At 38.9% G+C, this 57,671-nt stretch carries 53 protein-coding genes, 3 tRNA genes and 1 other RNA gene (1 of these 57 running past the window's edge); 22 read left to right on the forward strand and 35 right to left on the reverse strand.

Features of this window, described 5'->3' with window-relative positions:
- The coding region (locus GD597_RS21910) for a hypothetical protein (RefSeq protein ID WP_216368630.1) at positions 1-224 on the reverse strand (224 nt) is incomplete at its 3' end.
- 50 nt (positions 225-274) lie between these two features.
- On the opposite strand from GD597_RS21910, the gene purT reads away from it, so the two are divergent.
- Positions 275-1,444: a formate-dependent phosphoribosylglycinamide formyltransferase gene (gene purT, locus GD597_RS18845; RefSeq protein WP_171609467.1), complete on the forward strand. Its 1,170-nt coding sequence runs from the start codon at positions 275-277 to the stop codon at positions 1,442-1,444.
- A gap of 132 nt (positions 1,445-1,576) precedes the next feature.
- On the opposite strand, the gene pgi is transcribed toward purT, so the two are convergent.
- Together pgi and GD597_RS18855 are read right to left on the reverse strand one after the other, a co-directional pair.
- Positions 1,577-3,235 (reverse strand): glucose-6-phosphate isomerase, encoded by a 1,659-nt coding sequence (gene pgi, locus GD597_RS18850; RefSeq protein ID WP_171609468.1) that lies wholly within the window; start codon positions 3,233-3,235, stop codon positions 1,577-1,579.
- Between the two features lie 31 nt (positions 3,236-3,266).
- Entirely contained in the window at positions 3,267-4,283 is a 1,017-nt protein-coding gene (locus GD597_RS18855) for a threonine aldolase family protein (RefSeq protein ID WP_171609469.1), read from the reverse strand.
- A gap of 403 nt (positions 4,284-4,686) precedes the next feature.
- On the opposite strand from GD597_RS18855, the gene GD597_RS18860 reads away from it, so the two are divergent.
- From GD597_RS18860 to GD597_RS18880, 5 genes are all read left to right on the forward strand, one after another.
- Positions 4,687-5,115: a cytochrome c maturation protein CcmE domain-containing protein gene (locus tag GD597_RS18860; protein ID WP_171609470.1), complete on the forward strand. Its 429-nt coding sequence runs from the start codon at positions 4,687-4,689 to the stop codon at positions 5,113-5,115.
- Between the two features lie 29 nt (positions 5,116-5,144).
- Positions 5,145-7,589 (forward strand): cytochrome c biogenesis protein CcsA, encoded by a 2,445-nt coding sequence (gene ccsA, locus GD597_RS18865; protein ID WP_171609471.1) that lies wholly within the window; start codon positions 5,145-5,147, stop codon positions 7,587-7,589.
- 476 nt (positions 7,590-8,065) lie between these two features.
- Positions 8,066-8,692, forward strand: a complete 627-nt coding sequence (locus GD597_RS18870) for a DUF4294 domain-containing protein (protein ID WP_171609472.1) — start codon at positions 8,066-8,068, stop codon at positions 8,690-8,692.
- 115 nt (positions 8,693-8,807) lie between these two features.
- Entirely contained in the window at positions 8,808-9,536 is a 729-nt protein-coding gene (gene bshB1 / locus GD597_RS18875; RefSeq protein ID WP_171609473.1) for a bacillithiol biosynthesis deacetylase BshB1, read from the forward strand.
- A 107-nt stretch (positions 9,537-9,643) separates the two neighbouring features.
- The gene (locus GD597_RS18880) at positions 9,644-10,711 is read left to right on the forward strand and encodes a fatty acid desaturase family protein (RefSeq protein ID WP_171609474.1); all 1,068 of its coding nucleotides are present in this window, start codon (positions 9,644-9,646) and stop codon (positions 10,709-10,711) included.
- Between the two features lie 156 nt (positions 10,712-10,867).
- Here the strand turns inward: GD597_RS18880 and GD597_RS18885 are convergent, their stop codons facing one another.
- The 6 genes from GD597_RS18885 to GD597_RS18910 all read right to left on the reverse strand — a co-directional run bounded on the left by GD597_RS18885 (position 10,868) and on the right by GD597_RS18910 (position 20,110).
- Positions 10,868-12,382 carry a saccharopine dehydrogenase C-terminal domain-containing protein gene (locus GD597_RS18885; RefSeq protein WP_171609475.1) on the reverse strand — a complete coding sequence of 505 codons (1,515 nt, stop codon included), beginning with the start codon at positions 12,380-12,382 and terminating at the stop codon, positions 10,868-10,870.
- A 244-nt stretch (positions 12,383-12,626) separates the two neighbouring features.
- Positions 12,627-14,015 carry an FxLYD domain-containing protein gene (locus GD597_RS18890; protein WP_171609476.1) on the reverse strand — a complete coding sequence of 463 codons (1,389 nt, stop codon included), beginning with the start codon at positions 14,013-14,015 and terminating at the stop codon, positions 12,627-12,629.
- Positions 14,016-14,366: 351 nt separating this feature from the next.
- Entirely contained in the window at positions 14,367-14,693 is a 327-nt protein-coding gene (locus GD597_RS18895; RefSeq protein WP_171609477.1) for a hypothetical protein, read from the reverse strand.
- A 485-nt stretch (positions 14,694-15,178) separates the two neighbouring features.
- A complete protein-coding gene (gcvP, locus tag GD597_RS18900) occupies positions 15,179-18,067 on the reverse strand; it encodes an aminomethyl-transferring glycine dehydrogenase (RefSeq protein WP_171609478.1) in 2,889 nt (962 codons plus the stop codon).
- A gap of 389 nt (positions 18,068-18,456) precedes the next feature.
- Positions 18,457-19,275, reverse strand: coding sequence for an SAM hydrolase/SAM-dependent halogenase family protein (locus tag GD597_RS18905; RefSeq protein ID WP_171609479.1), 819 nt, complete (start codon positions 19,273-19,275; stop codon positions 18,457-18,459).
- 28 nt (positions 19,276-19,303) lie between these two features.
- Complete coding sequence (locus GD597_RS18910; protein WP_171609480.1) at positions 19,304-20,110, reverse strand: SDR family oxidoreductase; 807 nt, start codon at positions 20,108-20,110, stop codon at positions 19,304-19,306.
- A 168-nt stretch (positions 20,111-20,278) separates the two neighbouring features.
- On the opposite strand from GD597_RS18910, the gene GD597_RS18915 reads away from it, so the two are divergent.
- Positions 20,279-20,351, forward strand: a tRNA-Lys gene (locus tag GD597_RS18915).
- A gap of 147 nt (positions 20,352-20,498) precedes the next feature.
- Here GD597_RS18915 and GD597_RS18920 read toward each other — a convergent pair.
- From GD597_RS18920 to GD597_RS18940, 5 genes are all read right to left on the reverse strand, one after another.
- On the reverse strand, positions 20,499-21,227 hold the full coding sequence (locus GD597_RS18920; RefSeq protein ID WP_171609481.1) for a copper homeostasis protein CutC: 729 nt from the start codon (positions 21,225-21,227) through the stop codon (positions 20,499-20,501).
- 146 nt (positions 21,228-21,373) lie between these two features.
- Positions 21,374-22,390, reverse strand: coding sequence for an isoaspartyl peptidase/L-asparaginase family protein (locus GD597_RS18925; protein WP_171609482.1), 1,017 nt, complete (start codon positions 22,388-22,390; stop codon positions 21,374-21,376).
- A 2-nt stretch (positions 22,391-22,392) separates the two neighbouring features.
- The gene (locus tag GD597_RS18930; RefSeq protein WP_171609483.1) at positions 22,393-23,562 is read right to left on the reverse strand and encodes an MFS transporter; all 1,170 of its coding nucleotides are present in this window, start codon (positions 23,560-23,562) and stop codon (positions 22,393-22,395) included.
- Positions 23,555-23,863, reverse strand: coding sequence for a phosphoribosylpyrophosphate synthetase (locus GD597_RS18935; protein ID WP_171609484.1), 309 nt, complete (start codon positions 23,861-23,863; stop codon positions 23,555-23,557). The genes GD597_RS18930 and GD597_RS18935 overlap by 8 nt, the downstream gene beginning before the upstream one ends.
- 190 nt (positions 23,864-24,053) lie before the next feature.
- On the reverse strand, positions 24,054-25,175 hold the full coding sequence (locus GD597_RS18940; RefSeq protein WP_171609485.1) for a glycoside hydrolase family 53 protein: 1,122 nt from the start codon (positions 25,173-25,175) through the stop codon (positions 24,054-24,056).
- A gap of 253 nt (positions 25,176-25,428) precedes the next feature.
- On the opposite strand from GD597_RS18940, the gene GD597_RS18945 reads away from it, so the two are divergent.
- Entirely contained in the window at positions 25,429-26,337 is a 909-nt protein-coding gene (locus tag GD597_RS18945; RefSeq protein WP_171609486.1) for a TIM barrel protein, read from the forward strand.
- Positions 26,338-26,487: 150 nt separating this feature from the next.
- Here the strand turns inward: GD597_RS18945 and GD597_RS18950 are convergent, their stop codons facing one another.
- Together GD597_RS18950 and GD597_RS18955 are read right to left on the reverse strand one after the other, a co-directional pair.
- Complete coding sequence (locus tag GD597_RS18950) at positions 26,488-27,378, reverse strand: DMT family transporter (protein ID WP_235954359.1); 891 nt, start codon at positions 27,376-27,378, stop codon at positions 26,488-26,490.
- Positions 27,362-27,613 (reverse strand): hypothetical protein, encoded by a 252-nt coding sequence (locus GD597_RS18955; protein ID WP_171609487.1) that lies wholly within the window; start codon positions 27,611-27,613, stop codon positions 27,362-27,364. Before GD597_RS18955 ends, GD597_RS18950 begins: the two co-directional genes overlap by 17 nt.
- 223 nt (positions 27,614-27,836) lie before the next feature.
- On the opposite strand from GD597_RS18955, the gene GD597_RS18960 reads away from it, so the two are divergent.
- Positions 27,837-28,328, forward strand: coding sequence for a YajQ family cyclic di-GMP-binding protein (locus GD597_RS18960; protein WP_171609488.1), 492 nt, complete (start codon positions 27,837-27,839; stop codon positions 28,326-28,328).
- Positions 28,329-28,341: 13 nt separating this feature from the next.
- On the opposite strand, the gene GD597_RS18965 is transcribed toward GD597_RS18960, so the two are convergent.
- A complete protein-coding gene (locus GD597_RS18965; protein ID WP_171609489.1) occupies positions 28,342-29,583 on the reverse strand; it encodes an ABC transporter permease in 1,242 nt (413 codons plus the stop codon).
- A 224-nt stretch (positions 29,584-29,807) separates the two neighbouring features.
- On the opposite strand from GD597_RS18965, the gene GD597_RS18970 reads away from it, so the two are divergent.
- Complete coding sequence (locus GD597_RS18970; RefSeq protein ID WP_216368631.1) at positions 29,808-31,091, forward strand: type IX secretion system plug protein; 1,284 nt, start codon at positions 29,808-29,810, stop codon at positions 31,089-31,091.
- Positions 31,092-31,132: 41 nt separating this feature from the next.
- Positions 31,133-31,232, forward strand: an RNA gene (gene ffs / locus GD597_RS18975) — signal recognition particle sRNA small type.
- A 205-nt stretch (positions 31,233-31,437) separates the two neighbouring features.
- On the opposite strand, the gene GD597_RS18980 is transcribed toward ffs, so the two are convergent.
- Both GD597_RS18980 and GD597_RS18985 read right to left on the reverse strand, forming a co-directional pair.
- Positions 31,438-32,016 carry a hypothetical protein gene (locus GD597_RS18980; RefSeq protein ID WP_171609490.1) on the reverse strand — a complete coding sequence of 193 codons (579 nt, stop codon included), beginning with the start codon at positions 32,014-32,016 and terminating at the stop codon, positions 31,438-31,440.
- 250 nt (positions 32,017-32,266) lie between these two features.
- Complete coding sequence (locus GD597_RS18985) at positions 32,267-33,412, reverse strand: serine hydrolase domain-containing protein (protein ID WP_171609491.1); 1,146 nt, start codon at positions 33,410-33,412, stop codon at positions 32,267-32,269.
- Between the two features lie 102 nt (positions 33,413-33,514).
- Here GD597_RS18985 and GD597_RS18990 point away from each other — a divergent pair, with 102 nt between their 5' ends.
- The 5 genes from GD597_RS18990 (at position 33,515) to GD597_RS19010 (ending at position 38,849) form a co-directional block, all read left to right on the forward strand.
- Entirely contained in the window at positions 33,515-34,678 is a 1,164-nt protein-coding gene (locus GD597_RS18990) for a putative sugar nucleotidyl transferase (protein WP_171609492.1), read from the forward strand.
- Between the two features lie 21 nt (positions 34,679-34,699).
- Positions 34,700-35,461 (forward strand): triose-phosphate isomerase, encoded by a 762-nt coding sequence (gene tpiA, locus GD597_RS18995; protein WP_171609493.1) that lies wholly within the window; start codon positions 34,700-34,702, stop codon positions 35,459-35,461.
- A 41-nt stretch (positions 35,462-35,502) separates the two neighbouring features.
- Positions 35,503-35,973: a hemerythrin domain-containing protein gene (locus GD597_RS19000; protein ID WP_171609494.1), complete on the forward strand. Its 471-nt coding sequence runs from the start codon at positions 35,503-35,505 to the stop codon at positions 35,971-35,973.
- Positions 35,974-36,040: 67 nt separating this feature from the next.
- Complete coding sequence (locus GD597_RS19005) at positions 36,041-37,360, forward strand: lipopolysaccharide biosynthesis protein (protein ID WP_171609495.1); 1,320 nt, start codon at positions 36,041-36,043, stop codon at positions 37,358-37,360.
- Positions 37,361-37,652: 292 nt separating this feature from the next.
- Positions 37,653-38,849, forward strand: a complete 1,197-nt coding sequence (locus GD597_RS19010) for a glycosyltransferase (protein WP_171609496.1) — start codon at positions 37,653-37,655, stop codon at positions 38,847-38,849.
- Here the strand turns inward: GD597_RS19010 and GD597_RS19015 are convergent.
- A complete protein-coding gene (locus GD597_RS19015) occupies positions 38,818-39,102 on the reverse strand; it encodes a hypothetical protein (protein WP_171609497.1) in 285 nt (94 codons plus the stop codon). The two genes, GD597_RS19010 and GD597_RS19015, sit on opposite strands and share 32 nt — an antisense overlap.
- Before the next feature lie 146 nt (positions 39,103-39,248).
- Here GD597_RS19015 and lepA point away from each other — a divergent pair, with 146 nt between their 5' ends.
- Positions 39,249-41,033: a translation elongation factor 4 gene (gene lepA / locus GD597_RS19020; protein ID WP_171609498.1), complete on the forward strand. Its 1,785-nt coding sequence runs from the start codon at positions 39,249-39,251 to the stop codon at positions 41,031-41,033.
- A 256-nt stretch (positions 41,034-41,289) separates the two neighbouring features.
- Here the strand turns inward: lepA and GD597_RS19025 are convergent, their stop codons facing one another.
- The 4 genes from GD597_RS19025 to folP all read right to left on the reverse strand — a co-directional run bounded on the left by GD597_RS19025 (position 41,290) and on the right by folP (position 45,233).
- On the reverse strand, positions 41,290-42,174 hold the full coding sequence (locus GD597_RS19025; protein WP_171609499.1) for a DUF4382 domain-containing protein: 885 nt from the start codon (positions 42,172-42,174) through the stop codon (positions 41,290-41,292).
- Positions 42,175-42,292: 118 nt separating this feature from the next.
- A complete protein-coding gene (locus GD597_RS19030; protein ID WP_171609500.1) occupies positions 42,293-42,646 on the reverse strand; it encodes a cupin domain-containing protein in 354 nt (117 codons plus the stop codon).
- A gap of 214 nt (positions 42,647-42,860) precedes the next feature.
- A complete protein-coding gene (rocD, locus tag GD597_RS19035) occupies positions 42,861-44,096 on the reverse strand; it encodes an ornithine--oxo-acid transaminase (protein WP_171609501.1) in 1,236 nt (411 codons plus the stop codon).
- A gap of 300 nt (positions 44,097-44,396) precedes the next feature.
- A complete protein-coding gene (gene folP / locus GD597_RS19040) occupies positions 44,397-45,233 on the reverse strand; it encodes a dihydropteroate synthase (RefSeq protein WP_171609502.1) in 837 nt (278 codons plus the stop codon).
- A gap of 193 nt (positions 45,234-45,426) precedes the next feature.
- Here folP and GD597_RS19045 point away from each other — a divergent pair, with 193 nt between their 5' ends.
- From GD597_RS19045 to GD597_RS19055, 3 genes are all read left to right on the forward strand, one after another.
- The gene (locus GD597_RS19045; RefSeq protein WP_171609503.1) at positions 45,427-45,972 is read left to right on the forward strand and encodes a DUF1599 domain-containing protein; all 546 of its coding nucleotides are present in this window, start codon (positions 45,427-45,429) and stop codon (positions 45,970-45,972) included.
- 21 nt (positions 45,973-45,993) lie between these two features.
- Positions 45,994-47,100, forward strand: coding sequence for a BT_3928 family protein (locus tag GD597_RS19050; protein WP_171609504.1), 1,107 nt, complete (start codon positions 45,994-45,996; stop codon positions 47,098-47,100).
- Between the two features lie 328 nt (positions 47,101-47,428).
- Entirely contained in the window at positions 47,429-47,875 is a 447-nt protein-coding gene (locus GD597_RS19055) for a CBS domain-containing protein (RefSeq protein WP_171609505.1), read from the forward strand.
- Between the two features lie 121 nt (positions 47,876-47,996).
- Here the strand turns inward: GD597_RS19055 and GD597_RS19060 are convergent, their stop codons facing one another.
- The 9 genes from GD597_RS19060 to GD597_RS19100 all read right to left on the reverse strand — a co-directional run bounded on the left by GD597_RS19060 (position 47,997) and on the right by GD597_RS19100 (position 54,045).
- Positions 47,997-48,281, reverse strand: coding sequence for a DUF721 domain-containing protein (locus tag GD597_RS19060; protein ID WP_171609506.1), 285 nt, complete (start codon positions 48,279-48,281; stop codon positions 47,997-47,999).
- Between the two features lie 163 nt (positions 48,282-48,444).
- Positions 48,445-48,518 (reverse strand) — tRNA-Met (locus GD597_RS19065).
- Between the two features lie 249 nt (positions 48,519-48,767).
- Positions 48,768-48,841, reverse strand: a tRNA-Ala gene (locus tag GD597_RS19070).
- A 79-nt stretch (positions 48,842-48,920) separates the two neighbouring features.
- Complete coding sequence (locus GD597_RS19075; RefSeq protein WP_171609507.1) at positions 48,921-49,661, reverse strand: LytR/AlgR family response regulator transcription factor; 741 nt, start codon at positions 49,659-49,661, stop codon at positions 48,921-48,923.
- Positions 49,658-50,701, reverse strand: coding sequence for a sensor histidine kinase (locus GD597_RS19080; RefSeq protein ID WP_235954360.1), 1,044 nt, complete (start codon positions 50,699-50,701; stop codon positions 49,658-49,660). Before GD597_RS19080 ends, GD597_RS19075 begins: the two co-directional genes overlap by 4 nt.
- A 7-nt stretch (positions 50,702-50,708) precedes the next feature.
- A complete protein-coding gene (locus GD597_RS19085) occupies positions 50,709-51,071 on the reverse strand; it encodes a DUF4288 domain-containing protein (protein ID WP_171609508.1) in 363 nt (120 codons plus the stop codon).
- A 184-nt stretch (positions 51,072-51,255) separates the two neighbouring features.
- Positions 51,256-52,029 carry a LiaF transmembrane domain-containing protein gene (locus GD597_RS19090; RefSeq protein ID WP_171609509.1) on the reverse strand — a complete coding sequence of 258 codons (774 nt, stop codon included), beginning with the start codon at positions 52,027-52,029 and terminating at the stop codon, positions 51,256-51,258.
- Positions 52,030-52,161: 132 nt separating this feature from the next.
- Positions 52,162-53,094, reverse strand: coding sequence for a DMT family transporter (locus tag GD597_RS19095; protein ID WP_171609510.1), 933 nt, complete (start codon positions 53,092-53,094; stop codon positions 52,162-52,164).
- Positions 53,095-53,232: 138 nt separating this feature from the next.
- Positions 53,233-54,045: a 2,3,4,5-tetrahydropyridine-2,6-dicarboxylate N-succinyltransferase gene (locus GD597_RS19100; RefSeq protein WP_171609511.1), complete on the reverse strand. Its 813-nt coding sequence runs from the start codon at positions 54,043-54,045 to the stop codon at positions 53,233-53,235.
- A gap of 140 nt (positions 54,046-54,185) precedes the next feature.
- Between GD597_RS19100 and GD597_RS19105 the strand changes: the two genes are divergently transcribed.
- Entirely contained in the window at positions 54,186-55,337 is a 1,152-nt protein-coding gene (locus GD597_RS19105) for a glycosyltransferase family 4 protein (RefSeq protein WP_171609512.1), read from the forward strand.
- Between the two features lie 2 nt (positions 55,338-55,339).
- On the forward strand, positions 55,340-55,909 hold the full coding sequence (locus GD597_RS19110) for an L-threonylcarbamoyladenylate synthase (RefSeq protein WP_171609513.1): 570 nt from the start codon (positions 55,340-55,342) through the stop codon (positions 55,907-55,909).
- 74 nt (positions 55,910-55,983) lie between these two features.
- On the opposite strand, the gene GD597_RS19115 is transcribed toward GD597_RS19110, so the two are convergent.
- Both GD597_RS19115 and GD597_RS19120 read right to left on the reverse strand, forming a co-directional pair.
- Positions 55,984-57,663 carry an OstA-like protein gene (locus GD597_RS19115; protein ID WP_171609514.1) on the reverse strand — a complete coding sequence of 560 codons (1,680 nt, stop codon included), beginning with the start codon at positions 57,661-57,663 and terminating at the stop codon, positions 55,984-55,986.
- Between the two features lie 2 nt (positions 57,664-57,665).
- On the reverse strand, positions 57,666-57,671 hold the 3' end of the coding sequence (locus GD597_RS19120; RefSeq protein ID WP_171609515.1) for an MlaD family protein. It continues 1,008 nt past the right edge of the window; 6 of the gene's 1,014 nt are visible here — the last part of the coding sequence; its start codon lies off the right edge, out of view; its stop codon occupies positions 57,666-57,668.

Consider the following 57,671-nt stretch of genomic DNA (forward strand, 5'->3'; position numbering starts at 1 on the left):
CCGTAGTTTACTACGGGGCGCTTTTGTTTGTTTAATACTCCAGGATTTTTCGCATAGCCCTTATTTTGTTGCCCTTTTCTATTTTTGTTGCATAGCATTTGGTACCCCTTGCATTTATTTATATAATTATTCAATATATTTTTACCGCTAAACTGCCGATCTATATGTTGCAGTACAAGAGTGCGACGCAAGTAAAGCTGCTTTATGCTGTTAGTTTGGCTCATAAATATTTGTACAGGTACAATTTGATATCTTTATTTACATAATCTACATCATGCATAAGAACGTATTATTATTAGGTAGTGGAGAACTTGGTAAAGAGCTGGTGATAGCCTTAAAACGTTTAGGACAAACAGTAATTGCAGTGGACAATTATTTGGGCGCACCAGCTATGCAGGTTGCGGATGGTTTTGAAGTAATTAATATGTTGGATGGAATAGCACTTAGTGAGGTAGTTGCAAAACACAAACCTGATATTATTGTACCAGAGGTAGAAGCTATTAGAACTGAGTTGTTTTACAATTTTGAGGCCAGTGGTATTCAGATTACCCCTAGTGCCAGGGCTGCCAACTTTACCATGAATAGAAAGTTGATTCGTGACTTGGCTAGTAAAGAACTTGGTGTTAAAACTGCACGTTATGTGTATGCAGATAGTTTACCCTTATTTTTAGAAGGTATTCAAAGTATTGGTTTACCATGTGTAGTTAAACCTTTAATGTCATCCAGTGGCAAAGGCCAAAATGTACTCCGGGATATGCAGAATGCAAATTATGTTTTTGAATATGCCATGCAAAACTCAAGGGGAGATATTAAAGAAGTAATTATTGAAGAATTTATCGAATTTGATGCCGAAATTACGTTGTTAACTATTACTCAAAAAAATGGGGAAACTATTTTCTGTGAACCGATAGGGCATGTGCAGGAGCGGGGAGATTATCAGGAAAGCTGGCAACCCCATATTATGCAGGATGAATTTTTACTAGAGGCAAAAGAAATTTCAAGAAAGATCACTCATGCTTTGGGGGGATATGGCATTTGGGGTATAGAATTTTTTCTTAGTACAAAAAATGGCGTATATTTTTCTGAGCTTAGTCCGCGGCCACATGATACTGGTATGGTCACGCTTGCAGGCACACAATCTCTAAATGAATTTGAATTACATGTACGTGCATTTTTGGGATTACCCATACCTGAAATTGAATTATTGCGTTATGGCGCAAGTGCGGTAGTGTTGGCAAATGATACCAATACAAGTTATCCTGTTTTTAGCGGTATAGAACTGGTGTTAAATGAACCCAAAACCGATGTGAAAATATTTGGTAAACCTGCAACCAGACCTAATAGAAGAATGGGGGTGGTTTTGACAAATGATATTATTGGTACGGATGTGGAGGCGTTAAGAGATAAAGCAAAAAAGGCAGCCGCATTAATACAAGTTAACTAAATTGTATTAGCCTGGCAATAGTGCATGAATACAGCTTTTCTTCCGTCGCACTCTTGTACTGTAGCAAATAAATCAACTTGAGATAATCAATAAAAAGAGGGCGTAAAATAAATTTACTCCCTCTTTTTATTACTAGCCTTTTCTAAAAGCTTTAAATGCATTTATTAAACCGTTGGTAGAAGAATCGTGCGACTCGATGTTAACATCATTTTCTAATTCAGGTAAAATTTTATTGGCTAATTGTTTACCCAACTCAACACCCCATTGGTCGAAACTAAAAATATTCCATATCACGCCCTGAACAAAAATTTTATGTTCGTACATGGCAATCAGGCTGCCCAAAACATCTGGCGTAATAGATTTTATCATGAATGAATTGGTAGGTCTATTCCCCTGAAAAACTTTAAACGGAAGCAGCTTCTTTATTTCCTCAGTTGTTTTGCCCGCCTTTTCTAATTCAGCTTTTACTTCAGTCTCACCCTTCCCTGTCATCAGCGCTTCTGTTTGTGCAAAGAAATTGCTCAATAATTTTACATGATGATCACCAATTGGATTATGGCTTATAGCAGGAGCAATAAAATCGCATGGAATTAAAACGGTTCCCTGATGAATTAATTGATAAAATGCATGTTGCCCATTGGTGCCTGGTTCACCCCAAATAACCGGACCGGTTGCATAATGTACTTCATCACCATTACGATCCACATATTTTCCATTGCTTTCCATATTTCCTTGCTGAAAATACGCTGCAAAACGATGCATATATTGATCATAAGGTAGAATAGCTTCTGTTTGAGAACCATAGAAGTTGGTATACCAAACACCCAGCAATGCCATCAATACAGGTATGTTTTTATCAAAACTTTCAGTTCTAAAATAAGTATCAACAGCATAGGCACCCTGTAAAATTTCTTCAAAATTGTTATAGCCAATTGTTAATGCTATGGATAAACCAATGGCACTCCATAATGAATATCTACCTCCAACCCAATCCCAAAATTCAAACATGTTTTTGGTATCTATTCCAAATTCTTTTACCGCTTTTTCGTTTGTACTTAACGCTGCAAAATGTTTGGCCACATGTGCTTCATCTTTTGCAGTTGCTAAAAACCACGAACGGGCAGTAAGTGCATTGGTCATCGTTTCCTGGGTGGTAAAAGTTTTTGATGCAATCAGAAACAGTGTTTCATCAGCCGTAACCTTCTTTAAGGTTTCTGCTATATGGGTGCCGTCTACATTACTAACAAAATAAGTTTGTATTCCTTTAACCCAGTATGGTTTTAATGCTTCAGTTACCATTAGTGGCCCTAAATCACTACCGCCAATACCAATGTTTACAATATATTTTATTGGTTTTCCGCTATATCCTTTCCAGTTTCCATTATGTATTTCTGCACAGAATGATTTCATTTGGGCCAACACTTTTTGCACATCTGGCATTACATCTTTGCCAGCAACCATTACGGGATTACCCGAAAAATTGCGTAAGGCCGTGTGCAATACCTGCCTGTTTTCAGTTTCATTTATTATTTCACCTGTAAACATGGCTTCTATAGCCTCTTTTACATTACATTCTTTTGCAAGTTGCTGTAAAAGCTGAACCGTTTTTGGGGTGATTATATTTTTTGAATAGTCAAACAATATATCCTTAAAACGTAAAGAGAACGAGTTAAACCTTTCCTTGTCTTGCTGGAAAAGCGTATTCATTTGTGTTCTCTGCATTTCTTCCTGATGATGTTTTTTCAGAAGAAGCCATGCTTGTGTGGTTGTGGGGTTAATTCTTGGAAACATTGTAGATATTGTATTTAGTTAAATGAATAGTTTATAATTTCTGTAAAATTGAAATTGTTTCTTCAATTTGTCTGTCATTTACATCTAAGTGAGTAACAAATCTTACTTGTGTAGCAGACATAGCAATCGCCAGAATCCCCATTTCTTTTAGTTTGGCTGAAAGGGAGGCAGCCGAAAATCTACCATTTACTTCAAAAATAACAATATTGGTTTCTACTGGTAAGATTTTGCCAACAAAGTCTTTGGCAACTAGTGCTGTAGCCAATGCCTTTGCATGCAAATGATCTGTGGCCAACCGCTCAATATGATTATCCAATGCATAAATGCCTGCAGCAGCCAACACACCGGCCTGCCGCATTCCGCCTCCAAATAATTTTCTTACCCTTCTTGCCTTTTGAATAAATGAACTGGTACCCAGTAAAACACTACCTACCGGTGCACCTAAACCCTTACTTAAGCAAACAGAAATGCTATCAAAAACCTCACCATAAGCAGCTGTATTTTCCTGTTTGGCAATTATTGCATTAAATATGCGGGCACCATCTAAATGTAATTTTAGTTGGTGGGTATCACACACATCCTTTATTTCTAAAAAGCTATTAAAATCATAACAGGCACCGCCACCACGGTTGGCTGTATTTTCCAAAGAAACCAATTTGCTAAGGGGCTTATGCACATCCGAAGGGTTATTAATTGCATTTGTTACCATTGTCGCATTAATTCGTCCGTTGGTGCCCTGCAATAATTTCACGCTCGATCCTGCATTTGCTGCAATGCCTCCACCTTCGTATAAATACACATGAGAAAGCGCATCGCAAATTACTTCATCGCCGGGCTGTGTATGGCATTTTATGCCTATTTGGTTGGTCATTGTACCACTTGGGCAAAACAGGGCAGCCTCCATTGCAAACATTGAAGCAACTTTGTTTTCCAGTTCATTGATAGTGGGGTCTTCTCCAAAAACATCGTCGCCCAGTTTGGCTTTCATCATAGCATCCAGCATACCCGCTGTAGGTTGGGTAACTGTATCGGATCGTAGGTCAATCATATTGGCGAAGATAAGTCATGTGCTTTATTTTTGTTTAACGATGCAAAAACTGATGGATATTTTAATACAACAGTCATTAGTTTTTGTAGCCAGACTAATTACAAATATTTGGCTTTACTTGCGTCGCACTCTTGTACATCCGGTTCTTTGGGCAGCAGAAAACAGGTATTTATACCAATAACCAAATTGTATAAATGTGGTTAAGAATCAGGCTTTTTCAGCTGCCATGAAAGAGGAACCCTGAACCGAGCGTGGCAAGTAAAGCTTAATAGCAGCAAATAGATGGTCACAAAAAAAATACAGCTACTATTTGTACTAGTTTTGAAATCTTTAACGATTGAAGCATTAAACTGTATTAGATAAAAAACGATTTTAAACTACCTTTACAACGAAAATTACTAGAATGAAAAAAATGCACATTGTTTCTTTGGTGCTTATTGCGGTTGCAATTGCTGTATTAATAAGCTTTATGGGCGATGTTACCAGTTATGATACCATAGCTGTAGCAAAAGAAAAGCCAGGTAAAGCCGTTACATTGGTAGCGAAAATGGATAAAACCCAACCCCTTGAATATGATCCTGTTAAAAACCCAAATTATCTTGAATTTACAGCTTTGGATACCTTAGGCAATTCTATAAAAGTGGTGTATCATAACACCAAACCAACTGATATGGAGAAAAGTGAACGCCTGGTACTTAAAGGCAGTGTGGTTGGTGATCATTTTGAATGTAAAGATATTTTATTAAGATGCCCATCTAAATATAAAGATGCCAATGCAACCAAGCAAAATTTGAATGCGACCTACGAATATGCCGACTCGGCCAAATCTTAATGTGTTTTCTGAAAAAGTAAAATCCTGAAATGAATTATATTGGTGAACATTTATTGCCCGGCCAGTTAGGCCATTTTTTTGCCTTGCTTTCTCTTGTAGCTTCTTTACTTGCCACCATTGCTTATTTTAAATCCAATAAGGCCAATTTGCCAGATGATAAAAAAAGCTGGTTACGCATGGCCAGGTATGCATTTTTGGTAGAAACTATTTCGGTACTTACCGTTTTTTTGTTGCTTTATATAATTATTTCAAACCATTACCACGAATATTATTATGCATGGGATCATTCATCCCGGTCATTACAACCAGAATATTTATTAGCCAGTTTTTGGGAAGGCCAGGAAGGTAGTTTTATGCTATGGAGTTTTTGGCATTGTGTGCTGGGTTGGTTTTTTATTTGGCGTGAAAAAAAATGGGAAGCTCCTGTAATGACAGTGGTAAGCTTTGCGCAATTTTGCCTGGCAACCATGTTATTGGGTATTTACGTTTTTGGAACCAAAATAGGTAGTAACCCCTTTATATTGTTTAGAGACCAGATGCCTGATATGCCCCTTTTCTCTAACCCCGATTACCTTTCTTTCCCCAGAATAAAAGAAGGGAATGATTTAAATAGTTTATTACAGAATTACTGGATGGTAATACATCCGCCGGTGTTGTTTTTGGGTTTTGCCTCTACTATTATCCCTTTTGGTTTTGCTTATGCGGGTTTAATGAATAAAGACCATACCTGGACAACCGCCTCCATTTCTTGGACCAGTTTTTCTGCAGCGATACTTGGTACTGGAATTATGATGGGAGCAGCCTGGGCTTATGAAAGTTTAAGTTTTGGTGGCTATTGGGCCTGGGATCCTGTAGAAAATGCCTCATTGGTGCCCTGGTTAATTTTAGTGGCCGGCTTGCACATGAATCTTATTTATAAAAGCACCGGATATTCTTTAAAAAGCACCTATGTGTTTTATATTTTATCCTTCTGTTTTGTGCTCTATTCTACTTTCTTAACAAGAAGCGGCATTTTGGGCGATACCTCTGTACATGCATTTACAGGTGCAGATATGAATGTGCAATTATTATCATTTTTATTTGTATTTCTGATACCTGCATTTGTGTTATTCTTTATACGTCGTAAAGATATACCCACCATTTACAAAGAAGAGTCTACCTATAGCCGGGAGTTTTGGATGTTTATTGGTTCATTGGTTTTGTTTTTATCAGCCATCGTAATTTCTGCAAAAACCTCTACACCAGTATTTAATAAAATTTTTGGTACCAATATCGCTCCCCCCGAGGATGCAAAATTTGCGCATAACCAGGTGCAAATTTTTATTGCAATCATCATTGGTGTGCTAACTGCAGTAACACAATATTTTAAATATAAAGACACCCCTAAAAGCTATTTCTTTAAAAAATTAATGTGGCCTACCATAATTAGTCTGGTAATAAGTTTAAGTATTTCCATTTTTGGTAATATTGATTACACTTCAAAAGGTGTTGGATTTCTCGCTGCCATACATGTGGGCATTTTTGCAGCTACTTATGCAGTAATAGCCAATGCTATTTACATTTGGGTAGGCGTAAAAGGAAAACTGAGATTTGCAGGTGCTTCTGTTGCCCATGTGGGTTTTGCATTATTTCTGTTTGGGGTGTTAATTTCCTCCAGCAAGCAGGAAGTGTTAAGCCAAAATACTACTGGTATTAATGTATTTGAGAAAACAAAAAATGAAGACCCCGCCGAAAATATTACCTTATTCAAGGGCATAAAAACTGATATGGGTAAATATGATATTACCTATACCCGTGATACTTCTAACGGTTTTGACAGGAAAAAATACTTTGAATTAAAACTCGAGCCCAAAGATGGCTCGGAAGAGTTTTACCTGTACCCGGATGTGCTAAAAAACAATAAAGGACAAATGGGTTTTGCACCCAATCCCGATAAAAAACACTATTTAACCAACGATATTTTTGCTTATATCACCACCTGGAGTGGCTTAAGTGAAAAGCCCGATACGGCTCAATTTGTACCGCGCCAGGTAAAAGCAGGCGATACTACTTTCTATTCCAACGGGATGATTGTACTGAATAAAATTGTAGTAAACCCTCCCGATTTTAAAAGGACTACAGAGCCAGGTGAAACACCTGTTATGCTGGATATCACAGTGATTTCAAAAGAGGGTAGAAAGTATACCGTACAGCCTGGATTTGCTATTAATGCGGCTTCAACCAGTTTTAGAAACCTACCTGATAGCGTAATTGCGCAAAGCCTTATTATTAAATTCGATAAAATTACCGATGATAAAAACGGCATTTTTCAGATTGGTATAAAGGAAACACAGAACCTGAACGATTTAATGACGCTTAAAGTGTATAAATTTCCTTTTATTGTACTTGTTTGGATTGGCATTGTTGTAATGGTAGTAGGCTTCCTAATGAGCATGGCGCAAAGAATGAATAAGAACAAACTATCCGCTATTTAATACCATTATTAGCCCGGCTTTTGTGCAAAAATGGGCTTTACTTGCGTCGCACACTTGTGCTGTATAATTTATATCAGCAAGCTTTATGTGATTTGCATTTTAATGGTAATTGCTACCAGTTTTTACGATTTATGCCGATAATACTTGCTTTTTAAATATGCTGCCATAAAAGTGGAACCTTGAACCGAGCGTGGCAAGCAAGGTCTCATTTATATACTTCAGCCGGGCTACAAAAATGTATTTTTATCTCCATCTGTAGCATGGTAATGATGTAATGCCGATTAAACACTTGTACAATTAATATTATTTTATACCGTTTAATGCACATTAAGCCACGGAAAAGTGTTTCTTTATTTGATTAATTTTTATTTGGCATTATTTTAAGATTTTCCTGCTGGCTTATGGCAATTGGCAAAGGTTACTTTTAACGTATATGCAGCATTAAATAGCAACAGATTGTTTTATTTTTATTATTCATGCATCGTTTAAACCATATCATTTGTTTTATAGGCATTGCGGCAATAGCTGTGTTTTTACCACAGAAAGCAGCTGCACAAAATGGCCATGGCATTTATGATACCATTAGGGTAGATGCCTGTATAGAAGCCAATGGCGATACTATTCCCTGCGCCTGGTTAGACCCCTTTTCAATAAAATCTAAATTATACGGCAAGTGGAAAAAGCAATATGCTGAATGGACAAGATTGCGTAATGCAGTATATGTTACTTACCCTTATGCCATATCTGCCTCTAAAGTGATGAATGAAATTAATGCCAAACTGGTAAATGTTACAGATAAGGGTAAGCGAAAAGCCATAATTCTTGCCCGGGAAAAGGATTTAAAAAAAGAATTTGCAGATAAACTTACACAGCTATCGGTTTACCAGGGCAAAGTATTAATGAAGCTGATTAACAGGCAAACCGGTAATAATTGTTACGAAATAATTGATAGTTATAAAGGCCATTTTAACGCGGCTTTCTGGCAAACGGTAGCTTTGCTGTTTGGCAGCAACCTAAGGCAGGATTACAACCCTAATGGCGATGATAAAGCCATGGAAATGATAGTACGCGATGTGGAAGCCATGTATGGTGTTAGAAGATAAGCAAAACAAATTTCTCCAACCTGCTTTGCCCAATTGATAGCTTTTCCTTTTCTCAATTTTACTCCAATCAATCTGCATATTAGCAGTAACTTGCGGCACTTAATAATTATTGCGCATGAAAGTTGATATTCTGGCATTTGGTGTACATCCTGATGATGTTGAGCTGGGTTGTGCCGGTACCCTGATTGCCTCAGTAGCTGCAGGTAAAAAAGTAGCTGTGGTTGATTTAACAAGGGGAGAACTTGGCACCAGGGGTACAGCCGAGACCCGCAAAATAGAAGCAGCCAATGCTGCCAAAGTAATGGGCCTGTATGCCAGGGAAAACCTGGGTATGGCGGATGGGTTTTTTGAATACAATGAAGACAATATTCATAAGGTTATTGAAGTAATAAGAAAATACCAACCCGAAATTGTACTATGTAATGCCCCGGAAGACCGTCATCCTGATCATGGCCGTAGCTCGAAATTAGTATCTGATGCAGCATTTTTATCCGGTTTAAGAAAAATAATTACAACAGCAGCTGGGGTAGCTCAGGAAGCCTGGCGGCCCAAATTTGTATTTCATTATATACAGGACAGGTACTTAAAACCTGATTTTGTGTTTGATATTTCGGCTTATCACGATCAAAAGATAGCTGCTGTTCTTTGTTATACTACCCAATTTAATACAACTGATACAAGCGAGCCTGAAACCTATATCTCTAACCCCGATTTTTTGGATACTATTAAATCAAGGGCTTTATTGCTGGGTAAGCGCATAGGCGTGAAGTACGCCGAAGGTTATATTAGCACCAAAATGCTGGGAATTACTGATTTTGATGCTTTTATACAGGAAACTACCTAAGGCTTCTAATGCTAATTTTAGGCTAATGATTAAACTCATGAACTTAAAATCAATATTAATAGCGACATTTGCCCTTCATTAAAAGGTTTGATAAAACATTTTTTCTCATGCATACTCCGAAATTCGCCCGTCCTGATCAATCTTTTCACGTAGAATTGAAAAACAGGATTAATGATTATTTTGAGCGTACCGGTAAATCTACCACCGGGGGTATACGCTTGTTTAGCAAAGCTGCTTTTTTAATAGTATCACTATCTATTATTTATATTGTATTGGTATTTTTTACACCATCTACACCATGGGCTATTTTGCTAAGTGCTTTATTAGGTGCACTAACTGCAGCTATTGGCTTTAATGTAATGCACGATGGCGGTCATGGTAGTTTTAGTAAATACGGCTTTGTGAACAAAGGCGCAGCTATTACTGCTGAAGTGTTAGGTGCCAGCCATTTTATGTGGAATATTAAACACAATGTTATTCACCATGCCTATACCAATATTGATGGAATAGATGATGATATTGATGCAAAGCCTTTCTTAAGAATGGCACCTACCCAAAAGCGGTATAAAATGCATAAATTCCAGCATTATTATTTTTGGATTTTTTATTGCATCCTGCATTTATACTGGAGCTTGCTGAGTGATTACCAGAAATATTTTTCAGGCAAAGTTGGCGAAACACCTCTAAAGAAAATGAATACGAAAGATCATATTTCTTTCTGGGGTTTTAAATTGTTACACTATTCCTTGTTTATTATCATACCTATTATTAGTGTTGGTTTTACTTCATGGATCATTGGTTTTCTGATATTCTCAGTTGTGGCTGGTTTTACATTAAGTATTGTTTTTCAATTGGCGCATACTGTTGAAGATACCGAGTTTCCTATGCCAGATTCACTTACCGGCAAGCTGGATGATGAGTGGGCTATTCACCAATTAAAAACAACGGCAAATTTTTCTACAAGAAATAGGTTTATTTCCTGGTTTGTGGGTGGGTTGAATTTTCAGATAGAACATCATTTGTTCCCTAAAATTTCTCATATTCATTACCCACAAATAAGTAAGATTATTAAACAGGCTTGTGAAGAATATGGTGTTAAATACGTGGAATACCGCAGAATGCACCAGGCAGTATGGTCGCACATTTCGTTTCTTAAACAAATGGGAAGGGCCTAATTAATTTTAATTACCTGATTGTATATATTTTGAAAGAGGACCTACTTACACAGTAGGCCCTCTTTTTTATTTTGCAGCCACAAAGGGGGAACCCTGAACCGAGCGTGGCAAGTAAAGCTACATTAATGAGCAATTGCCGGTACCATACATGGCATTTTACTGGGTTTCAAGTTCTTCAAAAATAATTCCCTGTTGTTGTAATGCTGCTAATACGGGTTCGTAAATGGCAGCAGTTACGGGAATATGTAAACCTGTTTCCTGCAAACTGCCCTTTAAAATAAGTGTGGCGGCAATACCCAAAGGCAGTCCCACGGTTTTAGCCATGGCTGTGTGTAAGCTATCGTCGCCTTTTACCACCAGACTGCTTTTTATGGTGTGTATCTTTTCATTTAATACATATTCAATTTCGTGAAGCATCACAATCATGTCCTTGTCTTCAGGCTTAAGGGCCAGCTTTTTTTCCAGTATAAATTGTAACACATCAGCAGCGCTGCATAAGCCTTTATTTATAAGGGTTTCATCATCCAGCCCCAGAAAAAACAACTGTTTCATGCTGAGATTGGCTTCGTGCATTTTATCTGCAACGGAGGCGGCTGCATTATTTCTTACATCATCAATATCTACTGTTGTTAAAGCGCCTTTATCGTTTATAAACATCATTTCATCTTCGCTTATTAACCCTTCTTCAGCGGCCGATTTATCTTCATTCATTAAAACCATTAGCTTTTCCATCATTTCCCTGGCATAATCAAGTCTGCTTTTCAACATTTCGTTTAACCAATCGCCAAAACCATATTTTTTAAAATGTGCTTTAAAAAATGCAGCTACAGTTAGTCCATCTGTTTCATAGCTGGGCGTTTCATCAGTTAGGTGCAGGTCAATAATATTTTTCCATCCAAATGAAAAATCCGGATGTCTCAAAGTGGTTCTTATAAATGTAGCAACATCGGGTAATTTATATAAATCAATATACCCCAGCGAGTCTCTGTTAGGGTAGTAGGCATATGCATCACCATTGGGTAATGCCACTTTTTTAGTAGGGTTAAACAAAGCTTCATATTTTAAATCTACTATTTGCCCGTTTTCTTTATACACTGCGCCGGCTTTACCTGCCAGTATAATATTGCGTGGGTTCCAGCTAATTTTATAGTGCCATGGATTATCATCGCTTTCCGGTGCAACCAGCCCGCCGCAGTGAGATTTAAATGAGGTAATTTTTCCACCGGCTTTTTTTATGGTATCAAAAATTTGCATGGCACTCATATGGTCAATGCCGGGGTCAAGTCCCATTTCGCAAAGAAAAAGCAGGTTTTTTTCTTTAATGCTGGAGGCCAATGCTTGTATGTCTTCACTTACATATGATGCGGTAAGTAAATGTTTGTTCAATTCCAAACAATCCAATGCAATTAAATAATGCAAAGCATGCGGCATCATAGATATTACCACATCCGCCTGCGCCACCAGGGCTTTACGGGCTGCGGCATCTTCAATATTAATGGCAACGGCAGTAGCCAGCGCATGTTCACCTACTTTTGCTTTTGCTGCTTCCAAATTACTATCTGCCACCGTAAGTTGCCAATTATTTTCAGTAGCCTGGTTTTTTAAATATTCAATTAACACCGTGGCCGATTTGCCGGCGCCAAACAATACAATATGTTTTGTCTTATTCATATGGTAAACATGTAAAAGTTAAATGCTGTATGGGTACCCGACATTTGATTAGCCATTTAGCTTTTCTTGCGTCGCACACTGCAACGGCAACAATGCTAATCGGCACAAAAAGGCGTACAATAAAGTATACACCCAATTTTTATTGCCAGTTAAAACCCTGGTGCAAAAGTACAATAGCTTTTATGTAAAGCGGAATGTGTTTATGGATAAATATGTATGCCTTTGTAAAAGGCCAATAAAAAACTTAGTCAGCAATAAGATAGAGGTTCTTTTTCTCTGAGCTAATCATTGATACTTTGTAGCGTACAGTGGCCGCTTTGGCATTATCCGGCGCTTTGGCATTTACCTTTTCACCTGCATCTACATTGCGCAGGTATAAGGTTTCGCCTTTAATATAGTGGCCGGCAATATCATAGTATTGCAAATCTATCATCACCAGTTCCAGTGGAATATCACTGGTGTTTTCTATAGTATAATTAATACCTGTAGCTTCATTAGCATATGGAATATTGGCATCCACATGAATATAGTGGCCAATGCTTTTAATACCGCCATCATTTACAGGTGCCGTTTCTTTTTTAGGTAAAGCTGCATTTACTTCCTGCGCAGGTGTTTTTACCTGTTTGATTACGGGTTGCTGAATGGTATTGGCTACAACTGTTTTGCTGTTAACAGCAGGTAAGGCAGCCGGTTTTATTTGCGGTTTAACAGCTGCTGGCTTTGAAACTGGGTTTTCAGTATTTTTTACCGCAGTAACTACAAAACTATTGGGTTTTTCCGCAGTTGATTGTTCAGCTGCCGGTTTGTTTTCCGGCACATCCGGCAATATGGTTTGTACCTGTTCGTTGTTTGTGGCGGTTGCTGCAGGGTCAGAAATAATTTGAATGGTATCAGTATTGGCTGCAATATTTGGGGCAACATTATCCACTGTTGTATTATGAGTGCTATTGGCACTTGAATCGCTCCAACTGTTGTGCATCCAAAAGCCAATACCGGCAATAATCACTAATAGCATAATGGTAAGTCCGGTATTACTGGTTAAAAAATGAGCTTTTTTTAAAGTTGGTGTACTGGTTGATAATGTGTTTAGAAATACAGTTTCAGTTTCAGACTCAATCATTGGAGTTTTTAATTTTTGGGGCTGAGGTTTAGCACCGCCGACTGATTGTTTTTCCTGTTCCCAATTAAGCCAAACATCATTCCATGCAGGTAATGTATCCGGTGTTGCTGTTGATGCTGCTTTTGGTGCAGCTACCTTTTTGGACTCTTCTACTTCTGTAGCTACAGGCATTATGGGTACTTCAATCCTGGCACTATCAGCTTTTATTCTTATGCGCGGTTTCTCTTTTTTTATAGTAGCAGGTATTTCCGCAATAACGGGTGTAACTATAGCCGCCATTTCAATAGGTGCGGTGGTGCTAATAACCGGCTTTTTATAAAACCTGTCAAAAGGTTGTTCTTCAATGATGGGGGCATGTTGGGCAAACTCAGGTAGTTCGCCGGGATAACGCCAGGCCGCACTTTTACCATCCAGCCAAATAAGATCGTATTTTTTAAAACCGGTTTTTATCAGCTCTTCGGCAGAGTAGGGGCCGGTTTCTTTATTATTCCTGAGGAGGCGATACATTTTCATATACACTAATTAACAAATGCATAATGCATTAACCATTCCCTTTATTGTAAAAGAATCGTTATAAATACTGTAATGCCTCAAAGATGAAGATTTATTTTTAACCCAATACCAAAAGCCCATTTAAATCTTGTTAATAAACTGGCGAAACCAGTACTCTACAATATCTGTATAAATAGTATGAGCCCGGCAATAGAATAAGCATGAAGCATCCGTTGCGTCGCACACTTTTACTGTTATATCATGATGCAGCTATTTATATTCTGTAGAGGAAGGATGACGTTGTGATATGAGTCAGATTGAAAATTATGGATAAAAATTTACTAGACTAGCAGCAGATTTATTTTATACATTTTATTCGTTTTCTAAATACCTAAATCTGACTGCATCATCAACTCTAAACCTTGAACCATAATATGATTGAATACAGTTTTTAAATTCCTCTGTCAATTTGTTTCTCATTGCAAAATCTAAATCTTGTTTCTTTAAAAATGTCACTGTAAATGTACCCCAGCCATAGCTTGAACCGAATTCAAGAGTCGGTAAAGAACTTTTCCAATCCCCAAATATTCTATTAAAATCTTCTCTTTGCCTAGCTTTTATATATTTCTGTTTGAAATGCATGTAAGTGAATAATGCAACTATTGATAAAACAATTCCTGAGATGATATTTAACAACATAATTGTTCAGTTGATTTGTTTACAGCAGATTTTGATGAATTGTTTTTTGCCTTCTGTTAGTGATTGTCTAACTAAGCATGTTGTGACCTGCTTTTTAGATTTTTGCTAAAATCTATAGGTTCACCTGGTTTAAATGAAGTTAGAAAACTTACTAATATTAATAATATAAAGAATGTTCGCATAAGCGTAATTAAAGTTTCAGACAATTCAAAAATAGAGGAACAATACAGCCTCGCCAAAAAAATTGGCTATGCTTCATCATTACTTTTATTGCAACAACTTAGAAACTCAAATTATTTGTCTTTGGCATATATTTTACCCTTTTTCACTCACCACTCACCACTCACCATTCACCACCCACCATTCACGGCCTGCCCCCAATAGCCCCGAACGTACAAGTGAGTGACACAAGCGGCGATGCCATATAAAACAACAGCCGGTAACATAAAATTACCGGCTGTTGTTGCAATGTATTTAGTTTGGCTTTATACCGTAGCATCTTCGTATGCACTTACGGGCTCGCAGGTGCAGATGAGGTTTCTATCGCCATGGGTATTATTTACCCTGGCTACAGAAGGCCAGAATTTATTTAGCGTTACATAGTACAATGGAAACGCTGCCTGCTGGCGGGTATAACTATGGTTCCATGCATCGTTACACACCAGTGCCTGTGTATGAGGGGCATTTTTTAATGCATTATCCTTTTTATCGGCAAGACCATCTTCAATGGCTTTTATTTCTTCCCTTATGCTAAGAAGGGCATCGCAAAAACGGTCTAGTTCTTCTTTGTCCTCACTTTCAGTAGGCTCTATCATAATAGTGCCCGGTACCGGGAAACTCATGGTTGGTGCATGAAAACCATAATCAATTAAGCGCTTGGCCACATCTTCTGCCTCAATTTCGGCCGTTTTTTTAAATGGACGTAGGTCTACAATAAATTCATGCGCACACTGGCCATTGTGGTTGGTGTAAAGAATATCGTAAGCACCATCTAAACGGGCACGCATATAATTGGCATTTAGAATGGCATATTCTGTAGCTGCTTTAACACCTGCTGCTCCCAGCATTCTGATATAACCATAAGAAATTAACAGGATAGAAGCAGAGCCATATTGCGCCGCCGATACCGCCTGAAATCCTTTGTGTGAGGCGTTTTCCGTTGTTTCAATAACATGTTTTGGTAAAAATGGTGCCAAATGCGCTGCCACACAAATTGGGCCCATGCCAGGGCCACCACCACCATGTGGGATAGCAAATGTTTTATGCAGATTAAGGTGACAAACATCGGCTCCAATAAGGCCGGGTGCTGTTAAACCTACCTGTGCATTCATATTGGCGCCATCCATATATACCTGCCCGCCATATGCGTGTATAATATCGGTAATATCTTTTACGGTTTCCTCGTACACCCCATAAGTACTTGGGTATGTAATCATAATACCGGCAAGATTATCGGCATGCAAGGCGGCTTTTTCTTTAAGATCCTGTACATCAATATATCCGTTTTCCAGGGCTTTTACCACTACCACTTTCATGCCTGCCATTACCGCACTGGCAGGGTTGGTGCCATGGGCCGAAATTGGTATCAGCATTATTTTGCGGTGGGTATCGCCACGGCTTTCGTGGTAGGCTTTAATGGTTAATAAGCCGGCATATTCGCCCTGTGCGCCGCTATTGGGTTGCAGACTGCAGGCATCGAATGCGGTTATCTCGCACAGGTAGGCGCTTAACTCCTGAATCATTTGCTGATAGCCGGCAGTTTGATCAAGCGGTGCAAATGGGTGCATTTTGCTCCAATTGCTCCAGCTTAAAGGAATCATTTCGGTAGCTGCATTTAATTTCATGGTGCAGCTGCCCAAAGAAATCATGGAAGTGTTTAAGGAAAGGTCTTTATTTTCCAGTTGTTTAATATAGCGCATCATCTGGCTTTCGCTACGGTGCATATTAAACACCGGATGCGTTAAATAAGCGGATGTTCTTAATAATCCTGCTGGTATATGTAACAAAGTACCATCCTGCTGTATATCAAATGCAACGGGGTCTGTATCGTTTTCAAAACAGTTAATCAGGTCGTACAAATCTTTAATACCTGTTGTTTCGTCAATAGAAATACCAATATGGCTGGCATCAATATAGCGCAGGTTAATTTGCTGGCGTTCAGCTTTTGCCTTAATTGGGGCTATATCGGTAGCTTTTACTACAAAGGTGTCGAAGAATTTATTAGATACCAGACTACATCCTCTATGAACAATAGCATCTGCCGCGGCCTGGGCCAGCATGGCGATGCGTAAGGCAATATTTTTTAAGCCATCGGGGCCATGGTATACGGCATACATAGCCGCCATATTGGCGAGTAATGCCTGTGCTGTACAAATATTGGAAGTGGCTTTTTCGCGTTTAATATGTTGTTCTCTGGTTTGTAAAGCCATACGCAGGGCACGGTTGCCCTGGGCATCGATGCTTACGCCAATAATTCTGCCCGGCAGGCTGCGTTTAAATTCATCTTTTGCTGAGAAAAATGCTGCATGCGGACCACCAAAACCCAATGGTACACCAAAACGTTGTGCAGAGCCAATAGCTACATCCGCACCCAATTCACCGGGAGGTGTTAACAGGGTGAGTGCCAATAAATCTGTAGCCATTATTACATAACCATTTACAGCGTGAACGGTTTCAATAAAACGGCTATAATCTTCTATACTGCCCAGGTTATTGGGGTATTGAATAATAGCACCAAAAAAACTATCGTCAATAGTGGCGTTGGTATAATTGCCAAATACCAGTTCAACACCAATAGGGGCTGAGCGGGTAATGATAACATCTATGGTTTGAGGAAAAATGGCTTCATCAATAAAGAGTTTGGGTTTATCGATGGTAGCTCCTTTGTTCACATGGTGAAATATCATGGCTACAGCTTCTGCGGCCGCGGTAGCTTCATCTAATAAGGATGCATTGGCAATAGGTAAAGCGGTTAAATCGCTAACCATGGTTTGAAAATTAAGCAGGCTTTCTAAACGGCCCTGCGAGATTTCGGCCTGGTACGGAGTATATTGGGTATACCAACCCGGGTTTTCAAAAATATTGCGCAAAATAACGCTGGGGGTAATGGTATCGTAATAACCCTGGCCAATATAGTTTTTAAATAATTTATTACGCGAACCCATTTCACGAATTAATTGCAGGTATTCATTTTCGCTAATGGCGGGTGGCAGGTTTAATGCATGTTGCATACGAATGGCTGCCGGTACTGTATTGCCAATAAGCGTTTCCATGTTAGTAACACCAATAGTAGCCAGCATGGCTGCGGTATCTGCTTCGTTGGGGCCAATATGTCTTTGCTTAAATTCTGAGGATTGCTGATCAAATAAATTCATAAAGATGGGGTTAACCGCTTAAAAAGATGCGCAAAGTTACGGTGTAACCTTTAGAATAACTATCGTTTGTTGAACCTGTGGATAGCATGTGCAATAGAATGTAAAGCAATTCTTTACATGTAGTAGGTAATCAGTTTTGTTGTGGGTTGTATTGGCTGTTAAAAGCTCAATTGTTTTCAACAGTACAAGTGTGCGACGCAAGAAATGATGCCATAAAAATCTTTTGCCCGGCTCCCCAAAAGGTTGCTAAACATATAAGGTATTATGCTTACATTATTTTTTTGAGCCCGGCAAATGTGGCCTGTTCAGCTTTACTTGCGTCGCACACTTGTGCTGCATAACTATGGCAGCTTTGCCCGGGTTTTGCGAAAAGAAAACCGTGGCTGCTTTTAATAAAAATAAATTCTGATGCTTTGATAGGAGAGGCGGTTTTGGGAAATAGTAGCGTCTTTTGAGAAGTCTTTTAATCCAAAAAAACCGGCCACATTGCCTTTGTTTATGGCTATTTCCAGGTAATTGGCGGAGTTAAACCAGGCCATACTTTCACCGGGTGGAACGGTACTGTAATTATCGCTGATGGTATCTATATAATCTTTTTTGTGCATCAGCTCAATTCTAAAACCCCGGTTTCTTCTTATTTCTTCAAACTCGGTTTTGGTTATATTTAATACCACGTTTTCAAAATTGTCGATAAAAATTATCTGGCTGTCTACCCAGTCTGGCCCAACAGAAGAACGCATGGGATATTTTTCTTCTATCTGCATGGCAATGCTGGCAATATCCTGTATAGCGCCGCCACTATGTACATGTTGAATGGCCTGTGCAATGGCATGTGTGCAGGCCAATAAAGTGCCTTTGCCATTGGTATTGGTACTAATGGCATACACTGATGCTGGTCTTCCGCCGGCAATCATGGTAATTAAGCCATTGTCGGGGCAAATAATATATTGTTGGTTCAACTCAGTAAACAACACATGCGAGGGTACTTTCTCAAAAAAGTTAATCAGTATTAAATGAAAGGAGCCTTTGGGAAAATGTGCATACGCATTTTTACAGATATAGGCATTTTGCTGGTGATTAACCGGGGAGAGCTGATGGGAAATATCAACAGGAATACATCCCGGTACTGCGCCAATTAGCTGGCCCTTTATTGCGCCGGTTATAAAATCTATCTGACCAATATCTGAAGAAAGTGTAATTGCAGGCATGGGGAATATTAATACAAAGATGATGCAATTACTTTACCAGTTCTCCATTTTTATAGAAGAATTTTCTAACCAGTTTATCTGTAATAGATGGGATTAATTTATTTAGAAAAACAGTTCGTTTATCGTTCATGGTAAATACATGTGTTCTTTTTCTTTTTTCTATGGCATCCATTATTTGTGCGGCACATTCTTCGGCACTCATCATAGCCCCTTCATCCATTGGAGAAGATCCCTGTGCGCTGGCATCTTTTGTTAAAGCTGCATTGCGAATATTAGATGTGGTAAACCCCGGGCATACCCACATAATATTTACGCCAGATTCCAGCATCTCGGTTCTTAGCGCTTCAAAAAATCCATTAATGGCAAACTTAGAAGAAGAATAACCGGTTCTGCCCGGCAAACCCCTGTAACCGGCAATAGAAGAAACGCCTGTAACAGTTCCTTTTTGTTTTGTAATATAGGGCAATGCAAATTTTGTGCAATAAACCGTACCCCAAAAATTGGTATCCATTACCCTTCTTAGTGTTTCTAAATCTGTTTCGTTAAACAAGGCCCGCATAGAAATGCCTGCATTGTTAATCAATATATCAATAGTGCCGTAATGCTTTACGGTTTCTTTAATAAAGTTGTCGCAATCAATTTCCCTGCTTACATCGGCAGTATAAATAAATAAGGGCTGGCCGGCATAGTTGGTTTGTAATTGATATAGTTTATCGTGATTACGGCCACAGGTTGCAACACGTGCACCTTTTTCTAATAATGCATCTACCAATGCCCTGCCTATACCATCAGATCCGCCTGTTACAACTACCACTTTATTATTGAAGAAAGACATATTTTATTTTTATATGGCAAATGTAAACAGTAAAATGTTGTGATGTTGATAACCTGTTATCTAACTAAAATAAATTTTTTTGCATAAAAATTTGGCATAATCAGCTTTTGGACTATTTTTGCACTCCCAATTACAAAAAAGGGTAAGCGTATTGTTTAACAATACAACGATTTGGTAGCTCAGTTGGTAGAGCAATACACTTTTAATGTATGGGTCCTGGGTTCGAGTCCCAGCCAGATCACAAGCGCTTCAGTTAATAGCTGGAGCGCTTATTTTTTGTAATAGTTTTTTCTTTTTGGTATTCGGCAGTTTCGCATCCTTCAACTTTCTTGCGTCGCACTCTTGTACTGCAGTAATGCTATGCAGCAATAGCAGGTTTAATTTATTTTCAACCAAGATTAGTTTCTATCTCCTTCTTCATTAGTTGTATTTCATGTTCATCTACCACTATGTTTTCAATACTTTCTTTCATGCCCCCCTGAATAAATTCCATAGAACCTTTACTGCTTTTTCTGGCTGAAGAGTGTAGTTCTGTTGCACCTGTAAATGCAGCCAACGCCTGAATATTATTGCTTCTAACACCACTACCGGGCATAATGATAATTCTGTCTGCGGCTTGTGTAATAAGCGTTTTAATCAGTTCCTTTCCATCAAAGGCATTGGGTACCTGCCCGCTTGTTAATATACGTGAGCATCCACAACAAATGATATCTTCCAATGCTTCCAAAGGTGCTCTTGCCCTGTCAAAGGCACGGTGAAAAGTTATTTCCATTGGATAGGCCATTTCTACCAATGCCTTTGTTTGCGCCATATTTATGCTGCCATCCTTTTTTAATATGCCAACAACTGCACCTTCAAAGCCAAGCTCCTTGCATAAAAGCAAATCTTTTTTAATAACACTATATTCTTCATCAGTATAACAAAAATCACCACCATGCGGTCTTATAATTGGGAATACAGGAATGTTTATTTTCTCCCTTATCAATTTAAGTGTGCCATAAGAAGCTGTGGTGCCACCATCTGCAGGACTGTCGCATAATTCCAGTCTGTCTGCCCCTGCCGCTGCAGCCATAAGTGCCGACTGAATATTAAATACAGCAATTTCTAATAATGCCATTACAGAATTATTTGAATGAATGATAAAAAATTATAACTGGTGTTATTGGTTAAAAAGAAAAACACCAACAGCGCAAATACATAACCGAAATATAGTTTGCTGTTTTAATAAAGAAATAGGTGCTATTTGAATAATGGACTTCTTATTTATAAAATGAATTTACCATCAATCAATTCATTGTGGTCATCTGCATAACACACTGCATAATTAAATCCTTTTTGAATGCAATAGGCACCGTGTTCCCCTTTTTTATTTATGGCAATAAACCCTACCTGAATATCTTTTGCTTTGGCACCTTTTATTTTAATTATTCTTTCAACGGCAGTCTTGCAGGCCTGTTCGGGTGAAAGTCCCTGGCGCATTAATTCTACCACCAAGTGTGTGCCTGCAATACGTATTACATCCTCCCCCTGACCTGTAGCCGTAGCTGCCCCAATTTCATTGTCCACATATAAGCCGGCACCAATAATGGGGGAGTCGCCCAGCCTGCCACGCATTTTAAAACCCATTCCACTGGTCGTACAACTTCCGCTAAGGTTACCATTGGCATCCATTGCCACCATACCTATTGTATCATGGTTCCAATCGCCATTAGAAAGTTTATTTGGTGCAAAAGCACTTTGTCCTTTGGTGCGTTCAACATTAATAACCGGTTTGTATTCAGATTTTTCCAGCCATTTTTTATATTCTTTTGCTGCATCGTCCGATAATTTTTGTGCTTCCAAAGGGAATCCTTCGCTTACTGCAAATTGTTGGGCACCTTGCCCAACAAGCATTACATGCGGGGTTTTCTCCATTACCCTTCTAGCTACAGAGATGGGGTGTTTTATGCGCTCTAATGCAGCTACGCTACCACAATTAAAATGTTCATCCATAATACAGGCATCAAGGGTAACAAAGCCATCCCTGTCGGGGTTGGCGCCTAGGCCAACACAGCAACTTTGTTCTGCCTCTGTAACCATCACGCCTTGTTCTACGGCATCCAAAGCCCTGCCGCCATTACGTAAAACCTGCCAGGCCGCTTTATTGGCATTTATGCCAGCATCCCAGGTAGAAATAACAATTGGTTTTCTGCCGGCAGGCGTTGCTTTTTTAAAAGAAAGTAAAGAAATAGCAGATAGGCCAGCTGAGCCTAATTGCAAAAATCGGCGGCGGTGTAACATGATTATGTTGTTTTACGGTAAATGTAAATAACAACCAGCAAGCTAACAACTGCAGATAAAATAAATGTAAACGATGCACCCAGGATAACCCATATAAGGCCAGCAATACTGCTGGCCAAAAAAGCAGCAATACTTTGAAATCCACTAAAAGTACCAAGGGCAGCTGCTGTATTTTCTTTGGGTACAATTGAAGCAATCCAGGCTTTTGAAACGCCTTCAGTTGCTGCCGCATATGCGCCGTAAAGTAAAAATAATAGGAGGTACCAAATAATATTACCGCCAATGCCCATACCAGCATATACAATACTAAATAAAACCATCCCCGCAATCAATATTTTTTTTGCTCCAATTTTATCGGCAATGCTGGCTAATGGGTAGGATAAAATGGCGTAAATGCCATTGTAAAAAATATAAACGCCAATTAAAGCGGTATCACTTAGTCCGGTTTCTTTCATTTTTAATAAAAGCAGGGTATCGCTGCTATTGAATAATGCAAAAACTAGTAAAGCACCCGTTAGGCGTTTATAGGCGGAAGGTGATTGTAACCAATACTGATAAAATGACTTAAAGGAGGGCCATTGCTTTTTTACCTGACTTTTTGCACCGGTATCTTTCATTAAAAACGTTAAGGCAACGGCAATTATACCCGGAATAAATGCCCATAAAAAGAGTTGCCTGTATTGTTGTGGCGCATAGTATAAAAATAGCAAGGATAAGGAAGGCCCCAATAATGCACCTGTAGTATCTAATGCCCTGTGAAATCCAAATACCCGGGCTTTGGTGGAAGGAGTGGATTCTTGTACCAGAATTGCATCCCGGGCACCGGTACGTAAACCCTTGCCTGTTCTGTCTACAACCCTTGCGATAAATATCCACCAGGGGTAGGTGAGCAATGCCATCATGGGTTTACTAATGGCACTAAGACCATAGCCCCAGCGTACAAAGGGCATGCGCTTGCCTGTATTATCACTCCAGGTACCAAAATAACCTTTACTTAAACCTGCAACAGCTTCGGCAATACCTTCCAGTATACCAATTGCTGCAATGGAAAAGCCAATTTCTTTAAGGTAAACCGGCATAACCGGGTAAAGCATTTCACTGGCAATATCGGTACACAAGCTTACCAGCGATAATACCCATACGGTACGGGAAATAATCGCAGTTTTATTCATGATGTACGGACAATTTTGCCAGCATATCATTGCTCATGCTATCGCCATAAACGCCATATGCATTTACAAGTATGCCTTTCATGGTGCCATCTATTGATTCGATGGCATAAATTACAGAGGAGTCGTCTGGGTTGCTGTTACCTTCAAAGCGGTAATGTTCTGTAATTTCAAATTGGGATGGTGCCAGACAGCTGCCTGTATTGGTACATTTAAGTGTATCAAATGCAATATTAAAATCGGTGGTGTAACCTCGTTGCTTTAGATTGGCTATAGCATCTACGAGAGATTCATAAGTAGGCATGTTTGTTTTTCTTAAAGATACAGCTATTCGGCGGCTGTTTGGTTTCTTATTGCCGGGTAAGGATATGAACCCTGCAGTGTGCGACGCAACGGATGCTCAATAGTACTGCCTGGCCTGGCTAAAAAAATAGCCTCACTTACAAGTTAGCCATACCTGATTAAATTGCCAGTAAAGGTTTTTTTGGATTTTTTTAGTGCTTACCTAAAGAGTCAAGCGCCTGTAGTGCATTATTGTTAAAGTCGAACAGGGATAGGTTTTCCCATGGCGAGCCATCAGTAGCTGTGCTGCCTTTAAATGCCACCCAATCTGGCGCCCAATAGCAAACACCGAAATTATTATTGGTAACTGCCTTTTTTACAGCGCCAACCAGTGTGGTAATAAATTGCGCCTGACCAATGGGTGTGCCGGGGTAAGCATCGATGGCTTTATCTGCACTGCCTGCAATATTATTGGTATAATCATTATAGCCAAAGGTGAATGGATAGGCAGTTTCTGCTATTAATACCGGTTTTTTGAAAGTAGTACTGATGGTTTTAATGTTTTGTTCAAGCGCATTAAGGTCTTTACCATGCCACCAGGGATAATAGGAGAGGCCAATAATATCATAATCTGTTTGTGCATTTTGCAAATTGGTATAGTATTGCTGGGCATAATCGTACCCGGCAATATGAATTATGATTTTTGCGTTTGGTGCAACTTCTCTGGTTGCTTTTATGGCTTGTTTTAACAATAGGATAAAATTTCCCCAGTTGGCATCAGTGGCGCTCATAATCTTACCCTCATTCCATAAAAAACCACTGTTTATTTCGTTGCCCGTTTCTACATAGTCGGGGGTAACATTATTTTGTTGTAATTGTAGCAGCACTGCTTTGGTATAATTGTATAAGCTATCCTGCAGGGTGGTAAAGTTTAGCCCGTTCCAGGCAGCTGGTTTTGATTGTGCGCCGGGGTCGGCCCAGGTATCAGAATAATGGAAGTCCAGCCAAAACTGTAAGCCGGCTGCTTTTATTTGTTTGGCATAAGCCATTATTTCAGTAAGGGAAGAATGTGCCGTGGCCGGGTTGTTCCATAAACGTAGCCTGATAGTGTTAATACCTTTGCTTTTGGCAATAGTAAGTATGTCTTTGGTAGTGCCATTGTCCTTATATGAAATATTGTAGCTGGCAATTTCGGGAGTAAATGAAAGGTCTAAACCCCTGATGAAGGTATAGGTGTTGGTTACCGGAGGTGTTACCGGGTTGCCTGGCTGACTATTGGATTTATTACATGCCAGTAAGGAGCATATTACCAGCGAAAAGATGAGGTTACGCATAATACAAAATGAATTGTAAAGGTACTACAGAGATTTTAGAACCAGACAATCCTTTGTATAACACAGGTTAATTTATGCGTTATATGGGTTAAAATTGTAACAGGTTATTACCGGCGTTTGCAAAATTGAAATTGATTTTAAATTTATCTATACTTTATGCCGGTTATACTTTTATAATCGCTTAAATTCGTAGCAACGATGCATGCTGGTAATTATACTTCATGTTTTATTCTTTATCCACAATAAAAATTATATGTCTACATCCAGAAGATCATTCTTAAAAGCCGGTGCTATGGCGGTGGCTGGTTCTGCTCTGTTATCAAACTACATTTTTGCAGCTTTTAAACGAAAAGAATACCTGAGTATTCAATTGTATTCCGTTCGGGAAGACATGATGAAAGACCCCATGGGTACTTTACAAAAGTTGGCTAATATGGGGTATAAATATGTAGAACATGCCAATTATATTGATCGAAAATTTTATGGGCGTACAGCACCCGAGTTTAAAAAAGTGCTGGACGATATGGGCCTTAAAATGTTAAGTGGTCATACAGTTATGGGTACCAAACATTGGGATGCCAATAAAAATGAGTTTACCGATGCCTGGAAAAATACCGTATTGGATGCGGCTATTGTTGGCCAGCAATATGTAATTAGCCCGTGGTTAGATCAAACCTACAGGCAAAATTACGACGACATGAAACGCTATATGGAAGTGTTTAATAAAAGCGGCGAACTATGTAAAAAATATGGTATGAAATTCGGGTATCATAACCACGATTTTGAATTTAGCCAAAAATTAAATGGCACGCTGGTGTGGGATATTATTATGCAAAACACAGATCCTTCATTGGTAGCGCAACAGCTGGATATTGGTAACCTGTACAATGGAGGTGCAACCGCTTTGGAAGCCGTAACCAAATATCCCGGCCGTTTTGAACTAATGCATGTGAAAGACGAAATTAAAGCCAGTAGCGGAGAAGAAAAATACGAAAGCACCATCCTTGGTAAAGGCATTGTGCCGGTAAAAGAAGTAATTGATATTGGCAGAAAATCTGGTGGTACCATTCACTTTGTTGTGGAGCAGGAATCTTACCAGGGCAAAACACCTATAGATTGTGCTAAAGAAGATTACGATATTATGAAAGGCTGGGGTTATTAGCAGCCTGCAAAAAATCTCCAAAGCACTGGCAGTAGCCGGTGCTTTTTTTATACAATTATTGGCCGGTCAAAGGCAATAAATGGGGCTTTACTTGCGTCGCACACTTCGGGGTTCTGTTTCCATGGCAGCAAATAAACAGCCATAAAACGATTAGTTTTTTTTCTTTTGTTGTTGTACAATATATAAGCCTGCAATTACAAAAAGTACACCTGCCAGGGTATACAAACTAATGGGTTCGTGCATTACAATAGCTGCAATTACAAAACCAAAAACCGGACAAAGAAATAACCAGAACGCAGCTGTAACCGGATTGTCTTTTAACAAATACAACCAAAGCTGCACCGCGCCAATAGATACCGGAATAGCCAGCCATAATACACAACCCACCCAGGAGAGTGTAAAACTATTTTGCGCATCGTTATAAAAATAAAGAACAAAGGGCAACAGAAACACACCACCTAAAATAGTTTGCCAGCCATTAATAGTAAGTATGTGTAAATTACCCCAGTTACATTTAGAAAAATAAATGGCTCCCGCTGAGTAGCAAAACATGCTGATAAGCAATAGTGCTAAACCCAACGGCGTTGCAAAACTGTTTTGCAACAGGGGATAGGCAGCAATAACCACCCCGGTAAAACAAAGCAGCAGACTTAGAATAATGGAAATATGTATCTTCTCCTTAAACCATATAGCACTTATTAAACTTATAAAAACAGGATTGGTGGCCACCGACAAAGAACCCAATCCTGCCGATACCTCTTGCATTGCCAATACATATAGCCCCAGGTAGGTACTAATATTTAAAAAGCCATAAATGGCCAATTGTTTCCATTGTTGGCGTTGTGGCAATTCCTTCTTTAATACAATATGCGCAAAAAATAAAATGATAGCGCCAGCTAAAAAAAACCTTGGCACAGCAATTACAAAAGGCTGCGTGTATGCCAGTCCAATTTTTGTTGCTGCAGATGCTGATGCCCATAAAATGGCAAAGCATATACCCGCCACCATAATTTGAATATTTCTTTTACCAGTTACTTTCAACGGAAGTATTTAAGAATGTAAGCGAATGTAAATGGCTTTTGGCAATTGTTGTTACAACAGATCTTTTTTCATTCAACACGGGTATTTTCCGTTGGTCATTTGTGGTGGATAAACGGTATCCGGTAAAACATAAAAAATTCCATTTATCCATATTTGGCATTTGTGTTAATGAGGTTGCCCTCAATTTAGCAGTATTAAAATTATTATTACAATAGCTGTTGTATACCTTTCTCATGTGCATTATAATACCGGCCCTGGTTTCTACCGGGGCTTTTTGTTTGGCTATAACTTAATTTACATGCTGGCCATGGCGGTGCAGTACAAGTGAGTGACACAACGATGTTTAATAACTGTAATACAGCCTGCTAAATAATATAATTCTTTGCAGCGCAAAACCATAATTCTGTTTTAATTTTGCCTTTTTGAATGTATATTGTATCCTCTAAAACAATTTCCATATGCCTTCTTTTGATATTGCCAGCACAGTAGACCTGCAAACATTAGACAACGCGATTAATACGGTTAAAAAAGAAATAGCTAATCGGTTTGATTTTAAAAACTCACCCGTTTCCATTGAGCTGAACAAAAAGGATTACCTGATTAAACTGGATGTGGAAAGTGATATGAAAATGAAACAGGTAATAGATATTATTATTAGCCGTGGCGTAAAGCAGGGCATTGATGCCAATGCATTTGATTTTAGCAAGGATGCCTACCCCAGTGGTAAAACCGTAAAAAAAGATGTACCTGTTAGAAATGGCTTTAAACAGGAAGATGCCAAAAAAATAGTAAAAATCATAAAAGACTCAGGCCTTAAAGTGCAGGCCGCAATAATGGATGATATTGTACGTGTAACCGGCAAAAAAATTGATGACCTGCAAGACGTAATGGCTGCCTGCCGCGCCGCCAATTTAGGAATGCCACTACAGTTTACGAATATGAAATCTTAAGATAATAATCTGTTTATCTAAACTGGATGGCTTTTACAGGTTGTATACTTCTTACAAATATGGTAGGCAATATCAAGGATAAGAAGCATACTACCAGCGTTAACCCACAAACGGCAAAAACCTCCCACCAAATAATATTTACGGGTGCTACAGATACATAGTAGGCGGTTTCATCTAACCTGATAAAACCGGTGTATTGCTGTAATAGCGCAATGCCAATACCCACCAAAAATCCTATACCAATACCAGTACAGGAAATAATGGTGGCATGGTATAAAAATATACGTTGAATATGCCAGTCGCTGGTGCCAATAGATTTTAAAATGCCCACCATTCTGGTACGTTCCAAAACTAAAATCAGCAGACAGGTTATCAGGTTTATGATGGCAATTATGGCCATTACAATAAATATCACATTTCTGTTTACATCCTGTATGCTTAGCCAGTCAAAAATAAAAGGGTAAATATCTTTAATAGATTTACTCACCCAGGCACCTGGTAAAGGGTTGGGGCCATTGTACAAGGCTTCGTTTACACTATCTATTTCGGTATAGTCGTTTAAAAATACTTCGTAGCCGCCAATTTCGTTATGCTGCCAGTTATTTTGCCGGCGTAAAAGCCTTATGTCGCCAATGGCAAAGGCTTTATCAAACTCTTCAATGCCGGTATTATAAATGCCTTTCACTACCAGGCTTTTAACACTGGAACTGGCCGTTTCTCTGGAGATAAAATACACATGAATGGTGTCGTTTACCTTTATTTGCAGCGATTTGGCAATGGGCTGCGATATCATAATCTGCCGGCTATATAGCGAGTCTTTAAAATCTATCCAGCTGCCTTCTTTTAAAAAAGACTGCAGGTGGTTAAAATCATAACTACTATCAATGCCTTTGAACAAAACACCCTCAATGTCTTTGTTGTATTCCAGTACTACAGATTTGGTAGCAAAGGGTTGTATATGTGCAATGCCTGGCATACTGTTTAATACCTGTACCACCGTATCATTTAATTGCAATGGAGTTTCTTCGGCTACAATAGATTTGTCGGCCTCGTATTGTTGCACATGCAAGTGGCCCCAAAAATCAAATACTTTTTGGCTAATAGCTTGCTGAAACCCATTTACAAAAGCCATGGTAAGTATCATGGCAGCCACACTTAACGCTGTTGCAGTGGTGGCAATGCGAATAATAAACCTTGAAAAAGTACGTTGACTATTAAAAGCAACCCTTTTAGCTATAAACTGTGATACATTCATGGTATTAGCGGTAAAGCTACAAGCTGTAAACAAGCCTGCAAAATTGAGTTGTACAAAAGGTTTTTTATTGGCCCGTCAATATGGGGTAGTTGGGCTTTACTTGCGTCGCACTCTTGTACGGTTAAATACTTTGGGCAGCTTTAAAATGGGAAGTAAAAATTGCAAACCCCACCTGCTAGTTTTATTTGCCAGTAAAATTGCGCCCTTTACTATAAATTGCAATTATGAAAAAGCTTTTTTTTACGCTATCATTAGTATGGTTAAATCTATTGGCCGGTGCACAATTGCAGCCCGATAAAACCTATATGCCGGGTATAGCTGGCATCAAGCTTTTTCAATATGGTAATCAAATGGGTTATCCCATCATCACACTGGGTAGTACCAATTCCCTGGAATTGCATTTTGATGAGCTGGGCACCACCATTAAAAATTATAGTTACACCTATCAATTGTGTAATGCAGACTGGAAGCCCGTTGAACTTAGCGAAATGGATTATATAGATGGCTTTTTACAAAACCGTTTAAACCAATACCGCATTTCATCCATAGCCAATGTAAAATATATCCATTATCAGGCCATGTTTCCCGTTAAAAACTCCATGCCATCAAAGGCCGGCAATTATATGTTAAAAGTGTTTTTAAATGGAGATACCAGTAAACTGGCATTTACCCGCCGTATGCTGGTGGTGAATAATTCCGTACCTATTGGCGTAACTATAAAACAACCCTATAATTCAGCGGCAGTGCGCACCCACCAAAAAGTACAGTTTACCATTAATGTTACCAGCTTAAACATATTTAACCCACAGCAGCAGTTGAAGGTAGTGGTATTACAAAACTATAAATGGGATAATGCCATAACCGGCAAACAACCAGTTTTTATGCGTGGCAATAATTATGAATACAATGGCGAGCAGGATTTTCTTTTCCCTGCCGGCAAAGAATACCGCTGGCTAAACTTGAAAAGCTTTCGGTTTTTAAGTGAGCGCATAGACCATATTGACAAAGATTCCATACCGGTAGATGTGTACCTGAAACCAGATCTAGACCGTAGCCGCGACCGTATTTTAATGCTGCAGGATTACGATGGTATGTTTGAAGTAAATTGTACCGATGCCAATAACCCCTGGTGGCAGGGAGATTACGGCCATGTGCATTTTACCTATGTTCCCAGTGGCAATCAGCCATTTATGGATAAAGACGTATATATCATGGGCGAAATGGCCGGTAATATAGCCAACGATTCTACCCGCCTAACCTATAATGCCACCAAAGGCGTGTATGAGAAAACCTTGTTTTTAAAGCAGGGCTATTATAATTATCAGTATGTAACCAAGGATAAAAGGGTAAAAAATGCCCCCATTGAAACGGCCTATACCGAGGGCGATTATTGGGAAGCGCAAAACACCTACACCGTACTGGTCTATTACCGTTCCCTGTCTGGCCGGGCTGATGAATTGCTGGGGGCCACTTCCATCAATTCACGCACTTTTCTAAAAGGTTTATAAAGAAAGAATTTGCTATTAAAAATCTCGGCTTATATTTGCAGCGGCAGGTCTTACACGACCAGCTCCTGTTGAACCCTCCCAGGGCAGGAATGCAGCAAGAGTAGACGGTTGTAGCGGTGCGATGTAATTAGCCTGCCACTTTTTTTTCTTTTCCCGGTGGCAATCTGCCAACCGGTTTCTCCAAAAAATCAGTAATATTATTAGCCAGGCAGCAGCAAGAAAATTAAGCTTTACTTGCGTCGCACACTTCTACGGTTGGGTTATGGCTGGGCTTTTATACAGCCATAGATGAAAGAGAAAAGGTTGGAGTCCAGCAAAACATTTTAGCCGCAACCCGCTGCGGCACTTATTCTTTTGATTGAATAACAAACTCACTAAATTTTGAGCTGTCTTTATCTGAGCCCTTTATTGGTATTATCAACGTGTCCCTCAATAAATAGGTAACAGTCAATAAAGAGTTTGTTTGCGCAATAACATCTTTATCTAAAACAACGGTATCTCCATGTGTTTGGTAATGCCCTGAAAAATAGCAACTAAAGTCTACATGCCCCAATTCAACCTTGAACGTTCCATTTTCCCGGAGTGTTAAAGCCTGTGTCTCTAATTTGCCTGTATTTGCTTCTGCATAAATCCAGGTGCTGCCTTTAAAGTCTTGTCCGAATATTTTACCAACTATTAATATGGCAAGTGTTAACAAAGTTATTGTCAAACTAATTGGCTCAGGTATTCTTTTATTAAGTTCTCGTTTGGGATATATTGCTCGGAATGCAAGCCAAATGGAAACAGCAAACAGAGTAATAAATAAGGCTCCAAAAAACAAATCCATCAAACCTGAACAACCATCGTCATCCAAACTAATGTGTAAATAGAAGAAGGTAACTAGTATAAATGGAACAGTTAATAAAAATCGTATTGAGTGTTTCAAGGTTTTAATTTAAGTGAGGCGCAACTCAAAAATATACGAACTCAATAGCCTTTCCAAAAAAATGAGTGCTCATCCCGATGGTTGTAGCATGGTTAATAAATGATTTTTCAGTTGTTGATTTTATAAATGCCCAATAGCATATCCAACCGTACAAGTGAGTGACACAAGGATGCTACATAGCAGTACAACAGCCGGTAACAAAAAAGCCACACTTGCCCGCATGGCTTTTATTATTTGATATGGTGTGGTTTTATTGCTCCAGCTGGTTATCGTCTTCTTTGCCGGTAAATACACTGCCCATTTCTCTGGAGCGATAAATATTGTTATTTAGTTTGTTGCCCAGCATAATAATAGTGGCACTGTCTTTTATTAAGCGGGTAAAGGCAGTATTGCTGCCATGCCATTTGCCGTTGTGGTAAATAATGCTATCGGATTTATTAAAAAATAAATGCCAGCCTAAACCATAGTTATGCATAGACCTTTTTTCGTTGCTGTAGGGCAAAAAAGCCATTTGTATGGTAGACTGTTTTAGAAAATTGTTGGTGTATAAAACCTTGTCCCACATGTACAGGTCTTTTACAGTGCTGTATACATTTTTATCGCCGTAGGTACAATCCAGATGGTCCATTGGAAAAGGCTTGGTAACAGAATAGGTGGGATTGTAGCTGGCCGTGTCTTTTATGGAGAATACATAACTGTCTTTTAGCCCAAGGGGGTTAAAAATACTGTCTTTCATATAGGTAGGGAAGCTTTGCCGGGTTGTTTGCTCAATAATTAAAGCCAGTAACAGATAATTGGTATTACAGTAATGATAGCTGCGATTGGGCATGGCATCGGCCCTGGGTTTATGCACTATCATAAAGTTGAGTACGTCTTCGTTGGTGGCTTTTTGCTTTTTATTCCAGATAGAATCCATGAAATACAAATAATTGGGCAAACCGCTTCTATGGTTTAAGAGCATTTTTACCGTAATGCCTTTATAAGGCAAAGCAGGGAAGAATTTTTGCAGGCTATCGTCTAAAGATATTTTGCCTTGTTCCCACAGCTTTAGCACCGTCATGGCCGTAAATGTTTTGGAAATAGATGCCAGATGAAAGGGGGTATGATCTGTGATGGGTTCGCCGGTGGCAAAATTGTAGGTGCCTTTGTAGGCTTCAAACAAAATTTCCCCGTTTTTGGCTACCAGCAAACTGCCATTAAACCCACGGTCGAAATGGGTAGTGTAATAGTCGGCTATGGCATCGTGGTATTTCTTTTTTTCGGTTTCGGTTAAAGGTCTGAAAATAGTGTCTGCAGTGGGGGCTTGTACTACCGTGCCGGTATTGTTTTTTTGTGTTGTTTGATTACAGGAGCAAAGAATACAGAAAATAAAAATAGAATATATAGAACGTATCACAGTTAATTTGTTATGTTGTTGCGGGCAAAATAAAAGAAATGGCGTCAGATTATTTTGTAATTATTTTCTTTGTAACAATACCTTTACAAATTGTGAATAAACATGAGCATAGTTTTATACGATAGAGAAGACCGGAATAAGCTGTATCCACTGAATAGCTGTTGTGCCGTTGCGCAATTACGCATGGGTATTTTTACCATTAAGGAAAGATGGGAAAAACTTACCGGGGAAAAAGCCTACTTACATACCGAAGATTTTTTAGCGCCTTTATATGAGCCTATTCCGCAGGAAGAGCATATTTGGATTGATGCTACTATTTTGCCCGATGAGGCCCTGGTGGCGGCCATACTTGCCCTTGCACCAAATGAGGGCATTAAAGATGCCAATGGACTGGTGGCGGCCAAAACCGCTTTTGTAAAGCAATATTTTCCTGCCGCAGATTTGATAGAAAAATTTACAAAGGTTGCCACCATTGCACAGGTGAAAAGACTTGTGTATCCCTGGCAAATTTTTCAATGGAATGATAGCTTTATTAGGGAAGACTTTGCGTTGCTTACCAATGGCAGGGCAAGCCAGCCATTACCCGCCGGCAACCAATATAATAACCCCGAAAATATTTTTTTAGAAGAAGGCGCTCAACTTAACTTTTGTATTATTAATGCCGAAAGCGGTCCTGTTTATATAGGCAAAAATGCAAAAGTGCTGGAGGGGGCCATTATTCGCGGTCCAATGGTTTTGCTGGAAGGTGCCGTTATAAAAATGGGTGCCAAAATTTATGGTGCCAGCACTTTTGGCCCTGGGTGTGTGGCAGGAGGAGAGATTAAAAATGTGGTAATGCAGGGCTATAGCAATAAAGCCCATGATGGTTATTTGGGCGATGCCGTAATTGGTAGCTGGTGTAATCTGGGTGCCGGCACCACCAATAGCAATGTAAAAAATACGGCAGGTATTGTAAACATGTGGAACAAATACCATAACAGCTATATTCCGGTGGATGTAAAATGCGGGGTAATTATGGGCGATTACAGCCGGGTAGCCATTAATTCCTCCATTAATACGGGCTCTGTTATTGGGGTGTGCAGTAATGTATTTGGCTATGGACTTTTACCTAAATATATACCTGATTTTGTTTGGGGCTCGGCAGCGGCCTCCAAATATGAGCTGTATAAAGCCTTCCAGGATATTAATAACTGGAAAATTATGAAAGATCAGGAGATTACCCACGAGGAAACTATGATGCTGCAACATATCTTTGACCAATCTTAAATTTTAATACAACCAACAGTTATGAGAAAACAAATAGCAGCCGCCAACTGGAAAATGAATTTAACCATACAACAAGGCGAGCAGTTGTTAAACGACATTATTGCTAAACCCCATCATTTAAGTGCACACCAACAAGCCGTATTTGCAGTGCCTTTCCCTTATTTGGCTATGGCGCAGGCAAAAATGGCTGGTAAAGACAATGTATTTATTGCAGCTCAAAACTGCTATACTAAAAAAAGTGGCGCCTATACCGGCGAAACCTCTGTAGAAATGCTGCAGTCATTGGGTATACAGGTAGTGGTTTTGGGCCATTCTGAGCGCCGGGAGTATTTTAACGAAAGCAACCAAATGCTGGCAGATAAAGTAAATATTGTACTTGAATATAATTGCACGCCTATTTTTTGTTGCGGAGAAGCCCTGGCCATACGAGAGGCGGGTACCCAAAACGAATATGTAGCCATCCAGCTGGAAGAATCTCTGTTTCATTTGTCAGCAGAACAAATACAAAAAGTAGTTATTGCCTACGAGCCAATATGGGCAATTGGTACCGGTAAAACTGCCAGCAGCGAACAAGCGCAGGAAATGCATGCCCATTTACGTGCAGTTTTAGCAGGTAAATATGGCGCATCGGTGGCAGATAATATTTCTATTTTATATGGTGGCAGTGTAAAAGCATCCAATGCCAAAGAAATTTTTTCTCAGCCCGATGTAGATGGTGGTTTAGTAGGTGGCGCATCGTTAATTGCCGACGAATTTGTTGCCATCATCAATAGCTTAAAATAGCACCGGGCAAATTTGATTCGCATTACCCATAAACATCAAAAATGAAAAGACATCCGCAATTGCAGCCATTATCGCGGGAACACCATAATGGCTTGCTGATGGCTTTATTATTGAATAAAGGAATAAAAAAAGCAGCCGCTACTGATGTAATGGCTGCTTTTATTTTACATTATTGGCAAACAAACCTGCAGCAACATTTTGAGGAAGAAGAAACTGTTTTAATTCCCCTGCTACAAACCACTGCATTTGATCCCGCATTAATAAGGCAATTATTAAATGAACATGCTGCCTTAAGGGCCTATATACATAGTATTGAAGATGGTTTTGCGGATATGTATTTGCTGGAAGATTTTGCCGCATTACTGGAGGAGCATATCAGGTTTGAAGAAAGGACCCTGTTTCCTGAAACGGAAAAATTATTATCGGTTCAGCAGTTTTCAGCTCTTGAAGGCCGGTTAACCGATCTTGCGGCAACCAGTTGTATTAATTATCCTGTGAAATTTTGGGAGTAGCAGCATCTGCTCCTACTAGTTTAAATAGCGTAGATTGGAACACTGATTCAATAACATTTTCAACACCATGAGTCTAAAAAAAATACTACTGCAAAGTTTACTATGGCGTGGTTCGTTCTTTTTTACACTCTTATTGGTAAATGTATTTTTATCCAGATACCTGCAGGCATCAGGTGCCGGTTGGGTGTATTATATTTCCAATATTTTTTCCTTCTCACTGGTAGTTATTGGCTTTAGCTTCGATGCCGGTATTACCTATTTTGCCTCTAATAAAATGATTGCCGTTGATAAATTGGTTTGGTTTACCATTGCATGGACAATAATACTGGCAGCAATTGCCATGGCAGGCATGTTTTATTATATACATAACATGGCAAAAACCCTTGTATTGCCGGTAAGGGAATATTATGCTATTGCTTTGTTCTATTTGGCAGGCTTATTTATTACCAATTGCTGTACGGCATTATTTTATGCTGAAAATAATTTCTTTATCCCTAATTGCCTGCTTACCTGCTGGAATATTTTATTCATCATCATTATTCCAAAAAATACGGTGGCGCCAGAATTAAAAGATGCTGCTATTACGCTTTGGCAATATTTTTTTGTTTTTATGGTACAGGGTATATCCTTACTGGCGGCTTATATTTTTACAAAAAGAAAATCATTCCGTTTCAACTTTCCCAGCGGGAGCGAGCTAAAAATGATTTTTCGTTATTCTTTTTTAGCCCTGCTGGCAAATCTGGTTTTTTTTCTGGTGTATCGTATAGATTATTTGTTTGTAAATAATAGCCCTGTGTGTACTTCGGCTGATTTGGGGAATTATATACAGGTATCCAAGCTGGGACAAATGCTGTTGATTATTCCGCAAATTATTGCCAGTGTTATATTCCCAAGAACGGCCAGTGGTATAGACAGAGAGAAACTAAACCAATCTTTAATGGTGATATCGAGGCTGTTTTCGCAACTGTTTTTAGGTATTTTGCTGGTAGTAATTGTGGCGGGTAAATGGTTGTTTACAGGTTTGTTTGGCGAAACCTTTAATAAAATGCAAGGGCCATTTATTGTGTTAATTCCTGGTATCTTTTTTCTCTCGGTATTAAACTTATTGTCTGCCTATTTTTCGGGTAAAGGCAAAGTAAATGTAAATGTGCAGGGGGCCATTATTGCGTTGGTGGTAGTGGTTATTGGAGATTATTTTTTTGTTCCCCGTTATGGTATTATTGCCGCTGCGGCAGTTAGTACAGTTGGCTATGCCGTAAATATGGCCTGGCCGCTATTTATTTTTTATAAAGATTATGCCGTTAACCTTTTTGATTTTTTCAGGTGGCGTAAATCTGACTATAACTGGCTGCTGGCTTTTTTTAATACAAAAAACCCCTCTGAATAAAATAGTATAGCTGTACATTTTAAAAGTTTGTTAGCCTGGCTAAGAATTATATTATGATGCTTTACTTGCGTCGCACTCTTGTACTACAGTAACTATATGCAGCTTTTTAAAAATGGTTTCCAGATTTAAATTACTTTGGAGTATTGTAATTGCTGTAAAAGGTAAATAGGATAAAGCAGTTGTTTTTAATTGTTGCCATAAAAGTGGAACCCTGAACCGAGCGTGGCAAGCGGCGATGCCATGAAAACTAACTGATGACCTCATAAATATTGTTATTATTGCAATTACAATTATGATGCAACGTGTACTTTGGCTAGCCAGTTGGTACCCCAACAAATACGAACCGGTAAATGGTGATTTTATTCAACGTCATGCTATTGCCGTTGCTGCCCATTTACCTGTTGATGTAGTGCACGTATTGCAATTGGGGGCAAATACTTTTATTGCAAAAGATAATTGTGTAATTAATAAAAAAGGCATGCTTACCGAGTATATTTATGAGTTTGCTTTTACACCAAGGGGCATTTCGGTAGTGGATAAAATCCGGTATCAGCTGGCCTATAAAAAATGTTATAGAAAAGCCTGGCAACAATACAAACAACAATTTGGCAAACCCGCTTTTGTACATGTGCATGTACCTATGAAAGCTGGTTTTATGGCACTGGAACTTTTGAAAAAAGAAAATATACCCTACGTGGTTTCTGAACAGGCTTCGCATTATGAAATGGCGGCGCCTGATAATTTTTTTACCCGCAGCTATTTTTACCGCTCAAATACTAAAAGGGTATTTGCTAATGCAGCACTGGTAACCAATGTGTCGGCAACCATTGGTAAAAAATTGGCTTCCCTTTTTAATTTGAAAGAGGTTATCACCATTCATAATCTGGTTGATACAGCTGTTTTTAATTACAGTGGTGAAGATTTGCATACTCCTTTCAGGTTTTTGCATGTATCATCCATGAGCAGTCAAAAAAATGTAACAGGTATTTTAGATGCACTGGCTTTATTAAAACGCACAGCTGCAGATTGGGAGTGTGTATTTTGCGGTCCTGCAGGCACTGATTTAATTGATAATGCAGCCGCAAAAGGTCTGCAGGACAAAGTACATTTTACAGGAGAAATAACTTATACCCAGGTAGCTGAACAAATGAAGCAGTCCGATGCATTTATCTTATTTAGTGATCACGAAAATTTCCCTTGTGTTGTGGTGGAGGCTTTGTGTTGCGGATTGCCTGTTATAAGCAGTACGGCGGGTGGTGTGGCAGAAGCTGTACATAATAAAAATGGATATTTGGTTGCAGCAGGAGACTCGGAAGATTTATATAAAAAACTATTACATATTATAGACCATTATGAAGTGTTTAACCGAGCCTTAATAGCCAATGAAGCTGCAGCCTTATATAATTGCGACCAAATAGCTAACGAATTTTTGCTTGTTTACCAACGCTTGCAGCCTGCTAAAAAGGTTTTTGAAGAATCAGCATCATAATAATGGTAATAAAAAGCCAGGCGTATAAATAACAGTTAATAATATTATTGCGGCGCATGTATTTTTTTCTGCTGGCCTGTTGTGTCATCACAAAATCAGAATGGGTGTATATCCTAAAAAAGCTTACAAAAATGCTTACAAAACTAAACCCCTTTTTATCTATAACCAGTATAAACTTCAATAGTACAGCCAATATTGCCAGCGCATGTATAAATGGCATGGCACTAAATAATAATTCAAAAATTTGATCCATTCTTTTGTTTTGGTAGCGGTTAAAATTGAAACACGAACGCGTTAAAATTAGCAATATAGGATGTTTACCCTAAAAAAAATGCTGCTTTTGTAAGATAAAACTAAAACTGTACAAAGAGATGATGCAAACATTATCTTTGCCGCATTATGAAGCATATCAGGAATTTTTGCATTATTGCGCATATTGATCACGGTAAGAGTACTTTGGCTGACAGGTTATTGGAACATACCAAAACCATTGGCGAAAGGGATATGATGAACCAGGTGTTGGATGATATGGACCTGGAAAGGGAAAAAGGCATTACCATTAAAAGCCACGCGATTCAAATTAATTATAAGCATAAGGGACAAGAGTATGTACTAAACCTGATTGATACTCCGGGCCATGTTGACTTTAGTTATGAGGTAAGTAGGGCTTTAGCTGCCTGTGAGGGTGCTTTACTGCTGGTAGATGCATCACAAGGAATTCAGGCTCAGACCATTAGTAATCTTTATCTGGCCATAGATAATAACCTGGAAATTATTCCGGTTATTAATAAGATTGATATGGAAGGGGCAATGATTCCCGAGGTTACAGACCAGATTGTTGAGCTGATAGGCTGTAAGCCGGAGGAAATTTTATTAGCCAGTGGAAAATCGGGTATTGGCATTGAAGAAATACTTACTGCCATTATAGAGCGTATTCCTTCTCCAAAAGGTGATGAAACCGGGCCACTTCAGGCATTGATTTTTGACAGTGTGTTTAACAGTTTCAGGGGAATTCTGGTGTATTACCGTATTTTAAATGGAAGTCTTAAAAAAGGAGATAAGATTCAGTTTGTTTCTACCGGTCAGGAATATTTTGCAGACGAAGTTGGGGTGTTAAAATTAACTATGACGCCCAAACAGGAAGTAAAGTGTGGAGATGTGGGCTATATTATTACCGGTATTAAAGTGGCTAAGGAAGTAAAAGTTGGTGATACCATTACGCTGGCTAACAACCCTGCACCCATGATAAAAGGGTTTGAAGAAGTAAAACCAATGGTTTTTGCAGGTATTTTCCCGGTAAATACCGATGAGTTTGAAGAACTAAGGGATTGCATGGAGAAATTACAGTTAAATGATGCGTCTCTTACTTTTGAACTGGAAACATCTCAGGCATTAGGCTTTGGTTTCCGTTGCGGTTTCCTTGGCTTACTGCACATGGAGATTATCCAGGAAAGACTGGAACGTGAGTTTAACCAAACCGTAATTACCACAGTACCCAACGTTAGCTTTATTGCCTATTCTTCAAAGGGTGATAAGTTGACAGTGAATAATCCTACAGAAATGCCCGATCCTACCAAACTTAGCAGGATTGAAGAACCTTTTATCAGAGCGCAGATTATAACACTTCCTGATTATATAGGTAATATTATGACGCTTTGCCTGGGTAAACGTGGTATACTTATTAACCAAAGTTATCTTACACCAACAAGGGTTGAATTGGTATTTGAAATGCCATTAACCGAGATCGTATTTGATTTTTATGATAAACTGAAAAGCCAAACGCGTGGCTATGCTTCGTTTGATTATAGCCCAATTGGATACCGGGATGCAGATATTGTAAAAATGGATATACTGTTGAATAACGAAAAAGTGGATGCTTTAAGTGCTTTAATTCACCGCGGCCGTGCAGCCGATTTTGGCCGTAAGCTTTGTGAAAAGCTAAAAGAACTGTTGCCAAAGCAACAATTCCAGATTGCCATACAGGCTGCAATTGGTGCAAAAGTTATTGCCAGGGAAAATATCAGTGCCATGCGTAAGGATGTTACCGCCAAATGTTATGGTGGTGATATTAGCCGTAAACGTAAATTATTAGAAAAACAAAAAGAAGGTAAAAAGCGTATGCGCCAAATTGGTAATGTAGAAGTACCGCAAGAGGCTTTTTTAGCCGTTTTGAAACTTGATTAATTTAGTTGAATAGACCAATAAAAAAGCCGGCAACAGATTTTGCCGGCTTTTTTTATTTCAAAATACGCAGGTATTTTCTTTACTTTATCCCATTTTTTTCAATTTATTTTTTTGGAACCAGGCAACATATTTTCAAGGTAACTTTCCTTGCGTCGCACACTTGTACTGCAGCCTATAACTCAGCTTTTAACAGCCAATTGCAAAATCAGGAATTAATGAAAAGGTTGATGCCTTCCATTAAATAAATCATTGCCTGTTACCGTCTTAAATGTATTTCGGGCATTTTGGTTTCTAAACCGGGATGTATGGGCACATTGTAAATGGTGGTATCAAAATAAGGCAAGGCTGTATGGTAAACTACCGTATAAGCACCTTCTTTTATACCAGTAATTTTATATTCGCCATTTTCAAATGGAGTAGCATACAGCGTATCTAAACCCCTGCAAACTTTTACAACTGGTTTTGCCTCTTTGGGGAAAACCTTGCCTTCAATTGCACCTGTTGTATTTTGTGAATATGCCCTCAGTTCCGGCCTGATGCAAAAACTAAGGCCTTCCATTTGAATTGATTTGGCTACATCAAAATCTATATGTAATTCCATATGTCCCTCATGGGTGGTATCCAGGGAATTTAATTCAACACCAACATAGGCATAGGGGCTATTGTCGCATATATTGATTGGGTAAAAATGAGTGCTGTCAATGTACACAGCATTATTAGTACCCAGGGTAAATCTTACCTTGGTGATACGACCCTGCCAAACAAAGCCGTTGGCCAATAAAGTGTCTACTCCATTTCTTAGCTGAAGTAAATCGTATACACCAGGTATAATGGTTAATGTATCCCACTGCCCGTAATTATCGCTGCTACTATGGTCGTCATCGCCGTTCTCGTCTTCCTCATAATTGGGATCAATATTTGAGGTGGAGGTATCTACTTTTACCTCTACATAGCGGATATCTACCAGAACTTTAGTAAAGAAAAGCGATGGATCATCGTTTAAATACAGTACAACAGCTTGTTTACCTGCTGCAGATACCTGATTATTGGGCGATACATTTTTTTGGCAGCTATATAGTGCTATTGCCAGAACAAAGAAAATTGTAGTTAGGAGAATGCCATTGATAAATAGCTTTTTCATGGTTTTTGTAGTTTAGGATGATTGGGATATAAAAATATAGATTTTCCCCCGAGCGGGAAATTAAAATTTCAGGCCTGGGTAAAATGGGGCTATATGGTATGAAATTTATGAGTACATTTTAGTCCTCATAACCGCTTTTAATAACTGTTGAAATCATTTTAAATTGCTTATTTGCATTAAAACAATGCGAAGCATGTGCGGGTATAATAATACCTTCACCCAGTTTAAGTTTGTAGGTTTTATTGTTGATGATTACATCAGCAGTGCCATCGATGATTTGAATATAATTATCAAATGGAGAGGTTTTTTCTGCCAGTTCCTCACCCTCGTCAAAAGAAGATATAGTGATATTGCCTGTTGTTTTTTTGATGATGGTTTTACTTACCACTGCATTGGGCACATATTCAATAATTTCTACAATAATATGCGTTTTTGATTTTTCCAGTTCTGCCTGACCTTTTTCGTTTTTCATTTGTAGTAGTAATATGTTGCTATACAAAGGTGGTAACAGTTTTAGGTATAAGTGTTACATAATTAAATTAATAGGTTACATGATTCGCATATATGGGCTTTTTGTTGCTTATAGCTTTGCAGCACAAGTGTGCGACGCAAGTAAAGCCCCATACTTATTTATTGCCGGGTACATAAAAAAAATCCCGCTACTCTTTTGTAGCGGGATGATCTGGTTAATCCAGTGCTTTAAAAGAGGCACTAATGATTTGCACGCATTCGTCAATTTGCGTTTTGTTAATTAACAACGGCGGGGCAAATCGTATTTTGTCGCCATGGGTAGGCTTGGCAAGTAGTCCATTGTCCTTAAGTGCCAAACAGTAATCCCAAGCTGCTTCAGGATTAGAATGATTAATTACAATTGCATTTAATAATCCACGCCCCCTAACCAACTGTATATAAGGTGATTGAAGTGCTTCTAAAGAGTTTCTTAAATAAGCGCCCATAACTTCCGCATTTTCAGCCATTTGTTCGTCTTTTAGCACCTGCAATGCTTCCATTGCCACGGCACATGCCAGTGGATTGCCACCATAGGTACTTCCATGTTCGCCCGGTTTTATATTCAGCATAATATCATCATCTGCCAGCACTGCACTTACAGGTAATACGCCACCGCTTAAGGCCTTACCTAAAATCAGGATATCGGGTCTAACACCTTCATGGTCGCATGCCAGCATTTTGCCGGTACGCGCCAAACCAGTTTGAATTTCATCGGCAATAAACAATACATTATAACGGGTGCAAAGGGCTCTAACGCCGGCCAGATAACCATCGTGTGGTACCACTACACCTGCTTCGCCTTGTATAGGTTCTACCATAAAAGCAGCCACATTTGGGTTGGCCGTCAATGCTTTTTCCAATGCTTCCAAATCGTTGTAAGGCACCAGGTTAAAGCCAGGCATAAATGGTCCGAACCCCTTGTAGCTACTGGGGTCTGTAGAAGAAGAAATAGCCGCCATAGTACGGCCCCAAAAATTACCTTCGGCAAAAATTACTGTTGCCTGGTTTTCGGGAACACCTTTTTTATCATAAGCCCAGCGGCGTGCCAGTTTAATGGCAGTTTCGCCGCCTTCAACACCGGTATTCATGGGCAATACCTTATCGTAGCCAAAATAACTGGTAATATATTGCTCGTACTCGCCCAGTAAATCGCTGTGAAATGCCCGGGAGGTAAGGGTAAGTTTTTGTGCCTGTTCTACCAATGCCTTAATGATACGTGGGTGGCAATGGCCCTGATTTACAGCGGAATAGCCGCTTAGAAAATCGTAATATTTTTTGCCGTCTACATCCCATAAAAAAACACCTTCACCACGGTTTAAAACCACGGGTAATGGGTGATAATTATGGGCGCCATATTTTTCTTCTAAATGCAGGTAATGCGCAGCTTGCTGCGAAAGGTGTTGCGTAAGCATATCAATTCAATTGTTATTGGTGTAAATGGAATAAAATACAAATAGAAATAGGGCAGTAGTTAGTACTGCCTTAACCTGAGATTAGATGGTTCGGTGATCGAGAAAATCCAGATGTAAACTTAAAAAGTGCATATTTTGTATTTCTGCTGCAATATAAATAGTTAAACCCAAAGCAGATTTACTTTTTTTATTGGCCGGGCAATATAGGGCCATTGAGCTTTACTTGCGTCGCACACTTGTACGGTTGCCTATTACCGCACTTTTGAGAATACAAGCAAGGCGAAAAGGCATAATACAGTTCTATCTTGCAGCATCGTTATACACCTGAATTAGTTGTATGGCTTCCATGGCTTCCTTTACATCGTGTACCCGCAAAATGTTTGCTCCGTTTAATAAACCAATGGTATGTAAAACAGTAGTGCCGTTTAATGCTTCGCCGGCAGTAATGCCCAATGTTTTATAAATGGTAGACTTGCGTGAAATGCCCAGCAGCAAAGGCTTTTGTAATATACTAAAGGCTTGCAGGTGTTTTAATAAGCTAAAATTATGTGCAATGGTTTTACTAAAGCCAAAACCGGGGTCTATAATTATATCGTTTATGCCAGCTTTTGTGCAGGCATCTATTTTTTGTATAAAATAATCCAATAATTCAAGGCTCACATCCTCATACAATGGATTGGAATGCATGTTTTGAGGGGAGCCTTTTATGTGCATGCATATATACGGTACTTTTAAATTGGCCACTGTAGGCAACATTTCTGCATCGAAACTACCACCGCTAATATCGTTTACCATATGTGCGCCGGCATTAACAGCATTTACAGCTACGCTGGCATGATAGGTATCTACCGAAATAAAGGCCTGTGGAAAGTGTTTGCTTATGGCTTCAATAATGGGGTAAACACGTGCTGATTCTGCTTCAGCGCCAATTTGCTCGCTGCCGGGGCGGGTGCTTTGTCCGCCGATGTCTAATATTGTGGCGCCTTGTTCCAGCATTAAACCTGCCTGTTGCACTGCCTCCTCAATGGCCGGTTTACGGCTATTGCTATAAAACGAGTCTGGTGTAGCATTGATGATACCCATTACTATGGGTGTATGGAATGTTAGTAACCTTCCTCTGCAGTTTATTGTAAACATTGTTGGCTTTGCGTTATTTTTGACGTAATAGTACGAACGTTTTTTTAAAAGAAACCGGCAGGCATTTGATTTTGTAAAAACGGGTTCTTGCATGGCTGCACCAACTTATAGGGTACAAGAGTGCGACGCAAGCGGTGCTGCCAATTGAACAAAAAGCCTGGTACATATTACCGTATTAAAAGCAATGCATAATATGCAACATACAAATGAACAATATGATGCGGCTGTTGCGGCCGGCAGGGATATTTTTATAAAGAAAACAAAGGATTATGGCACTTCATGGCGGGTGCTGCGCACCATTTCTGTTGTTGACCAGATTTTTATTAAAGCACTGCGCATTAGAACCATACAGGAATTGAAATCTCAAAAAGTTGGAGATGATATTAAAAGTGAGTTTAAGGGTATTTTGAATTATGCCGTAATTGGGCTTATTCAATTACAGTTAAATAAACCCGTGGTAGAAGATTTGCCAGCCGATGCGGCTGCTGTATTATTTGATGAACAGGTGCAATTTGCAAAAAGAATAATGAGCGATAAAAACCATGATTATGGTGAAGCCTGGCGGGAAATGAGTCAGGAAAGCTTTGCAGATCTTATTTTAGTAAAACTGTTGCGTATAAAACAAATACTGGCCAACGATGGTAAAACCCTTATTAGCGAAGGGATAGATGCCAATTATGTGGATATTATAAACTACGCCGTATTTGCGCTGATTTTAATTGAAGAGGGCAGACATTAACGCCCATAAAATATAATTACTATGAAAAAGAATATGCTGGTTATTGTTCGCTGGGTGGTGGGTATATTGTTTATTTTTTCTGGCCTGGTAAAAGCCAACGACCCTCTGGGCTTAAGTTACAAGATGCAGGAGTTTTTTGAAGTGTTTCACCTGGAAAGCCTGAATGGGGTGGCTTTGGCTTTTTCATTAATAATGAATGTGTTTGAAGTGTTGGCCGGCGTAGCCGTAATTATTGGCTGGCGCATGCGTTTGTTTAGCTGGCTATTATTACTGCTGATTATATTTTTTACCTTTTTAACAGGCTATGCCTATTTGTCGGGTAATATTAAGACCTGTGGTTGTTTTGGTGATTGTCTTCCCCTTACCGCTCAAACATCTTTTATAAAAGATGTGATTTTACTGGTATTAATATTGTTCCTTTTTATAAATACGAAACATATTCATGCGGCATTTACCAGTCCATTACCTGTGGTGTTATTATTGGTTTGTGTGGCCTCGGTATCATGGATGCAATCCTATGTATTACATCATCTTCCATTCAGGGATTGCCTGCCTTATAAGGTAGGAGACAATATTTTGGCCAATATGGAAGCTCCTGATGGTATGGGAGATATTTATGATGTGGTATTTACTTATAAGCATAACGGACAAACCATCGATTACAAAGCAGATAATTTGCCGGCAGACCTTGATTCTACCTATGAGTTTGTAGACCGTTCTCAAAAACTAGTTAAAAAGGGGGTTGAACCAAAAATTCAGGAGTTTGCATTAAATGCGCTTAGTGGGGCTGATACTACAGAAACCATTCTAACACAATCTCACGCCTATGTAATGCTATGGATAAACGATTTTTCTAATAGTGAAGCATGGCATAATGCCGATTTTGATAAATTGTTAAATGATTTGTCGGCCAAATCAACCCCCTTTTTTATTGTTACATCTGCCAAAGAAAAAGCTATTGAAATGTTTGGCAACAATAGCAAAATAACTATTCTTGTTTGTGATGGTACTGTAATAAAAACAGCCGCAAGGGTTAACCCCACTTATTTTTATATGAATGCTGCAGAAGTAAAAGCCAAAAACAGCTATTTGGATATTGAAGCTTTTACAAATGCTATTGGCAAGTAGTTGAAAAAGGTATTTTTCATAACCAGCCATAATAAATTATTAGGTAATTTATTATACAAAATAATCATTAATGGGTACTTGTAGGCCTAAACCTTGCATTAATGCATATAGGTTAGCGTGATGCTTACCAAAATAAAAAATAAGCTTTTAGGGAATAACGCTTTTTTGTACTGTTAAACATTTTGGCCCATAAACTGTATCTTATTATAGACCCACGGGTAAGGGTATATTAAATAAATATATGTGGCCCCATTGATGAAAATCATGCTTTTTTTACAACTGAATTTTTAATATTAACATAGTAAATAACCAAAGTAAATACCAATTTATGCGTACAATAAGAGATGTATTATTACAAAAAGGGCCACATTTTAATTTTATTGATGCCGAAGCAACTGTACTAGATGCCATTCATACCATGAAGAGCAAGAATATCAGTTATCTTATTGTTACAGAAAATGCACAGTATATGGGCATAGTTTCAGAGAGAGATTATACCCATAAGGTAATTCTGGAAAACAAGCATTCTGCCACTACGGTTGTAAAAGAAATCATGACCAGGGATTTACCTATAATTGGCATTAATAATACGCCCGAAGAATGTATGGTTATCATGAATGCTTCAAAATCGCGTTATTTACCCGTATTTGATGGACTTGATTTTAAAGGCGTTATTACCATCCACGATTTAATGCGTGAAGCCATTTTACAAAATGAGCAAAGTTCTGCGGCTATGAAAAAAGCCATGGAAGATAAGTCGTTGAAATTTTATTAGCAGTACATGTGTTTTTTTAAATTGGTTATTAGCCAGGCAGTATCAATAAATGATGCTTACCTTGCGTCGCACTCTTGTACTGTTGAATATAATGCAGCAGGGAAGGCGATTCTGAAGCAAATCAGCGGATTACAATTTGCTTAATTACATTTTCACCCATTACTTCATTAATTCTTTCTATAATTTTCTCTTTTTGATAAACCAGTTCCTCTTTAAGCGGGCCCACAGCGGTTTGTATAAACAGGGTCTGGTTTATTATTTCTATCTTATCGGTGTGTTTGGCAATGGTTTTGCCCATTATATCAGCCCAAACACTTTCTATCTGTGCAGAACGAATTCCGTTTTTTAGCTTGCTTTTATCCAGAAACTGTTTTAATGCATCGCCTAATGCCAGTAATTGTGCCATGGCGTAAAAGTAAAGCGTTTACCATTGTACAGGCAAATAAATAAATGGCTTTTTGCATTAAATTATGCACATGATTATTAATGCTGCTGGCAGGTTTTTTGAACCAGCGCTAAAGCATGTAAAACAAAAAAATCCCTCTTTAACAGAGAGATTTTCTTTTATGTAGCGAGGATGGGAATTGAACCCATCACCTCAGGGTTATGAATCCTGCGCTCTAACCAACTGAGCTACCTCGCCAAACGGGCGGCAAAAATAGGAGTTTTCTTCTAAAAAAATCAATTCAAACCTGTGCTTTTTTTGAACAGTATATTTTTGGGTAAATCAGTTCTTGTATTCCATTGTTTTAAGCAGCATATTGTTATGAACCCCGAAGTGAGTGACACAACAGGCGATGCTATAAAATACTACTGCCGGTAACCAAATATTGCAGAAGGTGATTGTAAAACAACTAAAATTAAAAAAGCCCCTTGCGGGGCTTAAAGCTTGTGGAGAATATCGGGGTCGAACCGACGACCTCTTGCATGCCATGCAAGCGCTCTAGCCAACTGAGCTAATTCCCCAAGCGGATTGCAAAAATAGGGGTACTGGTTATAGTTACAAAACCAAATTATAGATTTTTGCTGCTTTTTTTCCACATGGCTACAGGCCCAGTATTTCTTTTAGCTTTAAATAACCTGCTTTACTTACGGGTATGCGTACACCTGTGCTTAATAATACAAGATGGCTTTCCCTTTCGTGTGGGTCTATACGCGTTATGAGTTGTGTATTAATAATATAAGAACGGTGTACCCTGGCAAATTGATAGAGTTGCAGGCTTTCTTCAAAAAACTGCATGGTTTTCTTTTTTAGAAATATACCATCGCCTGCAATAATTTTTACATAGTCATCTGCAGCTTCCAGGTACTGCACCTGGTGTACAGGTATAATTTTTATTTTACCGCCATCTTTTACAACAATGCGGTTGCTTTGTATGCCAGTAGCTGCGGCGGTTTCTACCACTGCTTTTAGTTTTTCATCGCTGCTGCTTTTTTGTACAGCGGCAATTTTTTGCAGGGCTTTGTTAAACCTATCAGCACTAAAAGGCTTTAGTAAATAATCTACCGCATGGGTTTCAAATGCTTTAATGGCATATTCTTCAAAAGCTGTGGTAAATATTACTGCAGGAGGATTATCAATCAGTTCCAGCATTTCAAATCCATTTATTTTAGGCATTTGAATATCCAAAAAAATCAAATCAGGCTGGTGCTGCTGAATAGCTTTTAGTCCTTCAAAACCATCATTACATTCCTGTACCAGTTCAATATCTGGGTGCTGTAACAGGTATTCTTTTACAATGCTTCTTGCCAATGGCTCATCATCAATAATCAGGGCTTTCATCATGCCGGTTGCGGTATTATAATAGTGGTTATAAAATTATTATGTTCAATGGTGGTTTGCAACAGGTCTTGCCTGGCAAATAACAAAAACAATCTTCTTTTAATAGATGCCAGACCAAAACCGGTACCCTGTAAAGGGGTGGTTGTTTCTTCATCAAAAGGGTTGGTTACTTTTATTTCCAAAATATCATTTAGCCGTTGGGCTTCTATGGTAATTAATACTTCGCCTACAGTATCGTATAAACCAAATTTAATGGCATTTTCTACCACCGGCTGTAAAAGCAAGGCAGGTAATTTTTGTGTTAAAGCCTCCTCATTGCACTGTATGGCTGTTTGCAGACGGTACCCAAACCGCACTTTTTCAATATCCAGGTATAATTGCAGGTATTCCAGTTCCTCGGTAAGGGTGCTCCATTGCTGATCATCGCGCCGCAGGGTACCTCTTAAAAAATCTGAAAGCTGTTGTATCATATGCCTGGCCTTCTCTGGCTGCGTACCTGTTAATGCGCTTATTGAATTAAGGCTGTTGAACAAAAAATGTGGCTGTAATTGCTGCCTTAGTTTAAATAATTCGGCTTCTTTTGCCAGCCTGGCTGCATCGTTTTTGCGGTTAATGGTATTTTGCTGCTCCTGCTGCGTGTACCACAATACACTTAAAATAGCCATACTGCCAATTAATAAAAATCCCATGGCAAACCGCAGGGTGTAAGAGTTTTGTAGCATGTGTATATATGCCGCATTGCCACTAAACAAAAAACTAAACCCCATCTTTGTAAGCAACAACCAGCCTCCGCTAAGGCTAAGACTAATTACCAGGATATACCAGTATTTTTCATCACGCGGTAAGTAGTATTGCATGTTATTGCTTATCAGCAAACAGCAGCCTGCTAATAAGGCATTGCTAAAAATGCTATCGGTAATGGTGGCAACGCTAAAAGGCAAACCGGTATTTACCAGTATCGCCAACATAATAATGGCCCAAATAATCCACCAAATGCTAAAGGCGATTTTAAACTTAGCGTCAGATAAAATATTGTTGGCCAAAAGATGTTTAGTTTAATGGAACTGATTTGCAAATACTGCTTTCCAAAATAAATGTAGCTTTTCTCATGGTATGTTGCATATATTTTACAGCATCATTTTCTTCATGAATGGTAGAAAACATTTCAGCACCATCAATCAGCTGATTAAAAATATGCAGTTCACTAACATCAATAAATTTCCAGTATAAAGGTTTATTATTTGCTTTTGTATGGTGGTCCTGTTCTTTCTCGCCCAGTAAACGGGCTTTATAAAAAGCGTGTAACTCATCTTCTGCCTGTATTACACGCAACTGTTCATCAAACTGAGTAGTATTGCCTCCATCGGGGCTGGCAATGCGGAAAACAAGTTTGGCTAAATACCAGTTTTGCATATTGGTTAATTTATTTGGTATCAGAAATAAGTAAATGGTTAAATAAAAATTTATTGCTTTTTGTTACCGGCTGTATCAATAATAATGAAGCTTTACTTGCCACGCTCGGTTCAAGGTTCCTCTTACATGGCAACTTTTTAAATGGAGTAGGATATTCATTTGGTAAATACCCTACGCCATTTGTTTATCCAAAGCTGGTAATTTCCAATCCGCCAAAAATGGTGTTGCCTTTTAAAATCAATATTTTATTGGGGTCTACGCGGGTAGCAACTACGGGTCTTTTATCTTCTACGCCACCAAAAACAGCGGTAATTTCAGTTTTTACATCCCAGTGTGGAGGTACCACCAGTTTGGTGCCACCAAATACCTGATTGGCTTCCAATACCACAGTTCCTTGAATGTCAGCCTGCGAAAGGTCAACTTGTGCACCACCCATAAAGCAGTTTATTTCACCTCCTTTAAAATTCTTTGACACTATGATTTTATTGGCTCCGCCAAATACCGAATTCACTTCAATATACTCGCCCTCATCAGTGCTGGCAAATGAGCTGGAAGTACCCATTGTAGGGTTATAGCCTTTCCAGGAATGACGCATTTTACGCCAGTTATCATCTCTTTTCCAGCTATGTTTGGGGCGGGTAATAAATATTAAACCCACTGCAATTACTGCAATTGGTACAAAATACATATGCAGGTTTATATCTGTTACCATATCATCCCATAAAAAAATACCGCCTACCGCTATCAGTATAAGCCAGCTGCCACCTTTAAAATTGCTTTGAAAGCCTTTTAGTACGCCAATACCTATTAAAAGCATTTGCCATGATAATACCCAGGAAGGCAATCCAATATTTAATTTATCGGCAAATAATAGTATACCCACGGCAATTAGGAAAAGTCCGGTCCAAACACGGTTATTATTGTTTTTTGTTAGTTGAGTTTCTTGTTGCTGTTCCATTGTATTGTAGTTTTTGTTTTGATTGATGACTCAAAACTATATAAAGCCTGTTTTGCTGAAAAGGCAGAATAGGTTGTTATGCCAAAAGCGTAGGTAAAGCCGGTTAAAATATCGGTGAAAATGCAGGGGATTTTATTCCGAAGGTAAACCGGGTGTATTTTTTTGCCAGCTAATTACAAAAATGCCTGTTAATACCAGTATGGTGCCTATAATTTGTGTGGCCACAATAGGTTCGCCCAAAAATATATGTGCCTGTATAATGGTTGATACCGGCCCAATACTGGTTACTACGGCAGAATTGTTAGAGCCAATTTTTTTTATGCCATAGCTCAGCATAAAGGAGGGAATAACAGTAGCAGCAATGGCCAGCAAAATAACATATTGCAATAGTTCTTTACTCCACACAATACTGCTAAAAGAGGATGTGATGAGGAAATGGGTAAATATACCAGCAGTTGCCGTTAGCATAGCATAAGTGGTAAACTTAGAAGCGCCTATTTTAGGTATTAATTGTCCGCTGCTAACCAGATAGCAAGAATAGGTAACTGCACATAGAAAAATAAGAAAACAGCCCCATAAAAAATTAGGGGTGGAATTATCGAAATGCAATTCGCCAAAGAAGGCCAGGCCAATACCAACATAGGTTATTAATAAGGCCAACTGTTGCTGGCGGTTTATTTTTTGTTTAAACCAGGCGGCATTTATTAATACTACAAATGTGGGGTACAAAAATAAAATCAGCCTTTCCATGCCGGCGGACACATATTGTAATCCTACAAAATCTAGCAGGCTGCTAATATAATAACCCAGTATACCTGTAACGCTGATGAGAATCCACTCTTTGCGGGTTAAGGCAATATTATCTTTTTTATTATTGTTGAAAAAAGCAGCACCAACATAAAAAGGCGTGGAAAAAAGCATTCGCAGCGTTAGCAATGATAAGGCTGGTATAGCCAAATCGGCGAATGCTTTTTTTATGATAATAGCTTTGGTGGAGAATAATACAGATCCCACAAAGGTTATTATAAACCCAACCAGATAATTTTTTTGTTTGGCATCTGACATTCAAAAAATATATGGATAATGAAGTGCTGTTGGCTGTTGTTAAGCTGCTGGCAGCGATGAACGTACAAGAGTGCGACGCAAGTAAAGCTGAATAGTATTACTTAGGCCTGGTACATAAAATGTACGATTTAATCCTATTTAAACGCTTACATTAAAATCTCTCAATGCATCGTTCAGACTTGTTTTAAGATCGGTGCTAGGTTTGCGTTGTCCAATAATTAACGCACAGCTTACCCCGAATGAACCGGCTGCAAAATCTTTATTATAAGTGCCAGGAATAACTACACTTCTTGCCGGTACACGGCCTTTATATTCAATAGGTGATGGCCCGCTTACATCAATGATTTTGGTGGATTGGGTAAGCACCACATTGGCTCCCAGTACTGCTTCTTTTTCAACAATTACACCTTCCACAACTATGCAGCGGCTGCCAATAAAACATCCATCTTCAATAATAACGGGGGTAGCCTGCAGTGGTTCTAGTACACCGCCAATGCCTACGCCACCGCTAAGGTGAACGCCTTTGCCAATTTGTGCGCAACTGCCTACAGTGGCCCAAGTATCAACCATGGTGCCTTCATCTACATAGGCGCCAATATTTACATAGCTGGGCATAAGCACTACATTTTTGGCAAGATATGCGCCATAGCGTGCCACTGCATGTGGTACGGCACGTACACCCAATTCTTTGTAATTGCTTTTAAGCAGCATTTTATCGTAAAACTCAAACGGTTCAATGGTCCAGGTTTGCATTTGCTGAATGCCAAAATACATAAGAATAGCTTGTTTAACCCATTCATTCACCACCCAGCCATTTTCGGTTGGGGCTGCGGTACGAAGGCGGCCTTTATCCACTTCTTCAATAACTGCACGTACTGCATTGCTATAGGTTTCGTCTTTTAATAACTCACGGTTACTCCATGCTTCGTTAATAAGATTCTTTAGATCCATTGCGCTTCGTTTTTTTGCAAACATAAACATTATGTATAAAAGCGGTTGACTGAAACTATTTTTGCACAATAGGGATGTGCATTTTTATTTGCATTTTTGCAATGGATATTAGCGCATCTTCACCAATAAAAGCGGGCAGCATGAATATTGCATTTGATGCAAAACGGGCATATAATAACGGAACTGGTTTAGGCCATTATAGCCGAACCCTGATCAGTTCGCTTGCAGGCAATTATCCTGAAAATGAATACTTTTTATGTACCCCAAAAATTTCTGACCGGTTTAATACTGCTGCTTATAAAAATGTGCATGTGGTTAGTCCGCAGCATTTTCCTTCCACCATTTTTACCAGTTTATGGAGAAGCAGCTGGGTAAAAAAAGATTTACAGCAACAGCATATTGAATTGTACCATGGGTTAAGCCATGAGATACCGGTAGGTATTGAGCGTACGGGTATTGGCACGGTAGTAACCATTCACGATCTGATTTTTGAGCGTTATCCAAAACAGTATAACCCCATTGATGTGCAGATTTACAGAAGTAAGTTTAGCAATGCATGTAAACATGCCAACCGAATTATTGCTATAAGTGAACAAACCAAGCAGGATATTATTCAATTTTATAAAATACCCGGGCAAAAAATAGAAGTGTGTTACCAGAGTTGCCATGCTGCATTTGGCTTTACTGTAGATGAAGCCGAAAAGCAGCGGATTAAACAATTATACCGCTTACCTGATCATTTTTATTTGTATGTGGGCTCTATTATTGAGCGTAAAAATTTATTAACCATTTGTAAGGCCATACAATTACTTGGTAAAAAATTACCTTATCCATTACTGGTGATAGGAGAGGGCGGCGCTTATAAAAAAGAAGTGCTTGCATATATAAAGCAAAATGGATTAGAAAATAGTATTCGATTATTGTCGGATGAGGAAAGCATAAAAAATATTCCCGGTTACCGCACAGCGGCAGATTTTCCTGCCATTTACCAACAGGCATCGGCAATGATTTATCCCTCCATTTTTGAAGGATTTGGTATTCCGGTTTTAGAGGCATTATGGAGTAAGATTCCAGTAATTACAAGTAATATATCCTGTTTGCCCGAAGCTGGAGGGCCCGGTGCATTTTATATTGACCCCTTCAACCAAAATGAATTAGCAGCTGTTATGTTACAGGTAGCAGAAGATGATGCTTTGCGCCAGCAATCCATAGCAACCGGCTGGCAATATGCGCAACGGTTTACACAAGCGGCCTGCGCCGAAGCCGTAATGCAGGTATATAAACAAATTTAATTATGATTGATTTTAGTACAGATATTGAAGCCTGTTTGGCACATTTACACGCAGGTGGTATTATTCTTTATCCAACCGATACGGTGTGGGGTATTGGTTGCGATGCCACCAACGAAGCTGCAGTTGAAAAAATTATTGCATTAAAGCAAAGGCCCGATGATAAAAGTTTTGTGGTATTGGTGGCATCCGAAAGAGAGGTATTGCAGTATATAGCTGCTCCCGATTTGGCTTTGTTTGATTATTTGGATGAACAGCAAAAACCCACCACCGTTATTTATGACCATGCACTGGATATTGCCTCCAATGTATTGGCTGCCGATGGCTCAGTTGCTTTGCGTATTTGTAAGGATGAATTTTGCAAACACCTGATTAAACGTTTTAGAAAGCCATTGGTAAGTACTTCGGCCAATATTAGTGGAATGCCCGCTGCAACTGTATTTGCCGAAATTAATGAAGCCATAAAACAGGGTGTTGATTATGTGGTACAATACCGTCAGCAGGATAATACACCACAACAGCCATCTTCCATAATTCGTTGGCAAAATGGGACTGTAACTATTATTAGGGCTTAATTTTTTGCACCCTGCAATACCGCAATAGGTGGCTTTACTTGCGTCGCACTCTTGTGCTGCATAACCAGTAGCAGCTATTGATCTTCAAAAAGTGAGTACTTGGTTTTTGGCCTTTTTTCATCCAGCCATTTAAAACCACGCAATCTTATTTCTTCATGGTTTACCTGGCGCATAGGATAAGTAATGCCCTGCAGGTTACTTCTAAAAACTACCCGTTCTGGTTTTTTAGATTCAAAATACATATCAATAATGTCTGATGAAGCTTTGTTTACGCCAATAAATTTATTATAATCATCCTGGCCATAATAAATACTTTCCGAGTTGCCTTTGGCCCTTAAATGGTGTATATCTCCATTGGTAAAATCACCATTGATAGTACGGCCTTTTATCTGGTTATAATACAATTGCCCCACTTTGCTAATAGCCAACGCATTTTCAAATACAAATAATCGTTTGGGCTTTTTATTTTCTGTATACAGATAAATGGTATCACCGGTAATCTGGTTGTCTCTTGCCCATACCACAGGATCTTTAAATAAACGGAAAACAGAATCTTCAGCGCTATAAAATAAACTGTCGCCCACAGCCTGTAACGAATCAGAGTAAATGCGTACATGATAATAAGCTTCAAAAAAACGGTCGGAACTATCCGTTTTGTTTTCTGATGCTGAATCTTTTATATGTAGAGAATCTGTTGAACGGGAAGAATCCTTTACAATTGGATTATCCAAAATAAATGGCACTACCCTTGATTTGCGCAGTGTGGATAATTTGGCAGAATACATGGTATCTGCCGCAATAAAAATGGAATCATTCTCTTGTTTTATAATCATCACCGGTTTTTCGGTAGCAAGAAAAGAACCATCCTTTCTGTTGGTGTTTAAATGGTTTGCCAGCAGGGTAATATTTTGTACGGTGTCTTTATACACCACACGGCCACGGGCTTCACCAAAACCGGTTGAGTCGTCATTAGCCACATCATCAGCAATTAATATAGTGCTGCCATCCTGGATTTCTGGTCTTTTACCAAAATAGGCTTTTTTATTTTTGGTATCGTAATAACCATCGGTAGTATATATTTTCTTTCTGCCACTATCCGATGTAATATAAGTAGGGGACACAAATGTAGAAATACCGGTATAGGTATTATATACCAATGTGTCTGTTTTTATGGTGTAATCAGGGTTAACCAAAACAACGTTTTTCTTGAAATATACATCCCGGGTTTCTTCATAATAAAAAGCTTCTTTGCTGGTTAGGGTAGTTTTATCGTTTACTACTTTACCTCCTGTAGTGTAAACACCAATTTTTGTAAGCATATCATAATCCAGCTGCGAAGTGGTAAGTATACCTTTACCATCTGTAAGTTTTACGTTGCCGGTAAGTTTAGCTTTTTTTTCCTTGCCTAAATATTTAAGATAATCTGAGTAAATCTGCAGACTGTCATTATCGTTAATGTGTACATGGCCAAAGGATTCTAAAACATTGGTCACCGTATTTATAGAGGCACTATCACAATAAAATAAAGAAGTTTCTTGCTGCACTGCTACTTTACCTGCCAGTGTTTGAAATTTATTAAGGGAGTCTTTATCCAGAAAACCTAATCTGTCTGCATGTATAATAATTATTTGTCTGATGGCAGCAATACTATCTTTAGCGGTAACAGGTACGGGCTGTTGTGCCTGTGCAGCTGTAAAGCCAAAACAAAACAATACTATGCAAACTATAAAACGCAATGTATATATGCCTTTCATTATTACTT

Source organism: Limnovirga soli, assembly GCF_013106755.1.
GTDB lineage: Bacteria > Bacteroidota > Bacteroidia > Chitinophagales > Chitinophagaceae > Limnovirga > Limnovirga soli.

Excerpts from the sequence above, each read along its gene's own strand:
- GD597_RS19060 (WP_171609506.1), bottom strand. The coding sequence starts at position 48,281 with ATGGCACAATTACTGGCATTAGGCGATGCATTAAAACAGTTTCTGGAT.
- GD597_RS18940 (WP_171609485.1), bottom strand. The coding sequence starts at position 25,175 with ATGCGTAACCTCATCTTTTCGCTGGTAATATGCTCCTTACTGGCATGT.
- GD597_RS18925 (WP_171609482.1), bottom strand. The coding sequence starts at position 22,390 with ATGTTACACCGCCGCCGATTTTTGCAATTAGGCTCAGCTGGCCTATCT.
- GD597_RS19095 (WP_171609510.1), bottom strand. The coding sequence starts at position 53,094 with ATGTCAGATGCCAAACAAAAAAATTATCTGGTTGGGTTTATAATAACC.
- GD597_RS18885 (WP_171609475.1), bottom strand. The coding sequence starts at position 12,382 with ATGAATAAGACAAAACATATTGTATTGTTTGGCGCCGGCAAATCGGCC.
- GD597_RS19030 (WP_171609500.1), bottom strand. The coding sequence starts at position 42,646 with ATGAAAAACGAAAAAGGTCAGGCAGAACTGGAAAAATCAAAAACGCAT.
- GD597_RS19075 (WP_171609507.1), bottom strand. The coding sequence starts at position 49,661 with ATGATGAAAGCCCTGATTATTGATGATGAGCCATTGGCAAGAAGCATT.
- GD597_RS18930 (WP_171609483.1), bottom strand. The coding sequence starts at position 23,562 with ATGAATAAAACTGCGATTATTTCCCGTACCGTATGGGTATTATCGCTG.
- GD597_RS18955 (WP_171609487.1), bottom strand. The coding sequence starts at position 27,613 with ATGAGAAAGGTATACAACAGCTATTGTAATAATAATTTTAATACTGCT.
- GD597_RS18855 (WP_171609469.1), bottom strand. The coding sequence starts at position 4,283 with ATGATTGACCTACGATCCGATACAGTTACCCAACCTACAGCGGGTATG.
- GD597_RS18970 (WP_216368631.1), top strand. The coding sequence starts at position 29,808 with ATGAAAAAGCTTTTTTTTACGCTATCATTAGTATGGTTAAATCTATTG.
- GD597_RS19015 (WP_171609497.1), bottom strand. The coding sequence starts at position 39,102 with ATGGATCAAATTTTTGAATTATTATTTAGTGCCATGCCATTTATACAT.
- GD597_RS19005 (WP_171609495.1), top strand. The coding sequence starts at position 36,041 with ATGAGTCTAAAAAAAATACTACTGCAAAGTTTACTATGGCGTGGTTCG.
- GD597_RS19010 (WP_171609496.1), top strand. The coding sequence starts at position 37,653 with ATGATGCAACGTGTACTTTGGCTAGCCAGTTGGTACCCCAACAAATAC.
- GD597_RS18895 (WP_171609477.1), bottom strand. The coding sequence starts at position 14,693 with ATGTTGTTAAATATCATCTCAGGAATTGTTTTATCAATAGTTGCATTA.
- GD597_RS19085 (WP_171609508.1), bottom strand. The coding sequence starts at position 51,071 with ATGCAAAACTGGTATTTAGCCAAACTTGTTTTCCGCATTGCCAGCCCC.
- GD597_RS19100 (WP_171609511.1), bottom strand. The coding sequence starts at position 54,045 with ATGGATCTAAAGAATCTTATTAACGAAGCATGGAGTAACCGTGAGTTA.
- bshB1 (WP_171609473.1), top strand. The coding sequence starts at position 8,808 with ATGAAAGTTGATATTCTGGCATTTGGTGTACATCCTGATGATGTTGAG.
- GD597_RS18905 (WP_171609479.1), bottom strand. The coding sequence starts at position 19,275 with ATGCCTGCAATTACACTTTCTTCAGATATTGGTCAGATAGATTTTATA.
- GD597_RS19045 (WP_171609503.1), top strand. The coding sequence starts at position 45,427 with ATGCAACATACAAATGAACAATATGATGCGGCTGTTGCGGCCGGCAGG.
- folP (WP_171609502.1), bottom strand. The coding sequence starts at position 45,233 with ATGTTTACAATAAACTGCAGAGGAAGGTTACTAACATTCCATACACCC.
- GD597_RS19050 (WP_171609504.1), top strand. The coding sequence starts at position 45,994 with ATGAAAAAGAATATGCTGGTTATTGTTCGCTGGGTGGTGGGTATATTG.
- ccsA (WP_171609471.1), top strand. The coding sequence starts at position 5,145 with ATGAATTATATTGGTGAACATTTATTGCCCGGCCAGTTAGGCCATTTT.
- GD597_RS18890 (WP_171609476.1), bottom strand. The coding sequence starts at position 14,015 with ATGAAAATGTATCGCCTCCTCAGGAATAATAAAGAAACCGGCCCCTAC.
- GD597_RS19000 (WP_171609494.1), top strand. The coding sequence starts at position 35,503 with ATGAAAAGACATCCGCAATTGCAGCCATTATCGCGGGAACACCATAAT.
- lepA (WP_171609498.1), top strand. The coding sequence starts at position 39,249 with ATGAAGCATATCAGGAATTTTTGCATTATTGCGCATATTGATCACGGT.
- pgi (WP_171609468.1), bottom strand. The coding sequence starts at position 3,235 with ATGTTTCCAAGAATTAACCCCACAACCACACAAGCATGGCTTCTTCTG.
- GD597_RS18860 (WP_171609470.1), top strand. The coding sequence starts at position 4,687 with ATGAAAAAAATGCACATTGTTTCTTTGGTGCTTATTGCGGTTGCAATT.
- gcvP (WP_171609478.1), bottom strand. The coding sequence starts at position 18,067 with ATGAATTTATTTGATCAGCAATCCTCAGAATTTAAGCAAAGACATATT.
- GD597_RS18920 (WP_171609481.1), bottom strand. The coding sequence starts at position 21,227 with ATGGCATTATTAGAAATTGCTGTATTTAATATTCAGTCGGCACTTATG.
- GD597_RS19090 (WP_171609509.1), bottom strand. The coding sequence starts at position 52,029 with ATGGAACAGCAACAAGAAACTCAACTAACAAAAAACAATAATAACCGT.
- GD597_RS19115 (WP_171609514.1), bottom strand. The coding sequence starts at position 57,663 with ATGAAAGGCATATATACATTGCGTTTTATAGTTTGCATAGTATTGTTT.
- GD597_RS19110 (WP_171609513.1), top strand. The coding sequence starts at position 55,340 with ATGATTGATTTTAGTACAGATATTGAAGCCTGTTTGGCACATTTACAC.
- GD597_RS18990 (WP_171609492.1), top strand. The coding sequence starts at position 33,515 with ATGAGCATAGTTTTATACGATAGAGAAGACCGGAATAAGCTGTATCCA.
- GD597_RS18880 (WP_171609474.1), top strand. The coding sequence starts at position 9,644 with ATGCATACTCCGAAATTCGCCCGTCCTGATCAATCTTTTCACGTAGAA.
- GD597_RS18910 (WP_171609480.1), bottom strand. The coding sequence starts at position 20,110 with ATGTCTTTCTTCAATAATAAAGTGGTAGTTGTAACAGGCGGATCTGAT.
- purT (WP_171609467.1), top strand. The coding sequence starts at position 275 with ATGCATAAGAACGTATTATTATTAGGTAGTGGAGAACTTGGTAAAGAG.
- GD597_RS19105 (WP_171609512.1), top strand. The coding sequence starts at position 54,186 with ATGAATATTGCATTTGATGCAAAACGGGCATATAATAACGGAACTGGT.
- rocD (WP_171609501.1), bottom strand. The coding sequence starts at position 44,096 with ATGCTTACGCAACACCTTTCGCAGCAAGCTGCGCATTACCTGCATTTA.
- GD597_RS18945 (WP_171609486.1), top strand. The coding sequence starts at position 25,429 with ATGTCTACATCCAGAAGATCATTCTTAAAAGCCGGTGCTATGGCGGTG.
- GD597_RS19055 (WP_171609505.1), top strand. The coding sequence starts at position 47,429 with ATGCGTACAATAAGAGATGTATTATTACAAAAAGGGCCACATTTTAAT.
- GD597_RS18935 (WP_171609484.1), bottom strand. The coding sequence starts at position 23,863 with ATGCCTACTTATGAATCTCTCGTAGATGCTATAGCCAATCTAAAGCAA.
- tpiA (WP_171609493.1), top strand. The coding sequence starts at position 34,700 with ATGAGAAAACAAATAGCAGCCGCCAACTGGAAAATGAATTTAACCATA.
- GD597_RS19025 (WP_171609499.1), bottom strand. The coding sequence starts at position 42,174 with ATGAAAAAGCTATTTATCAATGGCATTCTCCTAACTACAATTTTCTTT.
- GD597_RS18870 (WP_171609472.1), top strand. The coding sequence starts at position 8,066 with ATGCATCGTTTAAACCATATCATTTGTTTTATAGGCATTGCGGCAATA.
- GD597_RS18960 (WP_171609488.1), top strand. The coding sequence starts at position 27,837 with ATGCCTTCTTTTGATATTGCCAGCACAGTAGACCTGCAAACATTAGAC.
- GD597_RS18965 (WP_171609489.1), bottom strand. The coding sequence starts at position 29,583 with ATGAATGTATCACAGTTTATAGCTAAAAGGGTTGCTTTTAATAGTCAA.